Origin of the sequence: Pseudomonas sp. P135 (assembly GCF_020312125.1) — a bacterium.
Taxonomy (GTDB): domain Bacteria; phylum Pseudomonadota; class Gammaproteobacteria; order Pseudomonadales; family Pseudomonadaceae; genus Aquipseudomonas; species Aquipseudomonas fragariae.
In genome coordinates, this window is sequence record NZ_JAGPYR010000004.1 from 1 (window position 1) to 56,857 (window position 56,857).

General features: G+C 59.0%; 51 protein-coding genes and 7 pseudogenes (1 of these 58 cut by a window edge). 25 read left to right on the forward strand and 33 right to left on the reverse strand.

The genetic code is table 11. The annotated features are described in order from the left end of the window. Window positions 1-160: 160 nt before the first annotated feature. The 4 genes from KBY08_RS06940 to mksB form a co-directional block, all read right to left on the reverse strand. Entirely contained in the window at window positions 161-1,408 is a 1,248-nt protein-coding gene (locus tag KBY08_RS06940) for a right-handed parallel beta-helix repeat-containing protein (protein ID WP_111522441.1), read from the reverse strand. Window positions 1,409-1,580: 172 nt separating this feature from the next. Next, a complete protein-coding gene (gene mksF / locus KBY08_RS06945) occupies window positions 1,581-4,400 on the reverse strand; it encodes an Mks condensin complex protein MksF (protein WP_011266671.1) in 2,820 nt (939 codons plus the stop codon). Continuing rightward, entirely contained in the window at window positions 4,397-5,104 is a 708-nt protein-coding gene (gene mksE, locus KBY08_RS06950) for an Mks condensin complex protein MksE (protein WP_003319438.1), read from the reverse strand. The genes mksF and mksE overlap by 4 nt, the downstream gene beginning before the upstream one ends. Further along, complete coding sequence (mksB, locus tag KBY08_RS06955; RefSeq protein ID WP_003404706.1) at window positions 5,094-6,371, reverse strand: Mks condensin complex protein MksB; 1,278 nt, start codon at window positions 6,369-6,371, stop codon at window positions 5,094-5,096. Before mksB ends, mksE begins: the two co-directional genes overlap by 11 nt. A gap of 144 nt (window positions 6,372-6,515) precedes the next feature. On the opposite strand from mksB, the gene KBY08_RS06960 reads away from it, so the two are divergent. Together KBY08_RS06960 and rimI are read left to right on the forward strand one after the other, a co-directional pair. Then, entirely contained in the window at window positions 6,516-7,322 is an 807-nt protein-coding gene (locus tag KBY08_RS06960) for an energy transducer TonB (RefSeq protein WP_111522442.1), read from the forward strand. Further along, window positions 7,315-7,767, forward strand: a complete 453-nt coding sequence (gene rimI, locus KBY08_RS06965) for a ribosomal protein S18-alanine N-acetyltransferase (protein ID WP_024640208.1) — start codon at window positions 7,315-7,317, stop codon at window positions 7,765-7,767. Before KBY08_RS06960 ends, rimI begins: the two co-directional genes overlap by 8 nt. A 10-nt stretch (window positions 7,768-7,777) precedes the next feature. Here the strand turns inward: rimI and KBY08_RS06970 are convergent, their stop codons facing one another. Next, window positions 7,778-8,185: a hypothetical protein gene (locus tag KBY08_RS06970; protein WP_003404712.1), complete on the reverse strand. Its 408-nt coding sequence runs from the start codon at window positions 8,183-8,185 to the stop codon at window positions 7,778-7,780. A gap of 131 nt (window positions 8,186-8,316) precedes the next feature. On the opposite strand from KBY08_RS06970, the gene can reads away from it, so the two are divergent. Further along, a complete protein-coding gene (gene can / locus KBY08_RS06975; protein ID WP_003345939.1) occupies window positions 8,317-8,955 on the forward strand; it encodes a carbonate dehydratase in 639 nt (212 codons plus the stop codon). Window positions 8,956-9,011: 56 nt separating this feature from the next. Here can and KBY08_RS26670 read toward each other — a convergent pair whose 3' ends face one another. The 4 genes and pseudogenes from KBY08_RS26670 to KBY08_RS06990 all read right to left on the reverse strand — a co-directional run bounded on the left by KBY08_RS26670 (window position 9,012) and on the right by KBY08_RS06990 (window position 13,542). Then, a complete protein-coding gene (locus tag KBY08_RS26670; RefSeq protein ID WP_373605091.1) occupies window positions 9,012-9,875 on the reverse strand; it encodes a methyl-accepting chemotaxis protein in 864 nt (287 codons plus the stop codon). Further along, window positions 9,870-10,688: pseudogene (locus KBY08_RS26675) on the reverse strand (MCP four helix bundle domain-containing protein); the annotation flags it as partial. The gene KBY08_RS26670 and the pseudogene KBY08_RS26675, both read right to left, overlap by 6 nt. Before the next feature lie 107 nt (window positions 10,689-10,795). Continuing rightward, window positions 10,796-11,455, reverse strand: a complete 660-nt coding sequence (locus KBY08_RS06985; RefSeq protein WP_024652551.1) for an HD domain-containing protein — start codon at window positions 11,453-11,455, stop codon at window positions 10,796-10,798. Between the two features lie 65 nt (window positions 11,456-11,520). Beyond that, a complete protein-coding gene (locus tag KBY08_RS06990) occupies window positions 11,521-13,542 on the reverse strand; it encodes an acyltransferase family protein (RefSeq protein WP_104683697.1) in 2,022 nt (673 codons plus the stop codon). Window positions 13,543-13,799: 257 nt separating this feature from the next. Between KBY08_RS06990 and KBY08_RS06995 the strand changes: the two genes are divergently transcribed. From KBY08_RS06995 to KBY08_RS07005, 3 genes are all read left to right on the forward strand, one after another. Further along, complete coding sequence (locus tag KBY08_RS06995) at window positions 13,800-14,144, forward strand: zinc ribbon domain-containing protein YjdM (protein ID WP_054984527.1); 345 nt, start codon at window positions 13,800-13,802, stop codon at window positions 14,142-14,144. Between the two features lie 108 nt (window positions 14,145-14,252). Next, complete coding sequence (locus KBY08_RS07000; protein ID WP_003404728.1) at window positions 14,253-14,684, forward strand: thiol-disulfide oxidoreductase DCC family protein; 432 nt, start codon at window positions 14,253-14,255, stop codon at window positions 14,682-14,684. Window positions 14,685-14,951: 267 nt separating this feature from the next. Further along, window positions 14,952-16,160, forward strand: coding sequence for a sugar transporter (locus tag KBY08_RS07005; protein WP_003404729.1), 1,209 nt, complete (start codon window positions 14,952-14,954; stop codon window positions 16,158-16,160). Window positions 16,161-16,225: 65 nt separating this feature from the next. On the opposite strand, the gene pcsA is transcribed toward KBY08_RS07005, so the two are convergent. Both pcsA and KBY08_RS07015 read right to left on the reverse strand, forming a co-directional pair. Continuing rightward, on the reverse strand, window positions 16,226-16,945 hold the full coding sequence (pcsA, locus tag KBY08_RS07010; protein ID WP_011266677.1) for a phosphatidylcholine synthase: 720 nt from the start codon (window positions 16,943-16,945) through the stop codon (window positions 16,226-16,228). An 86-nt stretch (window positions 16,946-17,031) separates the two neighbouring features. Then, window positions 17,032-19,044, reverse strand: coding sequence for an alkaline phosphatase D family protein (locus KBY08_RS07015; RefSeq protein ID WP_032656650.1), 2,013 nt, complete (start codon window positions 19,042-19,044; stop codon window positions 17,032-17,034). Window positions 19,045-19,301: 257 nt separating this feature from the next. On the opposite strand from KBY08_RS07015, the gene KBY08_RS07020 reads away from it, so the two are divergent. Continuing rightward, window positions 19,302-20,942, forward strand: coding sequence for a methyl-accepting chemotaxis protein (locus KBY08_RS07020; RefSeq protein WP_011266679.1), 1,641 nt, complete (start codon window positions 19,302-19,304; stop codon window positions 20,940-20,942). An 8-nt stretch (window positions 20,943-20,950) separates the two neighbouring features. Here KBY08_RS07020 and KBY08_RS07025 read toward each other — a convergent pair whose 3' ends face one another. Further along, window positions 20,951-21,388 (reverse strand): GNAT family N-acetyltransferase, encoded by a 438-nt coding sequence (locus KBY08_RS07025; RefSeq protein WP_111522445.1) that lies wholly within the window; start codon window positions 21,386-21,388, stop codon window positions 20,951-20,953. Window positions 21,389-21,469: 81 nt separating this feature from the next. Beyond that, the gene (locus tag KBY08_RS07030; protein ID WP_003404736.1) at window positions 21,470-22,663 is read right to left on the reverse strand and encodes a diguanylate cyclase; all 1,194 of its coding nucleotides are present in this window, start codon (window positions 22,661-22,663) and stop codon (window positions 21,470-21,472) included. A gap of 393 nt (window positions 22,664-23,056) precedes the next feature. Here KBY08_RS07030 and KBY08_RS26680 point away from each other — a divergent pair. Continuing rightward, window positions 23,057-23,695: pseudogene (locus KBY08_RS26680) on the forward strand (PAS domain-containing protein); the annotation flags it as partial. Between the two features lie 150 nt (window positions 23,696-23,845). Further along, window positions 23,846-24,280: pseudogene (locus KBY08_RS26685) on the forward strand (methyl-accepting chemotaxis protein); the annotation flags it as partial. Window positions 24,281-24,368: 88 nt separating this feature from the next. Here KBY08_RS26685 and KBY08_RS07040 read toward each other — a convergent pair. Further along, window positions 24,369-25,940, reverse strand: a complete 1,572-nt coding sequence (locus KBY08_RS07040; RefSeq protein ID WP_096135655.1) for an alkaline phosphatase D family protein — start codon at window positions 25,938-25,940, stop codon at window positions 24,369-24,371. Beyond that, the gene (locus KBY08_RS07045; RefSeq protein ID WP_024660594.1) at window positions 25,937-26,500 is read right to left on the reverse strand and encodes a GNAT family N-acetyltransferase; all 564 of its coding nucleotides are present in this window, start codon (window positions 26,498-26,500) and stop codon (window positions 25,937-25,939) included. The genes KBY08_RS07040 and KBY08_RS07045 overlap by 4 nt, the downstream gene beginning before the upstream one ends. Window positions 26,501-26,701: 201 nt before the next feature. Between KBY08_RS07045 and KBY08_RS07050 the strand changes: the two genes are divergently transcribed. From KBY08_RS07050 to KBY08_RS07090, 8 genes and pseudogenes are all read left to right on the forward strand, one after another. Then, window positions 26,702-27,109, forward strand: a complete 408-nt coding sequence (locus KBY08_RS07050) for an ExbD/TolR family protein (protein WP_003345964.1) — start codon at window positions 26,702-26,704, stop codon at window positions 27,107-27,109. Between the two features lie 2 nt (window positions 27,110-27,111). Then, entirely contained in the window at window positions 27,112-27,876 is a 765-nt protein-coding gene (locus tag KBY08_RS07055) for an energy transducer TonB (RefSeq protein WP_024640195.1), read from the forward strand. A gap of 20 nt (window positions 27,877-27,896) precedes the next feature. Next, entirely contained in the window at window positions 27,897-30,179 is a 2,283-nt protein-coding gene (locus KBY08_RS07060) for a TonB-dependent receptor (RefSeq protein WP_003404752.1), read from the forward strand. 24 nt (window positions 30,180-30,203) lie between these two features. Further along, window positions 30,204-30,854 (forward strand): MotA/TolQ/ExbB proton channel family protein, encoded by a 651-nt coding sequence (locus KBY08_RS07065; protein WP_003404753.1) that lies wholly within the window; start codon window positions 30,204-30,206, stop codon window positions 30,852-30,854. A 63-nt stretch (window positions 30,855-30,917) separates the two neighbouring features. Further along, window positions 30,918-32,159: a phospholipase D-like domain-containing protein gene (locus tag KBY08_RS07070; protein WP_024660596.1), complete on the forward strand. Its 1,242-nt coding sequence runs from the start codon at window positions 30,918-30,920 to the stop codon at window positions 32,157-32,159. 49 nt (window positions 32,160-32,208) lie between these two features. Next, entirely contained in the window at window positions 32,209-32,694 is a 486-nt protein-coding gene (locus KBY08_RS07075; RefSeq protein WP_024641693.1) for a GNAT family N-acetyltransferase, read from the forward strand. Between the two features lie 318 nt (window positions 32,695-33,012). Continuing rightward, complete coding sequence (locus KBY08_RS07085; protein WP_104683703.1) at window positions 33,013-34,215, forward strand: murein transglycosylase A; 1,203 nt, start codon at window positions 33,013-33,015, stop codon at window positions 34,213-34,215. A 91-nt stretch (window positions 34,216-34,306) separates the two neighbouring features. Next, window positions 34,307-34,799: pseudogene (locus KBY08_RS07090) on the forward strand (alginate O-acetyltransferase AlgX-related protein); the annotation flags it as partial. 363 nt (window positions 34,800-35,162) lie between these two features. On the opposite strand, the gene KBY08_RS07095 reads toward KBY08_RS07090, so the two are convergent. The 3 genes from KBY08_RS07095 to KBY08_RS07105 all read right to left on the reverse strand — a co-directional run bounded on the left by KBY08_RS07095 (window position 35,163) and on the right by KBY08_RS07105 (window position 38,411). Beyond that, window positions 35,163-37,199, reverse strand: a complete 2,037-nt coding sequence (locus KBY08_RS07095) for an S-type pyocin domain-containing protein (RefSeq protein WP_104683704.1) — start codon at window positions 37,197-37,199, stop codon at window positions 35,163-35,165. Between the two features lie 304 nt (window positions 37,200-37,503). Continuing rightward, the gene (locus KBY08_RS07100; RefSeq protein ID WP_044310070.1) at window positions 37,504-37,965 is read right to left on the reverse strand and encodes an RES family NAD+ phosphorylase; all 462 of its coding nucleotides are present in this window, start codon (window positions 37,963-37,965) and stop codon (window positions 37,504-37,506) included. Continuing rightward, window positions 37,962-38,411, reverse strand: coding sequence for a DUF2384 domain-containing protein (locus tag KBY08_RS07105; protein ID WP_003404776.1), 450 nt, complete (start codon window positions 38,409-38,411; stop codon window positions 37,962-37,964). Before KBY08_RS07105 ends, KBY08_RS07100 begins: the two co-directional genes overlap by 4 nt. A gap of 265 nt (window positions 38,412-38,676) precedes the next feature. Here KBY08_RS07105 and KBY08_RS07110 point away from each other — a divergent pair, with 265 nt between their 5' ends. From KBY08_RS07110 to KBY08_RS07130, 5 genes are all read left to right on the forward strand, one after another. Beyond that, window positions 38,677-39,681 (forward strand): response regulator, encoded by a 1,005-nt coding sequence (locus KBY08_RS07110; protein WP_003421645.1) that lies wholly within the window; start codon window positions 38,677-38,679, stop codon window positions 39,679-39,681. A gap of 3 nt (window positions 39,682-39,684) precedes the next feature. Then, window positions 39,685-40,167: a PAS domain-containing protein gene (locus KBY08_RS07115; protein WP_003404789.1), complete on the forward strand. Its 483-nt coding sequence runs from the start codon at window positions 39,685-39,687 to the stop codon at window positions 40,165-40,167. Between the two features lie 96 nt (window positions 40,168-40,263). Continuing rightward, entirely contained in the window at window positions 40,264-41,520 is a 1,257-nt protein-coding gene (gene aroA / locus KBY08_RS07120) for a 3-phosphoshikimate 1-carboxyvinyltransferase (protein ID WP_225651095.1), read from the forward strand. Window positions 41,521-41,667: 147 nt separating this feature from the next. Next, entirely contained in the window at window positions 41,668-41,922 is a 255-nt protein-coding gene (locus KBY08_RS07125; protein WP_024652560.1) for an AbrB/MazE/SpoVT family DNA-binding domain-containing protein, read from the forward strand. After that, complete coding sequence (locus tag KBY08_RS07130; RefSeq protein WP_024643176.1) at window positions 41,919-42,266, forward strand: type II toxin-antitoxin system ChpB family toxin; 348 nt, start codon at window positions 41,919-41,921, stop codon at window positions 42,264-42,266. Before KBY08_RS07125 ends, KBY08_RS07130 begins: the two co-directional genes overlap by 4 nt. Window positions 42,267-42,313: 47 nt before the next feature. Here the strand turns inward: KBY08_RS07130 and KBY08_RS07135 are convergent, their stop codons facing one another. Both KBY08_RS07135 and KBY08_RS07140 read right to left on the reverse strand, forming a co-directional pair. Beyond that, window positions 42,314-42,976 carry a ChrR family anti-sigma-E factor gene (locus KBY08_RS07135; RefSeq protein ID WP_011266695.1) on the reverse strand — a complete coding sequence of 221 codons (663 nt, stop codon included), beginning with the start codon at window positions 42,974-42,976 and terminating at the stop codon, window positions 42,314-42,316. Further along, window positions 42,976-43,488: a sigma-70 family RNA polymerase sigma factor gene (locus KBY08_RS07140; protein ID WP_003345995.1), complete on the reverse strand. Its 513-nt coding sequence runs from the start codon at window positions 43,486-43,488 to the stop codon at window positions 42,976-42,978. The genes KBY08_RS07135 and KBY08_RS07140 overlap by 1 nt, the downstream gene beginning before the upstream one ends. Window positions 43,489-43,728: 240 nt before the next feature. Between KBY08_RS07140 and KBY08_RS07145 the strand changes: the two genes are divergently transcribed. Next, on the forward strand, window positions 43,729-44,370 hold the full coding sequence (locus tag KBY08_RS07145) for a hypothetical protein (RefSeq protein ID WP_225651096.1): 642 nt from the start codon (window positions 43,729-43,731) through the stop codon (window positions 44,368-44,370). Window positions 44,371-44,402: 32 nt separating this feature from the next. On the opposite strand, the pseudogene KBY08_RS07150 reads toward KBY08_RS07145, so the two are convergent. The 12 genes and pseudogenes from KBY08_RS07150 to KBY08_RS26385 form a co-directional block, all read right to left on the reverse strand. Continuing rightward, window positions 44,403-44,495, reverse strand: a pseudogene (locus KBY08_RS07150) (aldose 1-epimerase); the annotation flags it as partial. A gap of 41 nt (window positions 44,496-44,536) precedes the next feature. Next, a pseudogene (gene vapC, locus KBY08_RS07155) lies at window positions 44,537-44,940 on the reverse strand (type II toxin-antitoxin system tRNA(fMet)-specific endonuclease VapC). Next, on the reverse strand, window positions 44,940-45,170 hold the full coding sequence (gene vapB, locus KBY08_RS07160) for a type II toxin-antitoxin system VapB family antitoxin (RefSeq protein ID WP_011266698.1): 231 nt from the start codon (window positions 45,168-45,170) through the stop codon (window positions 44,940-44,942). Before vapB ends, vapC begins: the two are co-directional and overlap by 1 nt. Before the next feature lie 115 nt (window positions 45,171-45,285). Continuing rightward, a complete protein-coding gene (locus tag KBY08_RS07165) occupies window positions 45,286-46,167 on the reverse strand; it encodes an aldose 1-epimerase (RefSeq protein ID WP_103359598.1) in 882 nt (293 codons plus the stop codon). Beyond that, window positions 46,142-47,113: an EamA family transporter gene (locus KBY08_RS07170; RefSeq protein ID WP_032656627.1), complete on the reverse strand. Its 972-nt coding sequence runs from the start codon at window positions 47,111-47,113 to the stop codon at window positions 46,142-46,144. The genes KBY08_RS07165 and KBY08_RS07170 overlap by 26 nt, the downstream gene beginning before the upstream one ends. Before the next feature lie 84 nt (window positions 47,114-47,197). Beyond that, window positions 47,198-48,478 carry a TRAP transporter large permease gene (locus KBY08_RS07175; RefSeq protein ID WP_003404808.1) on the reverse strand — a complete coding sequence of 427 codons (1,281 nt, stop codon included), beginning with the start codon at window positions 48,476-48,478 and terminating at the stop codon, window positions 47,198-47,200. Further along, complete coding sequence (locus KBY08_RS07180) at window positions 48,479-49,006, reverse strand: TRAP transporter small permease (RefSeq protein WP_111522448.1); 528 nt, start codon at window positions 49,004-49,006, stop codon at window positions 48,479-48,481. It lies immediately after the preceding gene. A 62-nt stretch (window positions 49,007-49,068) separates the two neighbouring features. Continuing rightward, on the reverse strand, window positions 49,069-50,094 hold the full coding sequence (locus KBY08_RS07185; RefSeq protein ID WP_024660607.1) for a TRAP transporter substrate-binding protein: 1,026 nt from the start codon (window positions 50,092-50,094) through the stop codon (window positions 49,069-49,071). Window positions 50,095-50,151: 57 nt separating this feature from the next. After that, window positions 50,152-51,036: a glucurono-1,5-lactonase gene (locus KBY08_RS07190; protein ID WP_111522449.1), complete on the reverse strand. Its 885-nt coding sequence runs from the start codon at window positions 51,034-51,036 to the stop codon at window positions 50,152-50,154. A 42-nt stretch (window positions 51,037-51,078) separates the two neighbouring features. Beyond that, window positions 51,079-51,906, reverse strand: a complete 828-nt coding sequence (locus KBY08_RS07195) for an NAD-dependent epimerase/dehydratase family protein (RefSeq protein ID WP_003404814.1) — start codon at window positions 51,904-51,906, stop codon at window positions 51,079-51,081. A 179-nt stretch (window positions 51,907-52,085) separates the two neighbouring features. Then, window positions 52,086-53,354 (reverse strand): OprD family porin, encoded by a 1,269-nt coding sequence (locus KBY08_RS07200; RefSeq protein ID WP_011266703.1) that lies wholly within the window; start codon window positions 53,352-53,354, stop codon window positions 52,086-52,088. Window positions 53,355-53,496: 142 nt separating this feature from the next. After that, the gene (locus KBY08_RS26385; protein WP_257217750.1) at window positions 53,497-53,628 is read right to left on the reverse strand and encodes a hypothetical protein; all 132 of its coding nucleotides are present in this window, start codon (window positions 53,626-53,628) and stop codon (window positions 53,497-53,499) included. 226 nt (window positions 53,629-53,854) lie between these two features. Here KBY08_RS26385 and KBY08_RS07205 point away from each other — a divergent pair, with 226 nt between their 5' ends. Further along, entirely contained in the window at window positions 53,855-54,619 is a 765-nt protein-coding gene (locus tag KBY08_RS07205) for an SDR family NAD(P)-dependent oxidoreductase (protein ID WP_003404822.1), read from the forward strand. Between the two features lie 63 nt (window positions 54,620-54,682). Here KBY08_RS07205 and KBY08_RS26690 read toward each other — a convergent pair. Beyond that, window positions 54,683-54,868, reverse strand: a pseudogene (locus tag KBY08_RS26690) (methyl-accepting chemotaxis protein); the annotation flags it as partial. 376 nt (window positions 54,869-55,244) lie between these two features. Between KBY08_RS26690 and KBY08_RS07210 the strand changes: the two are divergent. Next, window positions 55,245-56,857, forward strand: partial view of a glycosyltransferase gene (locus tag KBY08_RS07210; RefSeq protein ID WP_225651097.1) — the 5' portion only. 244 nt of this gene lie beyond the right edge of the window; 1,613 of the gene's 1,857 nt are visible here — the first part of the coding sequence; it begins with the start codon at window positions 55,245-55,247; the stop codon falls past the right edge of the window.

Genomic DNA, 56,857 nt, shown 5'->3' on the forward strand with positions numbered 1-56,857 from the left:
TGGGGTTTCCCCATGTGAGAGTAGGTCATCGTCAAGATTGAATTCCAGAAACCCTCTTCGCTTACGCGTTGAGGGTTTTTGTTTGTCTGGGGTTTATTGCTCGATGTGCGTTCCCTGCCTGACTCACTCCGCTGCAATGCAGCCAGAGACTCCGCGAGGTTTAGTGGAACGCCCCCATCCCTGCCAATCTGCTGCCGGGTCGCAGGTGGAAGCTGCGCAGCACCGGCAGGCTTCCGTCTGACTGACGCGGCGCATCCCACCCCGTATCGGAGACATCCTCAAAGTCTGCGTCGGTTACCGGCGTTGGCAACGTCCAGGAGTTGTGTGCCATATCCAGTCCTTCGGTGTTAACGGTCAGCCGTCCCTTGTAGGCGATGTTGTTGAACAGGTTGCCGAGAGGGATCAGCGAACCATCCGGGGCGATACCTGCCATGTTGTAGTTCACGCCATTTGCAAAAGCCGTGTTGTTGATGAAGTCCAGTGCCAGGGTATGGTGATTGGCATAGAAACCAGCGGACTTATTGTCAAAGGCAACTGAGTTACGGACGATGTGTTTCACGCCGTCAGGCACATACTTGCCACCGTACCCACCGGCTTTGATGCCATTGCCGTTGCCTGCTTCAAGTTTTGTGCGCGTTCCAGGCAGGTAACCTTGCTGCCATGCCCATGAGCTTTCGATAGTGACTGGCGAGAAGGCATTGATCAGGTCAAAGCCGTCGTCGGAATTGGCCCACGCTCTGCAACCGCGGAATACATTGCCAGGATGGCCCGCCTTGATATGCGCGCCGAAGCCGTCTGCACTCTGACCTGCGCCGTTTGAGGTGTAAGGATCGTAGTTGTGGTGGGAGTCGGTATTCAGTACCAGGTTATAGCCGCCGTTCTGAATGAACAGGCCGGGTCCCATGTTGTGATGCAGATTGAGTTGCTCGAAGGTATTGTGGCTGCCGCTGTTCCAGATGCCCCATGACTCGTGGTTGAGATGGTTTTCCGGTTGTTGCGGCACGCCGGTCACCTCCAGCCCCTTCAGGTGTAGCCAGCTACCGGTAACGTTGAAGCCTTTGACGCGACAATCGTCTTTCATGGCTGAGAAATCGAAAACCGGTGTTTCGCCTGGATAGGCCCAGTAGCGTATAGGTTTGTTTTCGCTGCCGCTGTTGTTCAGGGTGATGGCATTGACGGTGTCTGTACGGGTGGCGCAGCGGTTGATGCCGGCTGTGTAGGCATAGAGGCCGCCGCGAAAGTACACCGTGTCGCCGGCTTTTGCGGCTTGCTGTGCTTGCATGATGGTACGTAACGGTGCGCCTTTGCTACCCGCCGCGTGATCATCGCCATCGGGGGCCACGTAGTAGTCAGTTGCTTGCGCTGTTGCAGCACCGACCAGCAAGACCGTCAACAGTATCGTTCTCATGGGGTCACTCCAAGCCTGCCTGGTGTAATCGTATGCGTGTTTGCTGCACCTCATTATGAATTCGATGAATAAAGAGTCTGCTCGCCTGAGGCCTGCAACAGGGCCTTCTCAATTCAAAGACAATAAAAAAGGCCGCACTCACATGCGGCCTTCTGGTTACGTCAATCAGCCCTTAAGAGGCCAGTTCCGGAACCTCTGGTTTCACATCGTCACGACGCTGAATGTACTTCCAGTCCGCTTCATCAATGTAAATACCATTGGGTCCGCTGCCGCCTTCCAGGTCGATGGCGACGTGGGCCGAGACCTGTGGCTTCACACTGGCCAGAATTGGAACGAAGCCCAGTTGCAAACTCGTTTCCAGCAGGGCTGCCTGATTCTTCTCGTCGATGTCTGCGGCTTCGTCGAGGTAGTAAGGCAAACGCACCCGACCGGCCTGATCGCGATCCATCAAGTGCAACAGCAGGTACATGTTGGTCAATGCCTTGATGGTCATCGTGGTGCCGTTGGAGGCTGCGCCATCGATATCGGTGTGGATAACCGGCTGGCCATTGACCTTGGTGATTTCGAAGGCCAGCTCGAACAGGTCTTTCAAGCCCAATTGGTTGTGGTTGGCAGCCACAAGCCGCGCCAGATATTCCTTGGCTTCTTCGTTCTTGTTGTCCTGCTCTGCGCTCTGGCTCAGGTCAAAGACCGACAGCGTTTCGCCTTCTTCGTACTGCCCGGCACTGTGGATGATCTGGTCAATGTGCTTGAGCGCTTCCTTGTTAGGAGCGAGCACGATACGGAAGCTTGCCAGGTTCGAGACCTGACGCTTGTTGATCTCGCGGTTGAACAGCGCCAGTTGATGCTCAAGGCTGTCGTAGTCGCTACGGATGTTGCGCAGGGTACGTGCGATATCCGTGACCGCAGCGCGACGAGCCTTGCCCAGCGTAAGCGCTTCGTCGGTACGGTGCGCATAGGCATTGATCAATAACTGCAGACGACGCTCCATGTCGTCCTCGCTGTCGAACTTGGCCACACCCTTGAGGCGAACCTGTGCATACAGCGCTTCGATCTGCCCATCGCAGCGCAACAGACCCTGCCAACTGTCCTGATAGTCGTTGAGCAGCGGCAACAGGTTATCCATGGAATCATCGATAGGGTCCATGAACGGTGTGCCGAACGGCAGGTCTGCGGGCAGCAACTGACGGCGACGTAGCGCGTCGTCCAGCGTGCGTTGCTTGGATTCCATATCGCCGATCTGACGTGCGATCAATTGCAGCTTGGCGGACAGTTGCTGCACGCGCTCGGTGAACGCGTCGCTGGAGCGTTTCAGTTCATCCTGAGCGGCTTCCATCTGCGCCAGCTCTTCCAGCTTGGTGGATTCCTCTGCGCTCAAGGTCTGGCAACGGCGGAAGTCTTCAAGCGCCTTTTGCGCATCCAGCACCTGCTGATACAACGCTTCGGTCTGGGTCTTGCTCGCCGAACGGTCGGCAGCGACAGCCTGCTGGGTTTTCAGTTGTTTGAGTTCTTTCTCCAGTCGCTCTTTCTGATCGCGCAACGCGGCACGATCGGCCAGCGCCTGCAGGGCAGGAGGCTCGATGCTCGACAGGTTGATGGTCAGCCCCGGTACCGCGAACTGATCGCCCTTGAAGCCATCCAGAATGGTCTCAAGCGACTTGACCCACGCATCGCCATCATCCAGTGCAATACCTTGCTCACCCAACGGCAAGCTGAACAGCGCGCTGTTGAACAGGCGCATCAGACGTTCTACATCCGGCTGGGAAAACTCTTCACGCAGACGGGCATAGCTGTTGTTGTCCGCATGGTCGAGCTGTTGCTTGACCGACTTGAGGCGTTTTTCCAGATCGCGCAGACGCTCGTCCAGGTCTTCGGCGCTGAACTGCCGGGACTGCGCCAGCGCACCGGCCAGCTCATCGTGAGCGTCCTTGGCGGCGAGCAGCTGTTGCTCCAGCACCTTGACGTCATCGACCAGCGCAAAACGATTCTTCAGCACCGACAGCTCGCCGACCCAGCGCTGGATGCTGCTGATCTCGCGCTCCAGGCGCATCAGCTCCTGAGTGCTGCTGCGCTGATCGTTTTGCATCTCATCCTGCTGGGCACGGTAATGCTCAGCCTGAATGACCAGCTCTTCCTTGCGCGCACCGGAGTAATCCGACCAGGTGCCGAGCAGTGAGTCGAGGATCGGTGAGAGACGATGCAGCTTGCCGCGCAATACATCGCGCTGCTTGACGCCAGCGGCCAGCGCCTCGACCAGAGGACCCGCCAGCACCAGCGAGTTGTAGTCCTGTTCCATACGCCGCACATCGCGGAAGGCTTCTTCGCAGGCGGCAATATAGTCGACGCTGCCCGAACGCAGGCTGTGCTCGAAGGCATCCAGAAACAGCTGCTTGAGTTTGGCGGCGGTGATTTCACGCATGTGCAGCAGGTTGATGAACAGCGCGCGGAAGGTCTTGAGGCTCTGCTCGCTGGTGGAGCGCAGCGGGATCAAGGTCAGGTCCAGCGGAATCGACGTGTGGCCGCCGACCAGCAGACGGCGTAGTTCGTCAGGCTTCAGCTCGTAGGCTTTCAGGCCCTGGCTTTCCAGGTTGCTGAACAGCTCTTTCTGACGCAGGCAGGTGTCGTTCTTCTGGTAATGACCCAGATCCAGCTCGCCGGCATAGGCGAAGAACTGATGACCGAAGCCGCCACCCGGACCGCGACCCACGACACCGATGACATGTGGGCCGTGGGGCAGGGAAACTTCCACCAGAATGTAGCTGGTGTCGGAGGCGAAGTAGAAGCGCCGCGACTGCTCAAGGCTGTACTTGCCGAAGCTCATGTCCGACATGCGCGCCAGAATCGGAAATTGCAGGGCGTTGATCGAGGCGCTTTTGCCGAGGTTGTTCGCGCCATACACCGACAGCGGGTTTTCCAGCGGGAACAGGCCGAGGCTGTAACCGGCAGTGTTCAACAGGGCAAAGCGGCGGATGCCATAACGTTCCTGGCTCATGTGTCCATCTCCTGTCGTTGCTCATCGGCGATTGCCCGGGCCAGCGCCTCTTCCTCGGTCTCTTCGCCGAATTCAGCCAGGTCCAGCGGGTCATCGGTTTCCAGCAGCTTCTCGTCGCTGTCGTCATCGATGAGCACAGGCGTCGGCAGGGGCAGGGCGCTATGCAGGCTGGCTGCCAGATCGCGGTCCTGTTGCACCGACAGGCACACATCGAGAAAACGGTGCATCGGCGGCAGGAAGCGGTAGATACCCACTTCCTCACTGGCAAAGCCCAACTGCGTCATGCGGCGCATGATCTTTTCTTCAAGCTCTTCAGGGGTCTGTACTTCAGCCTGGAGAAACAGGTCGCGGTACTTTTCCAGCATCGAAGGCAGTTCGTCGCGGCCCAGGCTGCCACCGTCGAGCACCGACATGGGGTCACGGCCCTGATCTGCCAGGTGTTCAACGAGGATGAAGGTGAACAGCGCCAGACGCTGGGCGGTCTTGTTGACCTGTGCGGCAGCCAGTTCAGGCACGAAGTAATAAAAGCCACGCGTGTCGCAGACCAGTTCGAAGCCCAGTGCCTTGAACAGCGTACGGTACTGGTCCTGGCAGTTGGAGAGCTGGGCGTACAGCTCCGGATCGCGGCGGCTGATGTGATAGCCCTTGAACAGCTCGCGAAAGATCGGCGCGAGCTGGGACATTTCGGATAGATCAAGATGCATGAACGGTGCTCTCGGAATGCTCGGCCTGCTCGTCTTTTGCAGCGAGCAGGGCAAAGGAGCGCAGGCTGACGCGGTGCTCCCGGGTGAAATATTCGCGACGCTCGAGGCGTTCACGGGCGAAGCGCTTGTCCCGCGACAGGCGCGAGAACCAGTAGAGCAGCTCGTCGGTTTCGCCGGTCGGCTCCTGCTCCAGCAGCCAGACCATCAGGTCAGGCATCGGCAAGGCGTCTTCACAGCGTTCGAGCATCTCCTTGACCGTCCGCGGTGCGCGTGGCGCCTGGCCCTTGCGGGTACCGCTGGCCTTGGGGAATCTCGCGGGTTTGGGTTCAAAGCGCGCCAGCGCATACACGTAGGCCTCGACCTGACTGGCACTGCCCAGAAACGTGCTTTGCGGACGGGTGAACATCGGCATGGCAGCCTGCGGCACCGCATCCAGTCCCTTGCGGCGAATGGCAGACAAGGCCAGCGCTGCGCCGCGTGTCACCGCGTTATGGCGACGCGCTTCTTCACGCAGTGGCAGCAGCAGCTCGCGCGCATGGCGCAAGGTCAGCTGGGCGCTGGTCTGCATTTCCAGAATGCGCGCGTGGGTACGCAGCAGCATATCGTCGTCGACCAGGTGACCGAGACGTTGTTGCTCGGTCAGCAGGCGCAGCAGGACGTTCTCGACCTTGCGCACGCCCTGTTCGAACGCGCCATCCGCGTTGACCAGCTGAATCATCGGCTCGACGTATTCGTCCCACGTCGCCAGCACTTCGGCATAACGCTGGCGCAACGGGATCTGCCGGTCGCTGGTCTTGGCCCGGTCGGCCACGGCGACCAGCGCCTGTTCGTCGTTGGCGAGCTTCTTCAGTACGTCGCGCACGCGCATGTCCAGCAGCCGCAGCTGTCTGGCCAGGTCGTTGGCGTCGCGAACCTCGAATGCGTCCTGAATGTAGCCGGCCAGTCGCTCCAGGTGGCGCAGGTAGGCCTCGATTTCCAGGCACAGGCCCAGACGGTGCTCGCGGCGCAGGTACGACAGGAAGTCATGGATCTGTGCGTTGAGCTCGAAACGGTTCGGGCTTTTCGCGACGGGCACCAGAATGTCCAGACGGATCCACACGTCCAGCAGATTGGTGATGTCTTGCGGAGTGCTGTCCTGCTGCTGAGCGCCCAATTGCAGGCGCAGCTCGCTCAGGCTCAACGTACCCTGGTCGAAATGTTCGCATAAGGGCTCAAGAAGCGCCCAATGCTCGGCAAGGGCGCGCAGAACGCGCTTGGGTTCGATCATCGTTAGGCCGACTGTTGGCAAGTGAAAAGCGGCAATTGTACTGCATCAGCCGACTGATATTTCACCTGCGGGCGATATGCTGCAGCGCAAAAAGGCGAACAACGCTAGAATTGCGCGCTTAACTTATCCACAGGTGGCTGACCCTTGCTCAACGAGTCCCGTCGCCGCGCTTATTTGACTGCCATGCAGGTGGTCAACTGGCTGCCGCGCACAGAACTGCCATTCGCCGCGCGGTCGCGTCCGCAACTGCTTTTGCCGTTGCCGCCGCCGGTCGAGGTGCAACGTGTCGCGCCTGCTGCTTCGCCAGCGGAGCACGCTGCGCCTGCCGAAACGTCGAACGTCGAGCCGATTGCCCGGCAGCCCGAGCGCCCGAGGGTCGAGGTGCCGCGCCCTTCACTGGCCAGCACGCGCACAGCGCCCCCGGCCGCCGAAGAAGCCGAGCCGGCGCCGCCCAAGGCGCCGGTGGTACCGCCACCGCGCTTTGCCCTGCAATTGTTGCGCGCCGGACGCTGCCTGTTACTGGTCGAACTGACCACCGGTCAACCGTTTCAGAGCCGTGATCCTTCCTACCTGCTGCTCAAGGACATGCTGCGCGCCGCCGGTCTGCCCGACAGCCCGCAGATCATCGGCGAGCCCGTGCGCTGGCCGTTGCTGGTCCGCGGCCAGATGGACCAGGGCCCGGAAGCGGCGCGTGATTTCGTGCAGGGCTTCGTCGGCGCGCGGCTCGAGGACGAGCCCTGCGCCTGCCTGTGGCTGATCGGTCTGCCGTCGATGAAATACGCCGGTGAAGCCGATGCCGAGTCTTACCACCGTGAACTGCAGATCGAGGGTCTGGGCACTGCCTGGGCGCTGCCAGGTCTTGAATTACTGATGGACGAGCCTGAGCGCAAGGCGGATGTCTGGAAAGCCATGCGTCGGCTGATGACGCGCTGGAAATCGATCGATGAGTGATGCCGTAACCTTCCGCCGCATGACCGAAGCCGACATGGACGCGGTGCTGAAAATCGAATACGCGGCGTTCAGTCATCCCTGGACACGCGGCATCTTTCTCGACGGGCTAAAGTCCTACGAGATCTGGCTGTTGTTCGAGGGCGCGCAGCAGGTCGGGCACGGCGTCATTCAGGTCATCATCGACGAAGCGCACCTGCTCAACATCACGGTCAAACCTGAAAACCAGGGGCGTGGTCTTGGCCTGTTGCTGCTCGACCACCTGATGAAACGCGCTTACCAGCTCAATGCACGGGAATGCTTTCTGGAACTGCGTGACAGCAACCGTCCAGCCTATCGTCTGTATGAAAACTACGGTTTCAACGAGATAGGCCGGCGTCGCGATTACTACCCGGCGGTCGGCGGCCGTGAAGACGCAGTGGTCATGGCCTGCACGCTTTTCGAGTAGTACGGCGCTGTCAGCGCTGGGTGTTGCCGTCCAGCGGTTCGACAATGGCCAGTTCTTCTTCGTCCAGGCCGTTGCCACCGCCAATGTCATCTTCATCGACAACCGTAACGTCCAGGTCGGCCGGGACGTCTTCGCCTGGCTCGTTCGGTGAGCGAGCGCCGTCTTCATGGATCAGGGTTTCCGGAGACAGATCATCGTCAGTCGAATGATGGTCATCCGTGGAAGCCCCCGTCAGGCCTGCCTCACGCACGCGTTGATCCGGAATTTCATGTTGCAGCTCGCCTTCAGGGATAAGATCGCCGATACGGCCCGGTTCTTCCTCGTCGAAATCGAGTGTTTCCATGGAGCCCATGCGGTCTTCGTTATCGTCGATGGGTTCCGGTTCGGTGGCACCGAACGGACGGCGTGAATCATTCATGGGAAATCCTCATTTCAGGTGGTCGTAAAAAGTGGACCGGCCATGACTTTGAAGATTCCTTTTTTGTTGACCGTGACTTGAAGGATCTGACACCAGTCCAAGGCTGGGCATCATTATCGAGGCGTCAAAGCATGAACGAGCTACAAGACCTGATTGATAACAATGCACGCTGGGCCGATGCGATAAAGCAGGAAGATCCTGAGTTCTTCGCCAAACTGGCCCGCCAGCAAACCCCTGAGTTCCTGTGGATCGGTTGCTCCGATGCACGCGTTCCGGCCAACGAAATCGTCGGCATGCTGCCGGGTGATCTGTTCGTGCACCGCAACGTGGCCAACGTCGTGCTGCATACCGACCTGAATTGCCTGTCAGTGATTCAGTACGCAGTGGACGTATTGAAGGTCAAACACATTCTGGTCACAGGCCACTACGGTTGCGGTGGTGTGCGGGCGTCCATGCAGGACCGCCAGTTCGGCCTGATCGACGGCTGGTTGCGCACGATTCGTGACCTGTATTACGAAAACCGCGAGTTGCTGGCCAAGCTGCCGACCGAGGAAGAGCGCGTCGACCGCCTGTGTGAGTTGAACGTGATTCAGCAAGTGGCCAACGTCGGTCACACCAGCATTGTGCAGAACGCCTGGCACCGTGGGCAGAGCCTGTCCGTGCATGGCTGCATCTATGGCATCAAGGATGGCCGCTGGAAAAGCCTCGACGTGACCATCAGTGGTTTCGAGCAATTGCCCCCGCAGTACCGTCTGCGTCCGCAGGACTGACAGCTGCTTATCGTCAGCCAGCCTGTGGCGCAGGCTGGCTGGCGAGTTTCAACCCATCACAGCACGAAACGCTGCACCATCAGGTTCAGATCAGTCGCCAGCATCGACAGTGCGTTACTCGCGACGGTGGTCTGCTGCGCGCCCGATGCGGTCTGGCTGGACAGGTCGCGAATACTGCTCAGGTTGCGGTCCACTTCAGTCGCCACTTGGGCCTGCTGCTCTGCGGCACTGGCAATCAGCAGGTTGCGGTCGTTGATGGTGGCGGTTGACTGGATGATCACTTGCAAGGCTTCGCCGGTCGAGGCGGCCTGTTCCATTGTCAGATTGGCCTGGGTCGCCGTGTGGCGCAGCGAGCTGGCGGTTTGTTGGGTGCTTTGCTGCACGCCGCTGATCAGCCCTTCGATTTCCGCGGTGGATGCACTGGTGCGCTGCGCCAGTGAGCGGACTTCATCGGCCACCACGGCAAAGCCTCGCCCGGCTTCGCCTGCACGAGCCGCTTCGATAGCCGCGTTCAGCGCCAGCAGGTTGGTCTGATTGGCGATTGCGCGAATCACGTCGAGGATGCTGCTGATGCTCTGGGTACGTTCGGCCAGCCCTTCAGCCTGATGCGACGAATCCAGCACATTCTCGGTCAACGCCTTGATCGACAGAATGGTTGCCGACAGCTTTTCCTGCCCTTGTGCCGCCGCCCGGGTTGACGCCTCCGATTCGGTCACGGTATTGCTGGCGTTGCCTGCCACTTCGATGGCCGCCTGGCTCATCTGATTGACCGCGACAGCGGCCTGCTCGATTTCAGTGTTCTGCAGCTGCAGATTGAGCGCACTGGCTTCGGCGATGCTGCCCATTTCCTGAACCGACTGCGACAACTGCGTCGCCGCTGCGTAGATCTGGTCGATCGTACTGTGCAGGTTGGTACGCATGCGCCCGAGCGTGATCAATAATTGTGCGGTCTCGTCCTTGCCGTCCGGTATCGGGTGTTCGCTCAGGTCACCATCGGCAATGGTGCTGGCGATGTGTAAGGCCTGCCGCACCGGATGGATGATGCTGACGCTCAGGCGCCAGGCCAGCAACAGGGTCAGTACCAGAACCAGGCCGATGGCGCTCAGCGCGATGATCCGGGTCTGTTCATAGCTGGCACCTGCGGCCTCTACAGCGGCGGTCGCACTCTGCTTGTTCAGTTCGCGCAACAGTTGCACCTGCATGTCCATCAGGTCACCTTGCAGCGAGAGCACGGTGTTGGCCAGCATCCTGGCCTCGTCCAGCTTGTTCTGCTCGATCAGCGCGATCTGATCCTGCAAGCCGGGCATGAAGGCCTTGTAGGCATCCTGCAACGCGACAATCGAGTCATGCTCAGTGCCCGACTGAACACGCGCCAGGTATTCCGAGAAGCCTTTCTCGACCTCGTTCCTGAGTTGTTCGACATTGATCTTGCTGTTGATAACGGCACCCGGATCGTCGGCGTTGGCGATCAGACGGGTGGTTTCGCTGCGCAGTTTGACCAGGCCGATGGCGATGGCATCGGCGGTGGCGATACTGGGCAGGGCGCCGCTCTCGACCGCCTCGCCCTGGGTGCGGATAGCCTGCATCTGCAACAGGCAGAATGCGCCAAGCGCGACCATCAGCAGGGAAGTTATAGCGAAGCAGATCACCAGGCGCAGCGTGATTTTGAAGCGGCGCAAGAGTGTTGGCGTTGTGGCTTGCCGACGTAGGAAACGAGGCAGAAATCTTTTCACGGCACACAACCCCTATAAACACACGGACCTTCTCGGAGAGCCGTTTATAGGGCAATTGTGTGATGTCTTTATGATATCTACTGAATGATGGGTAGGCAGCCGACGATTCATGGCTGAGGGGTCGCAACTTCCTCCATCAGCTCATCCAGGAAGCGCTTGAGCCGGTGGTGCCGGACTTTCGCCAGCTGTGCGCCGGTATCGGTCTGAAAACCGTCAGCCAGGTGCAGCAGCTTGGTGTGGAAGTGATCGACGGCGAAATTCAGGTCGTCATAGGGGCGCCGGCTGGCATGCGGGTCATACGGGTCGTAGAGCGCTTTGCCGAGCCGCCCTGATACGTAAAATGTGCGTGCCACACCGATCATGCCCAGCGAGTCGAGGCGGTCGGCGTCCTGCAGTATTCTGGCCTCGAGGGTCAAGGGGGTGATCGCCGCCGAGAAGCTGTGCGCTTCGATGGCGTGGGCGACGGAGGCGATGCTTTGTTCATCCCAACCCATCTCGGTCAATAATTCGCTGGCCCGCGCCGCCGCCAGTCGCGATGCGCTGGCGCGAAACGGCGAGTCTTTCTCGACCGAAACGCAATCATGCAGCAGCGTCGCGGCAATCAGGACGCGGGCATCGCCGCCTTCACGGTCACGAATGGCGCAGACGTTCTTCCAGACACGCAGCAAATGCGAGACATCGTGCGAGCCGTCGATTTTCTCTGCATGAGTGTGGGGTATCAGCAGGTTGGCCAGATCCTCGAAGGGGGTGAAGCTGGCGGCGGTCATGCGGTGGTCCTCGGGCGTCTGGTCAGGCATCAGCATTACAGACAATGCCGCCCGATAAAACCCTGTCACTGATCAAGAATATGGCTGATCTGGCCGACAAGCAGCCCCGCACCCCGGGCGTTGAGGTGGTTGAAGTCCTTGTAGTACGAATGCAGGTCGCCGATCAGGCATTGCCTGTCCTTGCAGAACGCGTCATCCAGCGTGATCAGGCTGATGTGTTTCGATTGGCTGGCACGCAGGAACAGCTGGCGGGTGAAACGCTGCAACAGGTCGTGTTTGTCCATCGGCACCGACAGTTCGCTGACCCGCTTCAATGCCTGCTCATCGCTGTCCGAAGCGTCGCGCGCCAAGCGATAGTAGAGACTTTCAGGGTTGATCATTTGCTGCGGCACCTGCGCAACGATGAACACCTCGGCGCCGATACTGCGGTAGGCCTCGATCGTGTGTTCAAGGGCCTGGCTGAATACCCTGCGCGAGGTTTCCCGGCTTTTCTGCGGATCGGTGCGCGAGGTCAGGAAATACTTGCTCATCGTCCTCTCGCTGTAGTCGTCGCCGGTATACAGCGTCCAGCGCGCCACCAGCACGACCTTTTTGATCCGCTGCCGCTTCACGTAGTCGAATTCCCGATCGGCCAGCGCTTCGCAGACCCCGGCAGCGTAGTTGCCGTTGGCCACGTCCACGCCGAGCAAGGGCAGGCAGCCGCCCAGACCGATGTGCGCGAGGGTTCTGCCCTGATCCCGGGCGGCGGCGTCGAACGTCGATAACAGCGCTTCAGAATGGCTGTCGCCGAACAGCGCCATGTCCGGCGCGGCCTGATCGTCAGCGAGTCCGAACAGGCAAAAATCGACTTTGCCGCCTTTGCCGGCCAGTGGCTGGTCGCATTTGTCGCGTATCAACGGGTCGGCGAATGCCTGATGCAACTCCGGATCGACGGCGAAACGCTGGGGAAAGCCGTTATTCACATAGCCGAGCAGCCCCAGCGCGACAAAGAATGTGGAGGCGGCGCCTGCCGTGGTGAAAATCTGACCGCGATTGAAGGTGCCGGCCTTGCGAAACGGCTGCTCGACGAAACGCCAGCTCAGCCAGGCCAGCACCAGAGACACAAGGGTAAGCGCCAGCATGAGCGGCAGGCCCGGTTCAGTCAGGTTGTACTGGCGGGCAAAGGCAAAGACGGGCTGATGCCACAGGTAGGCGCTGTAGCTGAGCATACCGATCGCGACGGGCACACGTGAACTCAGCGCTCTTCCAACCCAGGTCTTGCCATGGGCGAAAACGATGATCAACACCGCACCCAGTACCGGCATCAGTGCATTAAGGCCGGGGAAGGGCGTGCTGCTGTCGAAACCGATCACGGCATAACCGATCAGCAAAAGCCCCAGTAAAGTCGCCGCCTGATCTACAACGCTCGCGCGCCCGATGCTGCGCGGCCGCCAGGCAAAGTAGAAGGCGATAAACGAGCCCGCCAGCAATTCCCAGGCGCGTGCCGGCAGCAGATAAAACGCGTTGCTGGTGTCTTGATGGGCGCCCAGTTGCGCCAGCGCCAGGCTGGCCAGTGCGACGGCCATCAGCAGTACGATCAACCTCTTGCGGCCCAGGCCCCAGGCCAGCATCAAGAGCAGCGGGAAGAACAGGTAATACTGTTCCTCCACCGCGAGCGTCCAGGTATGCAACAGCGGTTTGAGTTCTGCCGTGGCGTCGAAATAGCCGCTTTCCAGCCAGAACAGCACGTTGGATGAAAAGGTCGGCACCGCCACCAGACTCTTGGCGAAGTATTTCAGATCCGACGGATCGAGCGTCAACCACGCGACAGGCAGGCAGATCAGCATCACCACGAACAGCGCAGGCAGGATGCGCCGCGCGCGTCGTTCATAAAAGTTGATCAGCGAGAACCTGCCTCTGATCTTCTCCGCGAGGATGATCGAAGTGATCAGATAGCCGGAGATCACAAAAAAGATGTCGACGCCCACGAATCCGCCGCTGAACAGCGGCATGCCCGCGTGGAACAGAATGACCGGGATGACCGCGAGCGCGCGCAGGCCATCGATTTCGGGTCGATAGCCGAGCGCCGGGTTGTGAGGGATGCCCATGTGATGTGCTCATGCAGTAAGTGGCAAGAGACGGTAAATGCACGCTGCAATAGCTACCGCCAACGCGAGGCGCAGGGGTCGTGTAGTGAGAGGAAGAAGAGGCGTTGCCAGACAGAGCGTGCTGTATTTTTTAGTTCAGGTCTTCGCTTCTGTCCAATGACTGAAGCAGGTTTATGACGACAGATCAGTCTCTTCCCACCTGAAACAGGAAAAGCCCCTTATAATGCATGGTTTTACCCCTCCTCGATGCGAGAACCATTGTGAGCTTACCGTCCTGCCCGAAATGCAATTCCGAATACACCTACGAAGACGGCAGCCTGCTGATCTGCCCGGAATGCGCCCATGAATGGTCTGCCGACGCCGCTGGCACCGATGCGTCCGACGACGTGAAAGTCATCAAGGACTCAACGGGCAACGTGCTGCAGGACGGCGATACCATCACCGTGATCAAGGACCTGAAAGTCAAAGGCTCCTCGCTGGTGGTCAAGGTCGGCACCAAGGTCAAGAACATCCGCCTGGTCGATGGCGACCATGACATCGACTGCAAGATCGACGGCATCGGCGCGATGAAGCTGAAGTCGGAGTTCGTCCGCAAGGTTTGATTCTGCCGGGTAATGGCTTTAGCCTGAACGCCTCGCCGGTCCTTCGACTGGCGAGGCGTTCATGTTTCCGGGCGCGCCAAGGCTGTTTTTCCTGAACAGGTGAATACTGTGCCGAAAACCCCCGCCCCCTATCTGAAGCCCGATGAATGTGTCGTGCTGTTCGATGGCGTCTGCAAGCTGTGCAATGGCGTGGTGAAGTTTCTGATTCGCCATGACCCGCATCAACGTCTGCGCTTGGCCGCAGTGCAGTCGGAACAAGGTCAGGCATTGCTGAAGTGGGCCGGGCTGCCACTGGACGATTTTCATACCATCGCGGTCATCGTCAACAATCGGGTGTTCGTGCGCTCGGATGCCTTTCTGCACATCATGGGGCTGTTGCCTGCGCCGTGGCCGCTGCTCAAGGTGCTGGGAATTTTTCCACGCTTTCTGCGGGACTGGGCCTACAACCGCATCGCGCTCAACCGATATCGCCTGTTCGGGCGCTATGATCACTGCCTGTTGCCATCACCCGAGGACCGGCAGCGCTTCCTGGGTGACTGACGACCGGCGGTCATTTGTAAAGTCTGTCAGGCACGCACGGGTTGTGATCCACTCTGGCGGTCCGTAGAATTCGAGTCATCTGGCTTCACTCCCCATATCCACAATAATCCACTTTGCACACTGCGCCCGATTCAGAAGGTCGAGCGGAGCGTTTTTGCGTTGGTTTTTCGGTGGGGCGAGCCGCGGTTTTGCATACAGGTGTCAGGCGTGGTGTTCATGCGTGGCGATCGGCCTTCGGGTCGGAACATTTTCAGGGCGTTGTGATTCTTGATAACTTCACCTCCAAACGAGCAGGCAGGTAGCTGGCTTGGCGTATTCGCGCTGGCCTTGGCGGCCTTCATTTTCAATACCACCGAGTTCGTGCCGATCGGTCTGCTGAGTAACATTGGCCAGAGCTTCGAAATGACCCCGGCCCAGGTCGGGCTGATGCTCACGATCTATGCCTGGGTTGTGTCGCTGATGTCGTTGCCGATGATGCTGGCGACGCGCAACATCGAGCGCCGCAAGTTGCTGATGTTCGTGTTCGGCCTGTTCGTGGTCAGCCACGTCCTTTCCGCGATTGCCCCCAGCTTTGCGATCCTGCTGGTAAGCCGGGTCGGTATCGCGTTTGCACATGCGGTGTTCTGGTCGGTCACGGCGTCGCTGGCCGTGCGCATCGCACCGCCCGGCAAGCAGGTTCAGGCGCTGGGCCTGCTGGCGACCGGTACGTCGCTGGCGATGGTATTGGGTATTCCGCTGGGCCGCGTGCTGGGTGAAGCCTTGGGCTGGCGCACCACCTTTCTGGGCATCGCCGCCATCGCTGCGCTGGTAGTCTTCCTGCTGGTTCGCGCGCTGCCTTTGTTGCCCAGTCAGAACTCAGGCTCGTTGCGCAGCCTGCCGATCCTGTTCAAGCGCCCACGGCTGATGGCGATCTACCTGCTGACCGCCATCGTGGTGACCGCTCATTTCACCGCCTACAGCTATATCGAACCGTTCACTCAGACCGTGTCCCTGCTCAGCGGCGAAATGACCACGATCCTGCTGCTGGTCTTTGGCGGGGCCGGGATCATGGGCTCGATCATCTTCAGCCTGTTCAGCGATCGCTTCCCCAACGGGCTGTTGATCACGGCCATTGGCACGCTGACCCTGTGCCTGCTGATGCTGTTGCCGCTCTCCGGTGATGCCGTGACGCTCGGCACGCTGACCATTATCTGGGGCATGGCGATCATGTGCTTCGGCCTGACCTTGCAGGCGCGCGTACTGTCGCTGGCACCCGATGCGACCGATGTGGCGATGGCGCTGTTCTCGGGCATCTTCAATATCGGTATCGGCGGCGGCGCGCTGCTCGGCAGCGTGGTCAGCAGCCATCTCGGGGTTGCCAATGTCGGCATCGTCGGCGGCCTGCTGGCCCTCGGCGGGCTGGGGTTGTGCTGCTATACAACGCATCACTTCGGCAAGGTGCGGCCTGCTGCCGAGATGCAGGCCGAGAGCAAATAGGGCACGCATAAAAAAGCTCGCTGACGCGCAATGCGTTCAGCGAGCTTTTTGGTCTGGCTTGCAGGTCAGGCTTTAAGACGACCCAGCCACTCCAGCGACGTTCTCCAGATACAAATCCCCAGGAAATACGCCGACATCGCCAGCCACAGCCCCATGACCAACGGGCCATTGTGCGGGTGGTTGATTATCAGCAGTGCGCTGGACAGCAACCATACGGTGGTCACCGCGATATTGAGCGGCATGAAACGGCGCACGCGGAACGGGTGCAGGAACTTCATGCGGGTCATGGTCAGCAGCGCCAGGGCGATGATGGTGATGAACGTCAGCCATGGGGCCGGTGACAGAATGTACAGGCACAGCGCAACGACGTTCCAGGCAGCGGGGAAGCCTTGAAAGTAGTTGTCCTTGCTTTTCATGTCGACGTTGCAGAAACAGAACAGCGACGAAACCAGGATGACCGAGACGCTCAGCAGCAGCGTGTAATCCGGCACCGGTATGTAGCGGTAGATGAACAATGCGGGAATGAACACGTAGGTCAGGTAGTCAATGACCAGATCCAGTACCGAGCCGTCGAAGTGCGGCAGTACCGACGTGGTGTTGACCTTGCGAGCCAGTGAGCCGTCGACTCCATCCACGATCAGGGCCGCGCCCAGCCACAACAGGCAGGCTTTGGGTTCGTTGTTGAACAAGGCAATGGTCGCCAGGAACGCAAGGACTACGCCGGTGGCGGTGAAGCCATGCGCCCCCCATGCGTTGAGTCTGGCTATGCGTTGATTGGTTATCACGGGGGCGCTCTCCAGGAAGTAATGCTTGCCAGGGTGTGCCGCAACCTGACCGGTAGCAACTATCGACCCGGCAATTGCCGATAAGTTTAGCGGTGACTATCCCTTGTTTCCCGGTTGTTTTCCAGAAAGCCACGCTCTGGGTCAGATCGCTGGTCTCTGTATTCTTCCGGTTCGACGAAACAGGTAGGCGCATCACCGTTGGCATTGAGTTGGTTGATCAGGGTCGGCTGGCCCTGTTCATTGAACAGTACCTGCCCGACACCCGCCGAGTTCCATAAGCGTTCACCGACCTTGCTGTGCTCGGGCGTGCGCGGAACAACCTTCATCAGGCGGCGCTTGGTGAACCAGTTAAGAGGTGAGCGGGGAGAGTATAACCAGCGATTCAGCCGATCAAAAGTGTCCAGCAGACGACGGGGGAATTCATTCTTGATGCCACTGCTGGTGATTTGCCAGATATGAGGCCCGCCACTGCGTTGGCGAATCAGGATTTCGTAGACGAACGAGTAATGCACATCGCCCGACAGAATCACGTAATTGCCCGGGGTTCTGGAATGGCGAAAGATGTTCAGAATCACGTTGGCGGCACCGCGATGTGCCATCCAGTTTTCTGCATCGACCAGTAACGGATAGCCGCACCAACTGAAGATGCGTTGTATCGCCTCGATCAACTTGACGCCGAACACCGGGGCAGGTGAGACGATGATCGCTGATTTATGGTCGATCAGCTCCTGCTGCAGTTCGCTGAGCGCTTCCCAGTCGAGCAGGCCGGACGGGTGATTGAAGTTCGACTCGCTGCGCCAGCGCCGGGTGCGGGTATCCAGTACCACCAGTGCCGGGCTGGTGGGTAACACGTAATGCCATTGCTGAAACTTCAACAACTGATCAATCAACTGGTCCTGGGCCTGGCTGTCCAGCCAGTTGTCGTTCGACACGGCGTCGGTGCTCAGGGCATGAGCCTGCTTGACCAGACCGTTGAGCGCATCCGGGTTATTGCCCCAGCCCTGGCACAGCAGGTAGGCGAGCAGGGCGTTGCCGATGATGCGTTTGGAGAATGGATGGCCGTACGCGGTTTGCTCCCAGTTCGCCGACAGGTTCCAGTCATCGGTGATGTCGTGGTCATCGAAAATCATCATGCACGGCAGATGCGCCATCGCCCGTGCCACGCCGCTCAGGCCGGCGGCAAACGCCTCGACCAGCTGCTGTTCCCTGGCGTAGCGCTCGACTTCCCCGTCTTCCAGTTGCGGCCTGCCGGGTTCGATCAGGGTCCAGGGCGTGGGTGACCAGACCAGCAGGTACATCGCCATGACTTCCGCCAGGGTAACCAGATGGTTATCCGCTGTGCTGCTGGTGAATACCGGTTTGCTGGTGCCGCCGAAGAAGCGCTCGCGCAGTGTGTCGTTGCTTTTCAGGGCCGGCAGCAGGTCGGCACGCTGGTAATAGCTGGCCGGATGCGCATAGAGACGAGGACTGTCATCGACGATGGCACCGTCGAGTCGCTCGTCGAACAACCCCAGCCGTTCGATCAAGACATGGATAGCGCGCAGCATCGGCCCGGCGACATCGTCGGCGTAGATCTGATCGCCGCTCATCATCAACAGCGCAGGGCGTTGCAGCGGTTCCTTGATATCAGCCAGCAGGCGGTCCACGCAGAGCAGACCTTCGGCTGCGCTGTGGTGCGGCTTGCGGCACGAGCCATGCAGCAGGTGATCGATGCTGCTGCGCACCACGAAGTTCGGGTAGCGTTTGCCCTCGTACAGCAGGTGCGGCGCCCACTCGGCAATACCGCCTTCGCCCTCCACCCGCAGGTCGTAATCGATCCAGGTGTCGCGGGGCAGTTCGGCTTCCAGTTGCAGGTCGATCAGGTGAATGAACGCCTGGCGCCCGACTGCAATGACCTGACATTGACTGTCGTCGAGTACGTAATCGTTGAAGCCCGCAGAGGGATCATCAGTAGCGGCATGGCGTAGGCGCACGGTAAGGCGCAACCGACGGGACCCTACCAGCCACAACACCAGGCGGCCGGCTTCCTGACGGCGCAATAACGGGCCGGCAAGGATGGACGGCAGCGAAGTGAGTTGTTCGATGGAAGAAGCGGACATCCTGGCTTATGGCTCTGGCGGGACACAGGCGGGGATGGTAACGCAACAGGCCCGGAAAGTTCTTGTTACACCACGCGAGCGCATGTTTCCGGACATTGCAGACAATGCGAAACGGTGCGCTCAGCCTTGCTCATATGAAGACTTTGTTAACCGCCTGCAGAGTGCTCTGAAAATGCCGAAATACACCTATGCAGAGGGCATCAGAATTCCATAAAGTTTTATGGCGTTATGCCATGTTCGCTCATGAGGGTTCCGCTATGAAATGGTTTTACAACGCAAGGCTGTCCGCCAAGCTTTTCATGTCTTTTGCGCTGTGTGCGCTTTTCACCCTTGGGGTGGGCGTAATAGGCAGTCGCGGCATCAGTGCCTTGTCCAGCAGCCTGGATAACGTGTTTACCAACAGCCTGCTGTCGGTCACAAAATCCGGAGAGGTCACGGCCTCGGTCATTGCTCAGAACCGTGATCTCTATCGTTTATTGGCCGCCATGGCAGGCAATGCGCCGCAAAGCGTCAAGGACGATATTCTCGCGAGCATGAGCGCCAACAAGACTCAAGCTGAAAAAAGCTACGCCACCTACCGGGCTACGCCGCTTGACGATGACGAGCGCGCTGCCGGTGATCAGATGGACAGAGACTGGCCTGGCTATCAGGCACTCATCGAGCAAGCCAAAAGCGTTGCCCTGTCCGGGGATATTGCCGGGGCAAGAGCGATCATCGACGGTGATGTACGCAGCGGTTACCTGAAGGTCATGGATCAGCTGACCACCATAGTCAACTCCAATAATCGTCAGGCGGGCGAGGCCGCTGTGGCTTCTGACCAGACACAGAACTCTGCGCAACGAAACCTGTACATCGGCATCGGCTTGTCATTCTTTGCCGCGTTTGTGATGGGCCTGTTCATAAGTCGTGCCATCAGCACACCAATCAACACTGCGGTGACCAATGCCCGGCGAATTGCCAGCGGTGACCTGACCCTGCCGATTGCCAGTCAATATCACGACGAAGCCGGCATGATGCTGGTCGCTCTGAGCGATATGCAGGACAACCTGAAAAGCACGATCGGGCAAATATCCAGTGCTGCCGACCAGTTGGCCTCGGCTGCTGAAGAACTGAATGCCGTGACTGAAGAAAGCAGTCGCGGTCTGATCCGTCAGAACGATGAGATTCAGCAGGCCGCTTCGGCTGTGAACGAGATGACCGCTGCGGTCGAAGAGGTCGCGCGTAACGCCATGTCGACGTCGGAAGCGTCCCGCCAGACCAGTACCGACGCTGCCGCCGGTCGTGATCAGGCCCGCGATGCGGTGAATGCGATCAACACCGTCAGTGCCGAGATCAGCAGTTCGACCACCATGGTCGAAGAGCTTGCCGGGCGCGTCCGTGAGATCGGGCAGGTGCTGGACGTGATCCGTGGGATCGCCGAGCAGACCAACCTGCTGGCCCTCAACGCTGCCATCGAGGCCGCGCGTGCCGGCGAACAGGGGCGCGGCTTTGCTGTGGTGGCAGACGAGGTGCGGGCGCTGGCCGCTCGAACCCAGGCGTCCACTGGCGAAATCGAAACCATGATCGGCAGTGTTCAGGCCAGTGCCGATCAGGCCGTGCGGGCCATGGCCAACAGCCGCACCCTGACCAGCAACACGCAAACCCTGGCTCAGGCCACAGGGCAGTCGCTGGAGCGCATTGCGCAGAGCGTCGCCGAGATCAACGACCGCAACATGTTGATTGCGACGGCCTCCGAAGAGCAGTCCCACGTTGCGCGCGAGGTGGACCGCAATCTGGTCAACATTCAGGACCTCTCCGCCCAGACTGCCGCAGGTGCTCATCAGACCAGTGCTTCAAGCCAGGAACTGTCGCGTCTGGCCATTTCCTTCAACAATCTGGTGGGCAAGTTCAAGGTCTGACGCAAGTCTCAGGCCCTTGTGTTCGGCAGGCGCTTCTGGAAAAAGAAGCGCTTGTTGCCGGGCGTATAGTCGTCAATCTGGCCAAATTCGGTGTAACCATGGCGACGATAGAAATCGGGGGCCTGGAAGTCGAAGGTGTCCAGCCAGATCCCCGTGCAGCCCTTTTCAACCGCCAGATCCTCGGCCATCTGCATCAAACGCGAGCCCATGCCTTGCCCACGGGCTTGTTCGGGCACGACCAGCAACTCGATGAACAGCCACTCATAAAGAATGCGAGCGTGCAGCCCGCCGAGGACTTCCCGGGTTTGATCATCGCGAATGAACATCGCCACTTTCTCGGACTTGCCGTCGCCCGCCTGCTCGGCGTTGAAACGTTTCAGTGGTTCCAGAATCGCCAGACGATCCTCTTCCGTAGGGTTGGTGCTGACGTCAATGTGAATGCTCATGCGATGGCTCCCAGCCTGGGTGTGCGCCGAGATTAAAGTGGCAGGGGCGCGGCGTAAAGCAGGATCCTGCGGGGTGTCATTTCACGCGAAGCACACGCAATTACGTCCGGCGCGCTTGGCTGCGTAGAGGGCATTGTCAGCCGCGCCAATCAGGTTCTCGGCACTGGTCAGAGGCGCTGTCGCACAGGCCACGCCGAGGCTGATGGTGACCAGCGCGTTTTCGCCCAGCACCGGATGCGGCAACTTGAGCTCGGCAACCGCACTCTGCAGGGCCCCGGCCACTTCCCTGGCCTGCACGACATCGCCGATCATCAGCACCAGCACCTCTTCGCCGCCGAACCGGAACGCCACAGCACCATGGTCATGCGCGCTTTGCTGGAGTTTCTGACAGAGCAATCTGAGGCAGGTATCCCCTTGTGGATGACCGTAGTTGTCGTTGTAGGATTTGAAGTGATCGATGTCCAGCAGGATGATGGCCACGTTCGCCGGTGTATTGCGAGCGTGTTCCCAGACTGACGCCATCACTTCGTCCTGATAGCGTCGATTGAACAGTCGGGTCAGCCCATCGGTACGCGCGAACTCCATCAATTGCACTTGAAGCAGGCGTCCGCGAAGCGCAAACAGGTAGCTCATGCGGCTTGCTCGCTCCAGAAAGTAGGAGGCCATCAGCAACAGTGCCACTGTCGAAACAAACAACACGGCATTGGCCTGCCAGATCACAAAATCGGCGAAGTCGGCAATGTAGGTGGTCACCAACTGGATGATCAGCATGCATGACATGGCGACAGCGGCATGGCGCAACGGCAATTGCTGGATCATGGTGCAGTAGACCATGATCAACAGCATGCCGAGTTGATAAAAGATTTGATAAGGGCTGTCGCTGTGAATCATGACCAGCATTGGCATGAGCGAGCACACTACCGTGGCGAATGCTGCAATCGTTTCCATCGCCCAGCGCGTAGCAACCCGTTGGGCCAGCATCAGCAGCGCGATAAACATCGGCGTAATCAGGCACAGACGGCCCACCGCGACATAGGCAAAGACATCCCGCAATATCAACCAGTCGCTGATCAGAAACAGGTTGTAGACCAGACTGCCGCCAATCCCTACCGCCGTCAGGAACTCGCGCCGCGGCAGCCGGGTTTCTTCCTGATAGCGTTGCTCAAGAACACGGCTGAAGCGTAACGAGCCAACACCTGAAGTGATCGTCTGCTCGACCTCGGCAAGGAGTTGCGCATCTTCAAGGCTGGGACGTTCAAGGGCAGAAACGAGCATGTGACACCGGGACATTAACATCGAGAGACGTAAGACATCATGAGTGATGTCTTAGTGCTATCAATGTATCTTGCTGCCATACCAAAGTCGACCGATGGTGGCTAACGGCGTGGCCTGGGTGACAAATGGCCGCGGGCTGTCAGCGCTGAGAACACCCCGCGGCATTGTGCGGAAAGGCCTTGAGACAGGCGTTTTTTCCGTCGCCGGCGCACTGTAATTCAATCTGCCACCATCAGACGAAATGCCTTAATCCCGTCTACGCTTGTGTCGATATATACGTACAACCTCACTATGGGTGCCGTCATGTTCAACACTCGCTTGAAAAAGGAATTACAGGCACAAAAGGCCGAGTTATCCATGTACCGGCAGATGCAGAAAGGGATGGATGCGCAAATGGTCTGTCTGACTCTGGACGCCAGCTACCACATCGTCCACGCCAACGACAACCTTCTCAGTACGCTTGGCTACTCGCTCGAGCAAGTGCTGGGCAAGGATCTGGACCACTTGGTGCCCACTTACGTCAAACAGCTTGATTGCTACCGCAGTCTCAAAGTGGCGGTGCAGAAGGGCGAGTCGGTCATCGACAGGTACCGTTTTCTGCATGCCGATGGCCGGCTGATATGGATTCGCGCCCTCTGGCAGCCGGTGCTGGATGAGCAGGGCAGACTGATGACGTTGCAATGCTACGGATCGGACATCACCCAGATCGTCGAGACCGCTGCCGAGAACTCTGCGTTTATTCAGGCATTGTTGCGCTCCACCGCCGTGATCGAGTTCAACCTGAGCGGCCAGGTACTGACTGCCAACGATCAGTTCCTGCGCGGCATGGGTTACAGCCTGGCGCAGATCAAGGGCAAACATCACAGTATCTTCTGCGATCCGGCAGAAACCTCTCAGGCGTCGTACCGGGAGTTCTGGGCGATGCTCAACCGTGGCGAGTTCGTAGCCGGGCGCTTCAAACGTATCGACAGCAGCGGGCGTGAGGTCTGGCTGGAAGCAACCTACAACCCGGTCCACGATGCTCAGGGCAAACTCTACAAGGTGGTCAAGTTCGCCACGATGGTGACCGACCAGGTAGCCCGCGAAGAAGAGGTCAGTCAGGCCGCCAGCGTGGCGTTTGAAATCTCCCAGCAGACCGACGTCAGCGCCCAGCGCGGCGCGGATGTGGTGCAAAACACTGTCCAGACCATGCGCAAGATTTCCGAAGAAATGCAGACGGCCTCCTCGGGCATTGAAGCGTTGGGCAAACAGTCACTGCTGATCAATTCTATCGTGCAGACCATTGGTGGCATTGCCCAGCAGACCAACCTGCTGGCGCTCAACGCCGCCATCGAGGCCGCGCGTGCCGGTGAGCAGGGCCGTGGCTTTGCCGTGGTGGCTGACGAAGTCCGCCAACTGGCAGGCCGCACCAGCGCCGCAACCGAAGAAATCGTCAGCGTCGTGCAGCAAAACCAGACGCTGGCCGATGAGGCGGTACGCGGCATGGCCAACAGCCGCACTCAGGCGGAGCAGGGATTGGTGCTGGCCAACGAGGCCGGTGCAGTGATCGTCGAGATTCAGGAGGGGGCCAAGCAGGTGGTGGGCGCCGTGGGGCGGTTTGCCAATCAGTTGAAATGATCCTGCTGTGCCTCCGCTGCATGGCGCAAACGCCTAAGGCCCGTCAATGCGGACTTTAGGCGTTTCAATGTTGACTCATGTTCAGGCGTCACACCGCAACAGCCCCCGCCTTGCCAGCCTCCACCACAAAACGCTTCAGCGTCGACACGCTCGCCGCAGGGTCCAGCACATCCGACACCACTTGAAAGCGGGTCTGCATGTGCTGTTCGTTCAGGTCGACTGCCACGTAGCCGCGTTGACGGCTGTCGAAGAACTTCACGTGTGGGTTGAGGCCGAGAATGCTGTTGAAGGCGTCGAACGGTGGCCCGCTGGAGGTTACCGAAGTGCCGACGAATTCGGTGGCGATGATGGCTGAATCCGGATTGCCGGCGTCGGCGTGCAGGTCGGTGGTCCAGAACGAATGGATATCGCCACCCCAGAACACCGGGTTGCGGGTCTGGTGGCGTTGCAGGGAGGCCAGCACGCGCTCGCGGGTGGTCATGTAGCCGTCCCAGCCGTCGGTCCAGTGGCCCTGCGCCTGGGTCTTGAGATCGCGCTGTTCCAGTGGCGCGACCAGCAAATCCTGGGCAATGACATTCCACTGTCCGGGAGACTCGGCGAAGCTGCGGTCCAGCCAGGTTTCCTGTTCCCAACCGAGCATGGTGCGTTTCGGGTCACGCAGATCCGGACAATCACTGGGCGCGACGTGACCTCGACGGCTGCCGTTGGCCTGGATGCAGGGTTGCTCTGAGCGGTACTGTCGACCGTCCAGCACGTGAAAACGTGCCAGACGCCCATAGTCGAGGTTGCGGTAAATACGCATTTCCTGTCCTTTGGGCAAGCTGCTGGCGCGCAACGGCATGTGTTCGTAAAACGCCTGGTAGGCGGCGGCCCTGCGGCGCAGAAAGCTGTCCACCGGCACGTCGGGGTCCTGGGACCACTGGGCGGCGTAGTCATTTTGCACTTCATGGTCGTCCCAGGTGGCGACGCTCGGCGCACAGGCATGCAGCGCTTGCAGGTCGGGGTCGGTCTTGTACTGCGCGTATCGGTTGCGATAGCCCGCCAGGTCCATGGGGTCAGGTGTCGCGTGGTGACGCGGGAACCGAGGGCTTTCCGAGGATACGTTCATCTCATAGATGTAGTCGCCAAGAAAGAACACCAGATCCGGGCGCTCCGCGGCCAGGTGTCGATAGGCGCTAAAGTACCCTGCTTCCCAGTGCGAGCACGACACGAAGCCGAACCGCGCCGAGACCATCGCGCTTGCCAGCGGCGCAGTGCAGGCCTGACCGACAGCGCTTTGCGCCCCCAGGCTCTCGAACTGATACCAATACGGACGCCCAGGCTGCAAGCCGCTTACTTCGACATGCACTGAATGGGCAAAGCGCGGGTGGGCAGTTGCCTGTCCTGTGCGGACCACGTGAACCATGGCCGCATCGCTGGCGATCTTCCAGCGCACCTCAACGGGTTTGTTCAGCCCGCCATCACCCGAGGGCGTCATCACCTTGGGGGCCAGGCGTGTCCATATCACGAAGCCGTCCGGCAATGGATCGCCAGACGCCACGCCGAGCGTGAACGGATAATCGACCCCCGCGCTGCGCGCAAACGGGCTGAGGATCGACAGCAATGTGGCACCGGCCACTCCGGTGATGATGCGTCGACGGTCCGGGTTGAAATCGGTCATGACGTGGCCTCCGATGATGCGTATTCGGAGCGCAACAGTCCGAACAGCAGCATGTTCTTGAACACACCGTTTTTCAGAAATGCCTCTCTGGTACAGCCCTCATACGATAACCCGCACTTCTCCAGGACCCTGGCGCTGGCCGGGTTGTCGCTGAAGCACTGGCCGGCGATGCGGTTGAGGTTCATGTCCGTGAAGCCATGCCTAAGCAAGCCTTTAGCCGCTTCGCAGGCATAACCCTGATTTTGGTATTGGATTCCTGTCCAGTAACCCAGATGGCCGCTGCGATGCGACAGCGAAAGGCGTAGCGAGACGATCCCGGTCAACGCTCCGCTTTCCTGAAGGTGAACCCCGAGGCTCACCGTCTGACCGGCGGCGTACTGGTCATGGGTCTGTGCGATGAATGCCCGCGCATGCTCAAGGGTGTAGGGGCTGGGCAGCGCAGAGGTCATGGCCGCAATGGTCGGTTCGTCGGCCAGGTGTGACAAGGTGAGTGCTTGTTCAGGCTGTAACGCAGCGAGCAGCAGACGCGAGGTTCTGATAGTGGGCAGCGGGTGACTCATCCGTATTTTCCGTCGGGTTGAATGCTCAAACGCTGGCGCGTTGTTATGGCATTTCCGTGACGGCCTCAAGAATCATTTAAGTGTCATGAGATGTACAGGTAACAGCCATGTAACAGTCATGTATCGGTCTTGTAAAACCAACCGATCGGTCATGTTCGGTTGCTAGATTCTCGGCCTCTAACAAGAAAGCGAGAGGCTGGCATGAGAACGTGGGACGAACCTAAAAAGCGCAAGGCGCACATCGAACTGATCCCCATGATCGACGTGATGATGTTCCTGCTGGTCTTTTTCGTATTGGTAAGCCTGAACGTGATTCCAGCGTTGGGGATGAAAACCCAGTTGCCGAGTGCCAGCAGTTCACAGCAGCTCAAGCCGCAGAACAAATCGATCCTGACGCTGGGGCTCAACGGCGAATTACAGCTCGACGGCAAGGCGACCACGGTCGACGCCCTGGTGCCTGCCTTGAAGGCGCTGGAAAAACCCGACAGCAAAACCACGATCATCGTTAACAGTGACAAGGGCGTGGAAGTCGCCCGGCTGGTCGAGATTATGGACACCCTGCGTCTGGGTGGCTTCACGTCAGTCTCCATCGCCACGCGCAAATCCTGACCATGTATTTTCTGTTTCGTGTACGTCAGTGGCTCGGCGGCCTGCCTGCGCTGGTGGCGCTCATCGCAATCGTGATCGGTGTGCAGACCCGTCCGCTGAAAATGGAGCCGGTCTACGACGAGTCGGCCGTGGAGCTGGCGCTGATCGAGCCCGAGCCGCCTGCGCCCGAGCCCGTCGTGCAGCCCGAGGCGCCTGCGGTACAGCCTGACGAGCCGCCACCTCCGCCACCTGTAGTCGAAAGCGAAGAAGCCGAACCGGCGCCACCTCCACCGCCGCCCAAGCCCGTTCCCAAGCCAAAACCCAAGCCGGAGATCAAGCCAGAACCCCGGCCTAAGCCCTTGCCCAAACCGGCAGTGGCAAAACCCGTCGAGCCGGTTCAGGCACCCATTAAGCCGATCGCCAGCGCCCCGGTTGCGCCGCCGTCACCGCCTGCGCCACCCGCACCACCGAAGGTCGACACCCAGGGTATGGAAGGTGGCTACCTCAAGGGGCTGCGCAGTGAACTGGACGGTTACAAACAATACCCGACTGGCCGTCAGGCCTCACTGGAGCGCCCGAGCGGCGAGGTTGTGGTGTGGTTATTGGTCGACCGCCAGGGGCGAGTGCTGGACTCCGGCATTCAGACCCAGGCCTCCAGCATGCTGCTCAACCGTGCAGCCGCCAACAGTCTGCGACGCATCAAGCAGGTCAAGCCGTTTCCCGAGCAAGCCTTTGGTGGACGCAGCGAACAGCGCTTCACCGCCACCTTCAACTACAGCGTGCAATAGCACTGACAAGGAACAAAGTGATGAAGTTTTCCAGAATTCACCTTGCGTTGGTCGCCGCGGGCATGAGTCACGGCATGGTTATGGCCGACTCGAGTGGCAGTGATGTCGGCACCATTGGTGTGCAAGGCAGGGCGACGGTTGGCGGTGGCTACATGGTGCAGGAGGAGAGCATCAAGGCGCGCTCCACTGTCACCAAAGAAGCGCTCGACAAGCAGACCGCAACAGGTAACGCGATCGACAAGCTCAAGTACACACCGGGCCTGAACATCTCCAGCGAAGACGCCACGGGTCTGTCCGGCTTTCGCTTTACCATGCGCGGTCTCAACTCCGATCAGGTCGGCATGTCGGTAGACGGTATGCCGATCAACGACTCCGGTAACTACGCGCTGTACTCCAACCTGCTGGGGGACCCGGAAAACATCGATCAGATTTTCGTGACTCAAGGCTCTGCCGAAAGTGACGGCCCGCACATCGGTTCCAGCGGCGGCAACATCGGTATCGTCACCATCCGGCCCACCAAGGAAACCGGCGCATTCGTCAAGCAGGTGGCGGGCAGCAACGGCACTTACAAGACCTTCGCGCGACTCAACACCGGAGAAATCAACGGGCTGAGCAACTGGCTGTCGATGTCTCACACCGAAGGTCAGAAATGGCGCGGCGATGGCGCGGTGCGTGCCGACAAGGTGGAGTGGAACAGCTTCTTCGACATGGGCTCGGGCAATACCGCCAACCTGATCCTCAAGTACCACGAGCAGGACAACAACAGTTACAGCCAGCTCACCAAGAGTCAGTTCCAGCAGAACGGGCGCAAGTTTGACCCTTATCCTTCGACGCCTGCGCTGGGCAGCAACGGCAAATTGTCCAGCTACTACGAGCTGGCGCAGAACCCGTTCCAGACGTTCACCGGCGTGCTCAATACCCAATTCAAGCTGGCCGACAATCTGTCTCTTTCAGTCATCCCGTATTATTTCTGGGGTAACGGCAGCGGCGTGAACAGTTCTTCCTATGCGCTCAATCGCGGCTCGAATCAGAACGGTGTGTTCGACCTGAGCAACCTGCCGACGGCGGCGGCTTATAACGCAGACGGGTCATCGACCACTGGCGTGTATTACCGGCCGTCGCGCACGCAGACCTGGCGTCCGGGCATCACCACCAAGTTGAACTGGGACGTCAACGACGAGCACAGCGTACAGGTCGGCTACTGGTATGAACGCGCGCGCCAGTCGCAGACTCAGCCGTTCATCCGCCTGAAGAGCAATGGCAAGCCTGAAAGCATCCAGCCGGATTCGGACTACATGGTCGATGCCAACGGCAACGAGATCCAGGGCCGTGACCGCTATACCGTGACGCCTGCACAAAAAGTCTGGGCTCAGGACACCTGGTATTTCGCCCCGGACTGGACGCTGGTCGGCGGCCTGGCCTTCATGAACGTCGAACGTGAAGGCACCAACCACGGCAGCCTGACCGAGCGGCCGGAAAAGCGCGACCAGACCTACAACAAGCTGTTGCCGAACCTCGGCCTCAAATACCAGCTGGATGAGCGCGACCAGTTGTTCTACAGCCTGTCACGCAACATGCGCGTGCCGCAGAACTACGTTCTGTATGACCCGGGCACCGGCTCCATCGACAGCAAGCCGGAAACCAGCTGGAACCACGAACTGGGCTGGCGCTACACCGAACAGGACATGACGCTGGCGGCCACACTGTTTTACCTGCAGTTCAAGGACCGTCAGGTGTCATCAAAAGACGTCAATGGCGACTTTGCCGACATCAATGCCGGTGCAGTCGACAACAGCGGTCTGGAACTGGAATGGAGTGGCCTGCTGCCGCACCATTTCAATTACTACACCTCGTACACCTACACCCGCGCCAAACAGAAAGATGACCTGACCGTCTTCAATAACGGTACCGCCATCGAACTGCCGACCAGTGGCAAGCAGTTTACCAACGTGCCGAAGAACATGCTGGCCGCCAACATCGGCTACGACGACGGCAGTTATTACGGGACCTTTGGCGCCAAGCTCACCAGCAAGCTGTATGGCGACCTGACCAACGACGAAAGCATTCCGGGGCGCACCATCTTCAATCTGGGCGCAGGTATCTACCTCCCGGTGGACAAGAAAATCGTCAAGGACGCCACCTTGCGTCTGAACGTCGACAACCTGTTCGACAAGGAATACCTGGACGGCGTGTACACCACCAAAACCAACGCGGGCACTTACAGCGGTTTCCGCGATGGCGACCCGGCCTACATCGTCGGGGTCGAGCGTACCGTCACCGTTTCTCTTGAAGCCAATTTCTAATTTCATTGACCAGAGGTCCGTGCCATGGACATGAATCAGCTTCACGACATCACCTTCTATGTGATGTACGCCGCCATCGCGATAGCGATCTTTGTCGCGATCGAACGAGGCATCTACTTCGCTTACGTGCGTCGCCAGTCGCGGGCGCTGCAAACGGCACTCGGTGCTTCGGTGCACAGTGAAAAGGATCTGCCGGAGACGCTGACACGCCGGACCAGCCTGCCACTGGAAATGGTCCTGCCGGTGCTTGCGCAAAAAAATGCGCAGGGCTCGCGCAGGGATCTGGATGACGTCATCGAAACCCAGTACCTGAGCACGCGCGCACCGCTGGCCCGTAGCCTCTGGCTGATCGAAACCATCACTACCGCTGCGCCACTGTTGGGCTTGTTGGGGACGATTCTGGGCATCATCGACACCTTCAAGGCCCTGGCCAGTGCCGGGGTCTCCGATCCCGGGCAGATTTCCGCCGGTATCGGTACAGCGCTGTTCGCGACCGGGCTGGGTATTGCCATTGCCTTGTTCTGCGTGGTCTTTCACAACTACTTTCAGGACAGCCTGGAACGCATCAACGACCAACTCAAGATCCTGCTGATCCGTGCTTCCAGCGGAGCACGTGTGCATGACGAGGCCGAGCATCCGGCTGTTTCGGCTCAACCGAAATACCGCACGGCCTGATCCAAATAGCGGCGCGTGCTCTGGCATGCGCCATCTTGTCTGTGTCTGGCGATGAGGCTCGCAATGCCCTTTTACCCTTCATATCGTCGACTGTCCCTGAGCTACCGCGCCGTGATCGCAGCGTTACTGCTGGGCAGTTCGTGCGCGCAGGCAGATTTCGCCATCCCGGGCTTCGAGCTGGTACATACCGTGCCGGTCGGGTCTGACCTGCAGACGCCTGACCTGCGAGCACCCGGCGAGGTCTGGCGCGAGCTGTTTGACGGGGCTCGCGAGCGTATCGACATCGAACAGTTCTATGTCGCAGACCATGCAGGTTCGGTCATGGACAAGGTGCTTGAAAGCCTGACGGCAGCCGGGCAGCGCGGAGTGAAAATCCGGTTTCTGCTGGAAGAAAAAGGCCTGAAACTTTCCGACCCGCAGACCCTTGAGCGACTGCGCGCGATCCCCAACCTCACCTTGCGCGTACTGCCCTACGCAAAACTCACGGGCAGCGGCATCATTCACGCCAAATTCCTGATCGTGGATGGCCGACAGGCGTTCATCGGCAGTCAGAACTTCGATTGGCGCTCACTGGAGCACATTCACGAAACCGGCCTGCGCATTGACGAGCCGACCGTCGTGGGCAAGACGCAGGCCATATTCGATCAGGACTGGCTTGCCCAGGCTGCCATTACCGAGGGCAAACCGGTGCCGTTGCCGCGCCCGATCAATAGCGCATTGCCTGACGGCAACTACCTGATCGCCAGCCCGCAGCGCTATAACCCGCCAGGGGTCGTCGACTCCCAGACCGAACTGCCGCGTTTGCTGGCGCAAGCCAAAAGCGAGGTGCGTGTCCAGTTGCTGGACTACGCGCCCCTGTCCTACGGGCCCGACAAAACCCGGCCTTACTATGCGGTCATCGATAATGCCCTGCGCAGCGCAGCCGCCCGCGGTGTGTCGATAAAACTCATGGTGTCCGACTGGAACACCGGCATGCCCGAAGTCGCCTACCTCAAGAGTCTGGCCCTGGTGCCCAACGTGCAGGTGCGCATCGTCACACTGCCGATGGCCGATCAGGGTTTTATCCCCTATGCACGCGTGATCCACAGCAAGACCATGGATATTGATGATCAGGTGGCCTGGGTAGGCACCAGCAACTGGCTGGGCGGCTACCTCGACAACTCGCGCAATCTGGAAGTGGTGATGCACGATAGCTCGATGGCCAGGCGCATCGGCCAACTGCACGAGCAGCTTTGGGATGGACCGTACGCCAAACCCATCGACATCAATCGCGACTACCCGGAACCGCATCCGGGCCAACCTTGACCGTAAGCAGATGGTTAGCCGAAAGGGTAGCGTTAGTGAGGGGGCTGACATGAGCTTGATCGTCCGTGCCATGGCAGACAGTGACTGGTCTTCGCTGGCTGATATGTTTGAACAACCGGTATTCCGTTGGTGGACGCTTCGCATGCCGTACCAGTCAATCAACGACATAAAAAAGCTTGTCGAAAGTCGAAGTGCTTCTGGGCTGTCCCTCGTTGCCGAGCGCGATGGCGTGGTTGTCGGCTGCGCCATGCTCTATCGTTTTCAGGGGCGCAGGCAGCACGTAGCTGATTTCTGGATGGGGGTTGCAGACAGTCATCATCGCCAGGGCATTGGTGACTTGTTATTGAACGAGCTCACCGCCACTGCCTGTCGATGGATGAATTTAAAGCGCCTGGAGCTTACTGTTTTCGTTGATAACAAGGCCGCTATCGCGCTGTATGAAAAGAATGGCTTTGTCATAGAGGGCACGCACAGGAAATTCGCCTATCGAGATGGCGAATACATAGACGCTTTCAGCATGGCAGCAGTCTACTGAGATCTTTTAAAAGAGCCTCGGAATGCAGCCTGTTTGTTATGAGGTCCGAAGTCGGGTCCGTGCAGCTCGTCCCTGACACTTAAAGCGGTGCGAACCAAGGGCGCCCATAAACCGTTTGAGCTATTCCACGCAGCACCGGCCCAACGCGTACCACTCATGAGCGCTGACTTGCTCGACTCCATCTTTCTCCTACGCCGCGTCTCCACATCATCCTGGCTGACTTTTCAGACAAACCCTAGGCCCCTCTGCCCGCTTCAGCCACAATGACACCTTTCACCCACCAGCCTGCTGCAGGCTGTAAACGGATTGGTGCTACTGATGATGCTCTCTTTCAAGCCATGGTTGCGGGGCCTGGCGCTGGTTTTGCCTCTGGCTGCGTTGCTGACCGCGTGTGACAAGTCCGACAAACCGGTGACGCCGTCTGCGCCGCCGCACACCACGTATAGCCAGGCTGGCTGGGACGCGCTGCCGGCGGTGTCGGACGCGGATTTGCAGGCCGGTTTTGCCTCGTGGCGCAGTGCGTGTGTCCGTTTGAAGGCCGATGCGGTGTGGGGGCCGACGTGTGCGGCGGCTGCGAGTCTTGCGGCTGCACCGGATGTTGCGCAGATCCGCACCTTTTTGCAGGAGCAGTTGCAGGTCTACAGCCTGCGCGCCGACGGGGGCAGTGCCGATGGTTTGATCACCGGTTATTACGAGCCTGTCTATCCGGGCAGTCTGACTCAGACCGCCACGGCCAATGTGCCGGTGTATGGCATTCCGGACGATCTGATCGTGGTCAATCTGGACAGCATTTATCCCGAGCTAAAAGGCAAGCGTCTGCGCGGTCGGCTTGAGGGGCGGGTGCTTAAGCCTTACGACGACGCTGCAACGATCAGCACGCAGGGCTTGAACGCGCCGGTGATTGCCTGGCTGACCGACCCGATGGATCTGCAATTCCTGCAGATTCAGGGCTCGGGGCGCGTGAGTCTGGAGGATGGCTCGCAGCTGCGTCTGGGCTATGCCGATCAGAACGGTCGTCCGTATCGCGCAATTGGTCGCTGGCTGGTAGAGCAGGGGCAGCTGAAGAAGGAGGACGTGACCATGGGCAGTATCGCGGCCTGGGCCAAGGCGCATCCGGAGCGGATCAGCGAGCTGCTGGCGAGCAATCCCAGCTACGTGTTTTTCGCCCGTAACCCCGACAGCAACGAAGGCCCGCGCGGCTCGCTGAATGTGCCGCTGACCCCGGGCTACAGCGTGGCCATCGATCGCAAGGTGATTCCGCTGGGCAGTCTGCTCTGGCTCTCGACGACGCGGCCGGATGGCAGCAGCGTGGTGCGTCCGGTCGCTGCCCAGGACACGGGCGGTGCGATTGCCGGTGAAGTACGCGCCGACCTGTTCTGGGGGACCGGCGATGAGGCGGGCAAGCTGGCTGGCGACATGAAGCAGAAAGGCAATATCTGGCTGTTGTGGCCCAAAGGCATGCCGTTGCCTCAGTCCGCAGAAACAGCTCCTGCAGCAACCCCGGCTGCTGCCAGTCACTGAAATCCCTTCACCTCGATAGCTACCGTCCTGCTCAATGGATAGGTAGCTATCTTCTTCATGCCCCCGTTTTCCTTCCAAATACGCTTGAGATAGCGAAATGCAATGGGGCGAGAGTGCTGCCAACAGCGCCGCCAGAGCTATCGGTTTGCAGGTGAAAAAAGCCGGCATTCAGGCCACTTCACAGCGTCAATTCCAGATTTAGACGTTACCCTTTGCCGAGTGCCCCGGCGGACTCGACTGGTTGCCGTCGTCATTACAACCTGCGCCGTAAAGCGTGGCCGCCACGCAGATCACCGAGCTTGCCAATGAATCGACGGAGACAGCAAGCTGCCCAACGTCGCGCTGATCGGCACGTCGTTCTCGTGCAATTCGGGTTTTGTCGGGTTTCTACAGCGCGCACTCGGCGCCCCGATTGGCAACGTTGCCAAGGACTGCGGCGAGCTCTTGGCAACGTTGCCAACCTTTACTTTGACAACCCGGCCTTCCGCCAGACGCCGCCCAAACTGCTTATATGGGAAATTCCCGAGCGGGATCTGCAGACCATTTATGGGAGGGTCGACAAGTTAGATGTACCTGTAAAATAAAGCTCGGGCATACCCTGTTCGAGACAGGGTTACGATTATCAAGTCTCAGATGGAAGAACGCCCGGCTGAAGCCGGGCGTTCTTTAGATAGTGTAACTTTTATTCAAAAGAATATTTTTTTTCAGCGATGAAAGCGGGCTCCTTCCAGTTGGGTCCTTTAGACGTGCGACCATTTGAATCTAAAGCCAGAATGCCCTCACGGAAAAGTCGGGTGTAAGTTCCCCAAAGCTCACCGGACTGAAGCGCCTCAAATTTATAAGTGGTGTACAGTCTGTCTATCCGTGGTTGGGACGTAGTTAGAGCCAGGACTGCCAATACATCTGCCACGGTTTCGTTAATGATAATGTCTCTGATGTGGGTCATTTCATTGGCCTCTCAATGCGTCAGCATGATCTTGTTTGTCACCAGCCGATTGAGCCGCTTCGGTGTAAAGAAAATCACGATTTTCGTTAATTCTATAATCCTCAAGGGCTGCCGTATGAGCGTTATTCCATACGTTACCTTGCACGCCATCAGCCACCCCCAGTGCCCTGTAACGTTCTAATTCCCTGAGCTCGTGGGTGTAAAATCTTTTATCAGTATCCGTCACGGCTAACTCGCCGCGCAAAATTTTTTCCAGACGATCAATCATTATAGTATTTGCATCTGATGAGCCGAATCGGCCTGTGTGCAGCTTTACCAGATCAATACCGGCCTGAGTGACTGAGGCGGTTGTCCAATCAAGGTTTTGGGTCGGGCCTCCAGCTTTATCAGGATTGTACAATCGACCGCTATGCTCTCCTTTGGTTGTTGCCCCTTCATAGGGGCTGTTGAACACCACATAGACCGGAGGCAAACCCGAATTTAAAGGATAAACGTAAATGGCGTCCCGAATGTCCATCTGGCCGGTGGCGGGTAAAGGCTCGGCTTTCACCTCGATAGGTTCCAGTGTAATTCCAGCGTACGCCGGAGTTTCGACTGGTTGCGCCACCGTCGTCGTTGAGCTGTTTCCAGGTGCTGCGATTGGAAACGTCAAGGTGATGGGCGGGGTGTCCGAAGTGGTAAAGGTGTAGGCGTTGGCCACTGGGTCCAGTATCAGAGCCCTCACAGGCACCTTGGGAGAAAATCCGCCTTCGGCTTGTGTTGCCACGACTGAATACTTCGACTGATCGCCGTAAATTCTATAGGGCATATCGACCGTTCCACCCGTTGCCGCCACGTCATTCAAGGCGTCGGGCAGATCAGGCATCAGAACTCTGGCCGGAAGGTCCAGCATTCTTCCCGGTAACTCTCCATTGCCAAGCGAAGGGGAGTACAGCAACGTGCCGATGCCTACGGCTGTGGTAGAGCTGACAGCCGTGCCTGCGAGAGCCGTTAATATTTCGATAGCGGCTTGAATGGTAGCGTCCAGAAAGAGACCGGATCCTGCTGTAACGGAAATGACTCCTGCAACTGCACCCAACTGCGGTGTACCCGCTTCCGGGAGCCTGAGCGTCTTGCCCGCTTCTAGCGCTTGAGCTTCTGCCGTCACGCGCGCGTGCTCGTCAGCGTCACGCTGGGCCTGCGTCTCTGCCTCCATACGAGCTTGTTCAGCCGCTTCGGCAGCTACTCGGCGAGCTTCTGCTTCGGCAGCAAGAAGAGCCTGCTCATCCGCTACTCGCTTGGCTTCAGCCTCCGCTGCAACTCGGGCTTGTTCAGCGGTTTCGGCAGCAAGTCGAGCGTGCTCTGCAGCTTCAACGGCAAGCCTCGTCGACTCGGTTTCTGCCGCGATACGTGCGTCCTCCCTGGCCTGCGCCGCAGCAATAGCATGGCTCAGTGATACAGACCTCTCTGTGAGAATCCTGATTTTCTCTTCAAGAATTTTTGCTCTGTAGGCTGCTGTAACTGAGGCTTCCCAGCTTTTATAAACGTCAAGGGGAGAGCCCAGGTCTCTTCTTGTTTGAAAGATATTTAAAAAATCCACAGCGTTTTTTTTAATATCTACCGCCAATGCATGCCTGCCAAAGAAAGCATGAGCGCCTTCTTTGCTTTTGGCTAACTCAGCAGCGCGCTGTGAAATCAGGCTGTCCACCACGTTTTTTTCAATCGTAGACTTTTCTAACTCAGAGAAGGGATAGTCTCCTACGCCGGCAGAAATTTCCGCGTCAACGTCAGCCGGAAGGAGGGGCAAAAAGTCTATGTAAGACTGATGGATATTTTGCTGTGTTGAAGAGGCCGTCACGATAATGGATATCGTGTACTGCTCGTTTCTTATACCCCTTTTACTGAAGAATGCATCCAGCTCATGGTTTGCAGGAATAGTGCCGTCCCATCGCAGCGGTCTGGCGATTACTCCGGCTCCCGATAGCGGGCCTAATGGCCTGGGCAACGGCTGGCCAGGTGTTACGATTGTGGGTGGAAGAGTAATGACGTTTTGCGGCATGTGCTTATCCTTAAGGTTTAAATCGCCGAATAATGTCTCCTTGATATTAGGTAGTATTAATAGTCACGAAGTGCGGTACATAGGTATAGGTAGTTGTTTTTTTGTTCAGGCTTTCAGGCACGCAATTGAAACGCATGCTGGTGTAGGACTGGTCAGCGGCCGCACGTAATGTTGCCGGATTTTGTAATCCATCGCAGTGTTAAGGCGTTACTTCTGGTGCTGAACGCATTGGTCGCGGCGTACGTTGCTTTGAACCCAAGGGACAGCAAGAGCCCCCCATAATCGAGCTAACCGTTCAGCCAGTTCACCCCAAACGCGGATCAACCACAAAATCCAGCTCTTTGGCCGTCGCCACAACCGCCCTGAACTCCGGGTGCTGGACGTTGAGCAGGTAGTTGGACTCGCGCGGGATGATCACGCTGGGCACTGCCAGTGCCAGGCTCTGAGCGGAGGCCAGCCAGTCGTCGCCGAACGAGGCGGTTGCCGGTGGCGCGGGTTCTTCACGCCAGTCTCGGGGCAGGGTGTCCGGGCGTGCATTGAGGACGTGCTCCTCGGCAATCTGCAGTTCAAGCATCGTGTAATGCTGAGCCACAGTGGCGTTGTTCAGGTGTACCAGCACCTCCAGCAGGGCCAGTGACTCGCTGCCCGCGCAGTACACGCAGGCGTTGCCTTTGCTGTTCCAGCGTCCGCCATAGAGCTTGGCGCCTTCGCCGTCGAAGGCCTGCGCCAGCCATTTGCGCTTGACCAGTCGATATACCGCTATCACGCCACGACCCCGTGCTCCAGGCGGCCGATCAGGTCGAGCACTGCCTGAGCCTCCGCCGAGGTCGCGAGCATTTCCAGCGGCCTGCGATTGCCCAGCCCATAGACCGGGTTGGCCAGCCATAGGCGAGTCGCTTCGGCGTCGTTTTCGAACAGGTCCAGCGCCGCCTTGTACACCGCTGCCAGGCGGAACAGCCGATCGCTTTCTTCGGCATTGAAGCGGCGCACCTTGAGGCGTCGCTGCAAGGTTGCCGGCGCGATGCCCAGATGCTCGGCCAGGGTCGAGCGGTTCAGGTCGGTGTAATGCGCCAGACGCTCGAAGACTTCATACGGCAAGCCGTCATGCAGCGCCGAGTAAAGCCGCGCGCCTCGCGCGGGAATGCCCAGGTGTTGCCAGAAATCGTCCTGCCGGGGCAGGGCTGGATGATAGTCGCGTATGGGCAGAGACATGGCACACCTGTCTATCGAGTGATTGCTATTAAATCTATCAATTGATAATAGGCACGTTTCAGACGTCGCGACAGTGATTTACAGCAACTGAGAGAGAATAAAACTACAGAAACTCCAAAAATCACCGACTTAGGCTATAGGTTTAGTTTGAATGTTGCTGATCTCGCGTTATAGGCTCGATGTCAGTCGCTTCCAATGGTGCCGTCAAATGTAAATGCGCTGCCCGCCGCGGTCAGCCTGATTTTCCTGCAGTGAGAACCACACGATGTCCACGCTTGCGCTATTGATATGCGATGACTCGAACATGGCGCGAAAGCAGCTGTTGCGCGCGCTACCTGAAGACTGGGATGTGTCGGTCACGCTGGCCACCCAGGGGCAGGAAGGCCTGGAGGCGATTCGTAAAGGTCAGGGCCAGGTGGTCCTGCTCGACCTGACCATGCCGGTGATGGACGGTTACCAGACGCTGACGGCGATTCGTGCCGAAAACCTCGACGCCAAGGTGATTGTGGTGTCGGGCGACGTGCAGGACGAAGCCGTGCGTCGGGTCATGGAGCTGGGCGCGCTGGCGTTTCTGAAAAAACCTGCCGACCCGGACGAACTGAAAAGCACACTGGAGCGCCTTGGTCTGCTGGGCAAGCCTGCGGTGTCGCCGGTTGCACTGCCGGCCCTCAACAACAAGGGCGGGGTGATCAGCTTTCAGGATGCGTTCCGCGAAACCGTCAACGTAGCCATGGGCCGTGCAGCGGCGTTGCTGGCCAAGGTACTGGGTGTCTTTGTGCAGTTGCCGGTGCCCAACGTCAACATGCTCGAAGTTGGCGAGCTGCACATGGCGCTGGCCGATGCGCACAGCGATCAGCGCCTGACTGCGGTGTGTCAGGGCTACATCGGTGGCGGTATTGCAGGCGAGGCGCTGCTGATTTTCCACGACTCGGAAATTTCCGGTATCTCGCAGCTGATGGGCGGCGATCACTCCGACAGTTCCGACATGGAGATGCTCCTCGACCTGTCCACGATCCTGATCGGTGCCTGTCTGAGCGGGATTGCCGAACAGATCGACATCGCCTTTTCGCAGGGCCATCCACAGTTGCTGGGTGCACAGGGCGGCATCGACGAGCTGATTCGCATCAATCAGCAACGCTGGAAAAAGACCCTGGCGGTCGAAATCAGTTACAGCGTGGAAGGCCACAATCTGCATTTCGATCTGCTGATGCTGTTCACCGAAGATTCGGTCGAGCTGCTTACCAAAAAACTCGCCTACATGATGAGCTGACCCATGAGCAACGCTATTGAAATCAACGAGCTTCATTGGTTGCTGGCCGTCACGCAGAACATTGACGTAGGCATCGTGGTGCTGGACCTGAACTACCGCGTGACGGTCTGGAATACCTTCATGGAAAACCGCTCGGGCGTGGTGCCCTATGTGGCCATCGACAAGACTTTTTTCGAGATTTTCCCGGAGGTCAACGCGAAGTGGTTCAGCAAGAAAATCGATAACGTCGTGACCCTCGGCACGCCGGCGTTCACCATCTGGGAGCAGCGGCCGTATCTGGTGCGTTTCAAGAATTACCAACCGATTACCGGGCAGGAGGAGTTCATGTATCAGAACACCACCCTGTTCCCGCTGCGGTCGACCACCGGTGCGATCAGCCATGTGTGTCTGGTGATCTATGACGTCACCGACGTCGCGGCCAACCGCAATCAGTTGCTGGCGGCCAACGACAAGCTGCAGCAACTGTCGGGCTCAGTGAAAAGCTGACCCGCGCCCGGGCTTGGCGATGAATGAAACCGGCACTGCGGGCTTGATCCCGCTCGTGCTAGGATCGCGATTTTTCCGCTGACGCTCAGGGACATCATGCGACCTCAAGCCACCCTCACTGTTTTGCCTGTCGAGCGCCCGCTGGTCGGGCGTGTCAGCCCGCCGGGCTCCAAGTCGATCACCAACCGTGCATTGTTGCTGGCCGGGCTGGCCAAAGGCACCAGCCGCCTGACCGGCGCGCTGAAGAGTGATGACACGCGCGTGATGTCCGAAGCCTTGCGTCTGATGGGCGTGCAGGTCGACGAGCCCGATGACAGCACCTTCGTGGTCACCAGCAGCGGGCACTGGCAGGCGCCGCAGCAGGCGCTGTTCCTCGGCAATGCCGGGACTGCGACACGCTTTCTGACCGCGGCACTGGCCAACTTCGAAGGCGACTTCGTGGTCGATGGCGACGAATACATGCGCAAGCGCCCGATCGGCCCGCTGGTCGATGCCTTGCAGCGCATGGGCGTGGAGGTCAGCGCACCCAGTGGTTGCCCGCCGGTGGCCATCAAGGGCAAGGGCGGTCTTGAGGCCGGTCGTATCGAGATCGACGGCAACCTCTCCAGCCAGTATGTGTCGGCACTGCTGATGGCCGGTGCCTGTGGCAAGGGGCCTGTGGAAGTGGCACTGACAGGCAGCGAGATCGGCGCGCGTGGTTACCTCGACCTCACGCTGGCGGCCATGCAGGCGTTCGGTGCCGAGGTTCAGGCCATCGGCGATGCCGCCTGGAAAGTCTCGGCTACCGGCTATCGCGCTACGGATTTCCACATCGAACCGGATGCCTCGGCGGCCACCTACCTGTGGGCTGCGCAGGCCCTGACCGAGGGCGCTATCGACCTGGGCGTGGCCAGCGACGCGTTCACGCAACCCGATGCACTGGCCAGCCAGATCATCGCCAGCTTCCCGAACATGCCGGCCGTGATCGACGGCTCGCAGATGCAGGACGCGATTCCCACGCTGGCCGTACTGGCCGCGTTCAATCGTCAACCGGTGCGCTTTGTCGGCATCGCCAACCTGCGGGTCAAGGAGTGCGACCGCATCTCGGCACTGTCCAACGGCCTGTGCGCCATCGCACCCGGCCTGGCGGTCGAAGAGGGTGACGATCTGATCGTTACCGCCAACCCGGCGCTGGCAGGCACTACGGTCGATGCCTTGATCGATACCCACTCCGACCATCGGATCGCCATGTGCTTTGCACTGGCGGGCCTGAAGATTGCCGGCATCCGCATTCTCGACCCTGATTGCGTCGCCAAGACCTACCCGGGGTACTGGGATGCGTTGACCTCATTGGGTGTGAGTGTTCAGCGCTGATAGATCAGGTTTATCGGCCCGGGAAGCCTGTAGGATTTCGAGACATCTTGAGCTGGCAGTCTACGGTTGTAGATACTATGTTTATACGTTGGGGTTGCATGCCTCGTGTGAGGTATCTACAGTATTGCTACGTTATGAGGTGTCTTTATGGAAGTGAAAATTCAGCAATGGGGCAATAGCGCTGCAATTCGTTTGCCCGCAAACGTGCTCAAGCAGATGAGCCTGTCTAGCGGCGATGTCCTTACGCTTGATGCGTCTGCAGAAGTCATCACGCTCAAACCCGCTAAAGCAAAGTTGCATTATCGATTGGCTGACTTGATGGCAAAATGTGATTTGAGCGCGCCTGAACCCACAGAATTGGCCGAATGGAACACCATGCAGCCAATTGGACGTGAGGTTTGAAACGGGTCAAATTCAACCGGTCGGATATTGTGCGACTGAACCTGAATCCAACCGCAGGCCGTGAACAACAGGGCGATTTTCGTCCAGCGTTGATTCTGACGCCTGCGGCTTATAACGCATCGGGCCTTGTAATTATTGTGCCCATCACGCAGGGCGGCGACTTCGCTCGGTATGCCGGTTTCGCGGTGCCTTTAAGCGGTTCAGGTACCGAAACGCAGGGTGTCGTTCTTTGCAACCACATTCGAACCGTTGACCTTGAGGCTCGTGGCGCAAAGCGTGTTGAGTCAGTTCCCGAGATGATAATCGACGATGTGCTGGCTCGCGTTCAAGCCCTTTTTGAATAGCAGGTTCTGCTAGTTGCCTGGCTCCTCAATCTGCTCGCAGCCGTTTTTCAAATCCCGAAAAACGGCTGCATCATCCGCGCCAGCAGTCCCTGAAAACGCAGCTTCGATTCAGTGGCCAGCACGCAAATGCATTCCCGGTCAGGGTAGGCAATGGGTTGGTGATGGATATGGCTGTCCAGATCGGCCACATCGTTGAGTCCGAACTCTCCCTGTACGTCGTAATACGCGCCCTTGAGGACCATGGTCATTTCGCCGCTTTCGTGGCTATGCACCGGCATGCTCACGCCGGGGGCGATTTTCAGCAGCATCAGGTTGCCCTGTTCGATGCCTTCAGCGCGTACACGTTTTACGCCGGGGATCAGGGTCTTCCACTTCAATGTGCTCAGGTGTCGACCAAAATGCGCCTGCATGCAGACCGGCATAAGATCCGGGTCCTGATTGGCCGCCGGCATCGAATGCATAGCGGGTACGAGCCCCGCTTGCTGCTCGTCAAGCCGCGCGAGCATGGCCGATCGGCCCTTGAGTGGCACCACACTGCTGGTGTGCTGCTGCATCAACACACCGCCAATGGCCTCGGCCTGCCTGAGCCGCGCCCGGCACTCGGCGCAGCGCTCCAGATGCGCGGCAGTGACCAGCGAGATAACCTGCGACAGCGCCCCAGCGGCATAACTGACCAGCGTGGCGTCGTCCGGATGATGTTGTGGGCCCATCATGATTCCTCTATCCGCGAGCGCAATTTTTGAAACGCAAGGCGCAGGCAGGACTTCACTGTGCCGAGCGGCATACCCAAGCGTTCGGAAATCTCCCGGTGGCTGAGCGCTTCGAAATACGACATTCGCAACACTCGGGCCTGATCGGCGGGCAGGTTCTGGATGGCGATATTGAGTTGTTGCTCCTGGCGCTGGCTGTAATCGAGTGTTCGATCTACCGGAGCCTCCAGACGCTCGAGTTGTTCCAGCGAGTTCTGCACCTGCACCCAGCCACGGTCCTTGCGCACGCTGTCGATGTAAAGATTGCGTGCGATGCGAAACAACCATGTCCCCAGGCTGGCCTTGGCCGGGTCGAACGAGTCGGCCTTGTGCCACAGTTTGAGCAGCACTTCCTGCACCAACTCTTCGGCCTGACCTTCTGGCACATTCAGCCCGGTGAGGTAGCGCAACAGGCGCGGAGCGAAGTGATCGTAAATGCGCATGAAGCTGTCGCGGTCCCTCTGGCGGGCCACGGCGGTGACTTCATCGATCCAAAGTCGGGTGATTGTCGATTCGCTGTGAGAGGGGGACAAGTGACAGAAGGTCCTGAGACTGGCAGTTATGCGCATGATCCACCTTCTGATCACCATTGTGTGGGTTTGGTTCGCGATGCAGAGGTGTTACGTAACGGGGTGGGGGGTGGATCATAGGATGTGACGAGCGGCGTGGAGGCATTTTACAGGTGCGGCCATGACAATGACCACGGGCCGGTCATGCAGACGGTCACTGTCATTTCTGCCAGTAGCCCAATGAGCGCTGGCTGTTTAATGTGTGATCTGGATGTTATCAAGGTCAGGGAGACCATTATGGACACTCACGTTGCACATGCTTCATCTACGCTGGCCAGGCTGGCCGGTGTGCTGCTGGTCATCGTTAGTATGGGTTTTTTTGCGCCTGAGCGAGCTCAGGCTGAGGCTGTAAACCTGGTTGTCTGTACAGGAACTCACACTGGAACTTTTTCGCCAGGCCTGACCAACACCAGCCAGCCAATCAATGTGACGACGACAAGCAACTGGGGGACTTGTGTGTTGCCTCTCGGCACAAGTGCGTCGTCCAGCCAAAGCTTTCAGGCGCCCTTATCCTGCAACGCTCTGCTGCAGAACACGACCGATGTAACGTGGATCATAAAGTGGGGTGATGGAGAGACCAGTACCTATAATTTCGACGCGACTTACAACGATACCGGTGGTCTGAACAAAACCGTAGTGGGTATCGGGGAAATTGTGGCTGGCCGTTACACGGGCTCCACGGCAATAACGACCTATGTGCTTTTCAATCTGGAGCTTAACGCGTGCGCCACGACCACGGGTGTCACCAGCTTGAGCGGCCCTTCTACATTGACGATTATTCAGTAACCTGTGGCTGGGGAGCGCATGGATAAAGCGTGCTAGATTTTTTTGTACTGCAGACTGACCCTCAACCCCATCGACTCCCCCTGCCGCAACAGCTTCAACCCCGGATGCCCCGGCAAATGATGGGCATAGCTCAAAACCAAGAGGCGTTGCAGATATGGCCTTGAGGTCATTGGCTTACCCAGTCTTCTACCCTCAGCCCCTCGACGCGCTGGAATTCACGCTGGTTGTTAGTGATGACAACCAAGCCTAGAGAGCGGGCGTGTCCTGCAATCATTTGATCGTACTGGCCGATCGGTGTGCCCGATCTAGCCAGTTCGGCTCTGATCATGCCGGTATGAGCCGCCGCGTCGCTGTCGTAAGGGAGCACTTCAAGACGCGCTGTGAAACCCTCTACAACGGCAAGGTTTCTTTCGGGCTCAAAGACTTTTCTGCGCCGTAGACAAGCTCCAACAATGTGATCGCGCTGATACGTAGCTGTCCGTGATGGAGGTTGAAGGCTTCACGCACCGAAGCTGGCTTGTTCTTTATAGTGAAAATGCAAATGTTGGTGTCAAGCATGTACTTGAGCATCAGAGCGATTCGCGCTGCTGTTCGGCTGGTTGTCCGCGCTCTGCCATGAAATCATCACTGACACTTTCACCATCGAACCAGCTGTTCCACATTTCACCGGCGGGGGAAATAATGCGGGTTCTGCCCACGGCTATAACATCGACACGTTTCACGTCGTCGGGCAAGGCCACCGCTTTTGGCAGTCGGACAGCCTGGCTTCGATTGCTTTTGAAGACTGTGGATTGTTCCATGAGTGATTCATCCTTGGCTGATGTTTCGGATGAATAAGAATATGTTTTTTTGGGATATGTCAACGGAATATCCCGACTCGTTCTGTAACTTGAAATGAGTCACCAGGACACTTATTCATAACCCCCGCTTCAGGTCCTTGTAACGAAGACTGAACTCCAGCGTCACTGACTCTCCCTGCCGCAAGAGCTTCAACCCAGGATGCCCCGGCAAATGATGGGCATTGACCGGGTGGCTGACCGGCTCGAAACAGAAGAAATCCAGCCCCGGCGGGCAGAACACCAGAAAGTATTCGCTGCCGGTGGCCTGGCAGTGCAATTCGTAGCCCAGGTCCGGCTGGCTGATGATGCTCTGGCCATCCCAGCCGGTGAAACCGTTGTCCAGCCGTGTGTCGGGCAGCGCGTTGCCGTGCCGGAAGTCCCACTCGGCGGGCAGGTCCTGCAAGGCGCGGGGCAAACCGCCTTCGTCGCATAGCCAGACCTGTGCAGCCCTGGCCTGCAAACGAGTGTGGGCCGTGCGTGGCAAGTACGGGTGCAGGCCCAGCCCGTGCCAGATGGCGCGGCTGTCCTGATGGGTGGTGCTCAGTTGGATGCTCAGCGTGCCCTCGTGCAGGGTGTAGCGCAGTTGCGCGCGGTAGGCGAAGGGTGTCTGGCTGTCGAGTTGCAGGCAGATCTGCCGAGGCGTCTGCTCGATGACCGTCCATGGCTGCTGCCACGCACTGCCATGAATCGGCAACGGGTCGTTGGCGCTGTTCAGTGTTAACGCCAGCCAGCCGTCTGGCGTGTCGAAACCGCCGTTGCCGATCCGGTTCGACCACGGCGCCAGCGGGTAGCAGGCCAGGCGACGGGGCGTCCCGGCCGCCAGAGCCTGTTCGTCGCTAGGGCGCAGCAGGGGTTGCCCGCTGGCCAGGACGGTCCAGTTGATGATGCTGCCGCCGATGTCGGGAGCCAGTGTCAGGCGGGTCAGGCCATCTTCAAGGGTCAGTACGTTCGTGGACATGCTTCAAAGCCTTTCTGGATGATTGAGGGTCAGGCGACTGGGCGCGGCGCCAGGTCAGCAGCACGATGCCGCTGACCACGATAAGCCCGCCGACCACCTGACCGCTGCTGAGCAATTGGTCGAGAATCAGCCAGCCAAACAGCAGGCTGGCCACCGGCTCGATATTCATCACTGGCGCGTTGCGGGCGATGTCCAGACGCGCCATGCAGATGAACAGCAGCGAAAAGCCCAGCCCGTACAAAACCACCAGACTGGCCAGTGCGGTCCAGCCGACAGAACTCGTCGGCAGACCCACGCCGCCGGGCAGCACGCCGCTGCTGCCGGCGATGGCTGCGACGACGAACACCACGGCCATGGTCAGCATGCTGCGTACGCTGCCGCGCATGCCCGCCAGTTTGTTATCGGTAATCCACAGCGCAAAGGCGAACACCACCGCAGCGGTCGACGCGTAGGCGACGCCCTCCAGCCATTGCGGCTCGCTGCTGCCGGGGTTCGACAGGCGCTGTGGCACGTCCAGCGCCAGCGTCAGGCCAAACAGGATCAAGCCCATCAGGCCTGCTGCGCGCCGTGTCGGCCTGGCTCCCCCCAATGCCCAGGTCAGCAACGCCAGCAAGATCGGCGAGACATTGACCACCAGCAAGGCCAGGGCCACCGGAATACGTGCCACCGCCGAGTAGATGCAAAAGCTCTGAGTGGCGATCAGCAACCCCAGAAGCAGCTGCCAGCGCCAGGTACTGGCGGGTAGACTGAGCCTTTCGCGCTGCCAGAGCACCAGGCTGACCAGCACCAGCAAGGTGACGCCGGAGCGACAAAGGATGGCCAGCAGCAGGCCGGTGTCATGATCGAAGGCAATGCGCGCCGCGATGTGGTTGCCGGCAAACGAACAGGCCAGCAGGGCCAGGATCAGCACGGCAATGTGGCGCGGAAACAGGGCAGGGGCAGACATACGCAAACCAGCCTCCTTGGCTGGACAACAGAGGTGCATGCCGGAGCCCTTTCGGACGCTCCGGCAGCGTTGCAACTGGGGACTTTAAAGCACGACGCTCGGCAGCCACAACGAGATGGCAGGAATGTAGGTCACCAGCATCAGCACCAGGAACAGCGCGACATAGAACGGCACCAGTGCTTTTACCGTGGCTTCGATGGTGACCTTGCCCACGGCAGCACCGACGAACAGCACCGCGCCCACCGGCGGGGTAATCAGCCCGATCCCCAGATTGACCAGCATGATCATGCCGAAGTGCACCGGATCGATACCGACACCGACGATGACCGGCAACAGAATCGGGGTCAGGATCAGAATCAGCGGCGCCATGTCCATGACCGTACCGAGCAGCAGCAACATCACGTTGATGCACATCAGGATCACGTAGCGGTTGTCCGACAGGGTCAGGAACGCGGTGGTGATCTTCATCGGGATTTCCATCAGCGTCAGGATGTAACCGAAGCTGGCGGCAAAACCGATCAGGATCATCACGATGGAAATGGTGCGTGCCGCCCGGTGCATCAGTTTGGGCAGATCGCGCCATTTGTAATCGCGGTAGATGAACATGGTGACAAAGAACGCCCAGAGCACGGCAATCGCCGCCGACTCGGTGGCCGTGAAAATCCCCGACAGAATGCCGCCGAGAATAATGACCATGGCCATCATCCCCCAGAGCGCTTCACCGGCGATTTTCAGCGCCTGACGCAGCGGCACCACTTCACCCTTGGGGTAATTGCGCTTGCGCGCGAAGATCATGCACAGGCCCATCATCACCGCGCTGAGCAGCAGCCCCGGCAGGATCCCGGCCATGAACAGCGACGCGATCGACACCGTGCCGCCTGCCGCCAGCGAATAGAGCACCGAGTTGTGGCTGGGCGGAGTCAGCAGCGCCTGCACCGAGCCGCTGACGGTCACTGCCGTCGAGAAGTCCCGCGGGTAGCCGTTGCGTTCCATTTCCGGGATAAGCACCGAGCCTACCGAGGCCGTGTCGGCCACCGAGGAACCCGAGATCGCGCCGAAGAAAGTCGAAGCCACGATATTGACCAGCGACAGCCCGCCACGCACGAAGCCCACCAGCACCGCAGCAAACGCGACCAGACGTCGCGACATGCCGCCTTCGGCCATGATCGCGCCGGCCAGCACGAAGAACGGAATCGCCAACAGCGAGAATTTGTTAACCCCGCCCGCAATCTGGATCATCAGCGCATCGGCCGGGATGTCGATCCACCAGGCGCCGATCAGGGCTGAAAGGCCCAGCGCGTAGGCCACCGGCATGCCGATCAGGATCAACGCGATAAAGCTGCCCAACAGTATAAAAGCGTCCATTTATGCAGCACCTTCGCTTTCTTCAATGACGTCGAAGCGCATCACTGCGCGATGACTCTGGTCACCCAGCAACAGCTTTTCCAGGACGAATACCAGCGTCACGAGGCCGCCAATGGGGATCGGCAGATAAGAGATGCCGACGCGCAGAAACGGCAGTTCGCCGACGAATTGATTCCAGGTGGTAGCGCACAGCTTGAAGCCCTTGAAGATCATGAACAGGGCGACGATCGCCATCAGAATCTGCACCACTATGCTGGCGACTCTGCGCACCTGCTGCGGCATGCGGTCCACGGCCATCGACACGGCCATGTGCGCACCGGCCCGGTAACTGGCGGCGGCGCCGAAGAAGGTAAACACCACCATCAGCAGGATGGCAGTGGGTTCCGGCCAGCTGGAGCCGCTGCCGAGGATGTAACGGGCAAAGATGCCCCAGGGAATGATCAGGGTCATGATCAACACCGACAGACCGGCAATGCCGATGCAGACCCGATAAAGCATGTCGTTGATGCGCAATAGCGTATTTTTCATAAGGCTCACCACTGCGGCGGCGAACGAGCTGGTGCTCGTTCCCGCTGCGTAATCGGACAGGCTTATTGGGCCGCTTGGGGGTTGCTCGCCGCCAGTGCCGGATCGGTCTGGACCGCTCCGATGCGGTCGATCAGACCCTTATATTTCGCACCGTATTTGTCGCGTACCGGCTGGGTCGCGTCGTAGAAGGCTTTCTTCTGCTCGGGCGTCAGCGTGATGAACTCCACGCCAGCAGCCTTGAGCTTGGTCTCGGCATCGGCTGACGACTTGTCCCACAGCACGCGTTCTTCCATCTGCGCTTCACGTGCGAGCTTTTTCACCAGTGCCTGCTGCTCGGGGTTGAGCTTTTCCCACGTGGTTTTCGACATCACGATGGGCTCGGGCAGGATCAGGTGTTCGGTCATGGTGAAGAACTTGGCGTTCTGGTAGTGGTTATGCTGGAAATACGTCGGCGGGTTGTTTTCCGCACCGTCGATGACGCCGGTCTGCAGGGCGCTGAAGATCTCGCCGGTGGCCATGGCGATGCCGTTACCGCCCATGTCGTTAATGGTTTCGATGAACACCGGGTTGCCCTGAACGCGGATTTTCATGCCTTTGAGGTCGGAAATCTGGCGTACCGGCTTCTTGGTGTACAGGTTGCGGGTGCCGCCATCCATCCAGGCCAGGGCGACCATGTTGAATTGCGAGTTGGTGATCTTGTCGAGAATTTCCTGGCCGATCTGGCCATCGATGATGGTGCGCATATGCGCCTGATCACGGAACACGAACGGCAGGTTGAAGACGTTAACGTCCGGCACTACCGGGCCAACGATGCCGAGGCTGACGCGGGTCATCTGCACGGCGCCACTCTGGACCTGCTCGACGACCTCCTTCTCGGAGCCGAGCACACCGCCTGCGTACATCTTGAAACTGATCTCGCCCTTGGACTGTTCTTCGAGTTTCTTGCCCATGTTCTGCTCTGCCACGACCGGCGCATAGCCAGCAGGGTGAACCTCGGCGAACTTGATTTTGATGTCAGCGTGGGCCATGCCTGATACACAGAAGGCCAGCGGAAGTGCTGCGATGAGAAGCGTGCGTTTGAAATCCATGGATATCTCCGATTTTGTTATTTTTGGTCGAGCTACGGGATTTTCGGTAGGGCGCTGTCAGCCCTGAAACGTGGGTTCCTCCAGGCCTTTGACGCCAGGTCGCAGGGCGAACACACCACCGGCCAGTGGCTGATCGCCAATATCGCCACCCGGGCGAATGGACGTCACGAACAGGGTGTCCAGGTTGGGGCCGCCAAAGGCACACATGGCTGGCTTTTTCACCGGCACGACCAGCGAGCGGTCGAGTTTGCCGGAGGGAGTGAAGCGGTGGACCAGGCCTGCGTCGTTGCCACAGATCCAGTAGCAGCCGTCGGCGTCGATCGCCGCGCCGTCTGGGCGACCCAGGTGATGGTTCATGTCGACGAACAGACGGCGATTGTGTGGCGTGCCGCTGTCGGTGTCGTAATCGAACGCCCAGATCTGCTGCACGCTGGGGTGCGAGTCAGACAGGTACATGACCTTGCCGTCGGGGCTGAACGCCAGGCCATTGGGGACGATGAAATCCTTGAGCTGTGCGTCCAGTGTCTTCTGGCCGGCACTGTAGCGATACAACGCACCCACCCTCGCACCGGCAGCCATGTCCATGAACATGGTGCCCGCCCAGAACCGACCCTGTCGGTCGCAGCGGCCGTCATTGAAGCGCATGCCTGCCTGCGCGTGTTCGACGCCGGTCAGAAGCGTGCTGATCAGGCTGCCGTCTTCGCAGGGCTGCAAATGAAAGATTCCGTTCTCCATCCCCGCCACCCAGCCACCCCGGCTATCGGCGGCGATACAGGCCAGCATTTGCGGCGCTTTCCAGCTGCGCGTGCTGTCCTGATTGAAGTCCCAGCGATGCAACTCGCCCTTGGGAATATCCACCCAGTACAACGCTTGATCACGCACGCTCCAGACCGGGCTTTCGCCGGTGGCGTTCTGTGCATCGACAATCAGTTCGGCATCCATGACGGTTCGTGTCTCCAGAGTGCTGCGAGAGGAAAGCGCTGCTTATTGGTCGCCGAACGGTCCTGAAGCGACAAAGGCACCGCCCTGGTAGAGCATTGCCGGGTCATCGGCTGCCGGCAGCGGCTGGGCGTCGACCTTCTCGCGGAACACTTCCGAGCTGTCCTTCGGGGTGTAATCCAGTTTGCTGGCCAGGCGGTTGTCCCACCACACGGTCTTGTTGTCCGAAACGCCGTAGACCACGGTGTGGCCCACGTCTGGCGTGTACAGCGAGCGTTCGATCAACTGGGTCAGGTCGCCAAAGCTCAGCCAGGTGCTCATCATTCGGCGGTTTTGCGGTTCAGCAAACGAGGAGCCGATGCGGATGCTGACGGTTTCGATGCCGTAGCGATCGAAGTAGAAGCTGGCCATGTCTTCACCGTAGGACTTGGACAGCCCATAGTAGCTGTCCGGACGGCGAGGGGAGTGCGCGTCGATGGTCTCGGTCTGCTTGTAGAAACCGATCACGTGGTTGGAGCTGGCGAAGATCACGCGTTTCACGCCGTGCCGGCGGGCCGCTTCGTAGATGTGGAACACGCCGCAGATATTGGCGCCGAGGATCTCCTCGAACGGTCGCTCGACCGACACACCGCCGAAATGCACGATCGCATCGACGCCTTCGACCAGTTGGTGTACGGCATCCTTGTTGGCCAGATCGCAGACCTGAACTTCTTCACGGTCGTCGACAGCGGGTGCCATCTCGGCAATGTCGGAAAGCCGCAGCACGTTTGCGTAAGGGCGCAGTGTTTCGCGCAATACCTTGCCCAGGCCGCCTGCCGCGCCGGTCAGCAGGAGGCGATTGAAGGGAGTTTGAGTGGTATGAGCCGATGCCATGAGAGAAGTCCCGATTGTTATTTTTGTCATCTGTTGTCGTATGACTTGCCGGATTATCGGCACCGCATACGCTGATTGTCAACGCGGCCAAGGTCTAAAAACGGGCTGGGCATACCCTTGGCCGGATACATTTGTAACAAGGCAAAACCTGCCGTGGCCGACAGGCTCTGCCACCGCTTTCACAGCAACGAAATAGGGTAGCTGACGAACACGCGATTCTCGTCGAATTCGTTGGTGCTGAAATCGCGACGCAGGCTGGAGTTGCGCCATTTGACGTTCAGGTTCTTCAGCGCACCGCTTTGTACGGTATAGGCCAGTTCGGATTCCCGGCCCCATTCCTTGCCGTCGGTGATGTTGCCGGTGTGCACATTGTCGCCGCTGATGTAGCGGTTCATCAGGGTCAGGCCGGGTACGCCCAGCGTCGCGAAGTTGTAGTCGTGGCGCAGTTGCCAGGATTTCTCTTTGGCGTTGTCGTAGCTGGAGTTGTAACTGTCGTTGGCCAGCGTACCGCCACTGGTGCCGTTGACGCGCATCCACGCCGTATCGCCGGTGAGTTTTTGCAGGCCGACATAGAAGGTGCTGCCGCCATAGCGGGCCGAGAGCAGCGCGTAGGCCGTCTTGTTATCCAGGTCGCCGGCCAGTTTGTTGCCGTCTTCCTTGCCGATGAAGTAACCCAGATTCGCGCCCAGGGTCCAGTCGCCGAGCGGCTGGCTGTGCAGCAGGTTGAAGAATTGCTGCTGGTAGATGTCCTGCAGTTCCGAGTACCAGACGCCTACCTGAGTAAGCTTGTCGTTGAAGACATACTCGCCGCCGCCGAAGTTGAAGCGGTCCGAAGTGAATGCGCCTCGCCCGTTCAGCGACATGTCTTCCATGCTCGCGTCGTTGCGCGGGCTGTTGCCGCGGAATTGCCCGCCATACAGGGTCAGGCCGTCGATCTCCTTGGACGTGACCTGACCACCGCGAAACGTCTGCGGCAAGGAGCGACCGTCATCGGAGCGCAGGATCGGCAGCACTGGCATCCATTCACCGACCTTCAGTTCGGTCTTGGAAAACCGCGCCTTGCCTGCCACGCCCAGGCGCCCGAAATCATCGGCCGGCCGACCGTCGCTGTGGATCGGCAGCAACTGAGTGCCGCCCGTACCCTTGCCGCCATCGAGCTTGACCGAGTACAGGCCCAGCACGTCAACCCCGAAGCCCACTACGCCCTGAGTGAAGCCCGACTTGGCGTCGAGAATGAAGCTTTGTGTCCATTCCTCGGCCTTGCCCTGCGGCGCGGCGCTGCTGGGGTACGCAGGATTGGTGAAATTACGGTTGAAGTAGGCATTACGCAGGTTGAGCGTGGCCTTGGTGTCGTCGACGAAACCCTCGGCCATGCCGAGCATCGGGAAAATCAGCGTCATGCCGCCGACGCCCAGCAGGATGCGTGAGCGGGTAGTGTGAGATGTCATTATTGTTGTGCTCCCTTGTTTAGTGAAACCTTCCCCTTTCCTGGCCGCGCGCAAGCGGCGGCCGACACCTTCGAGGATTACGTGATGCCTGTCGCCAGGCATGGCCTCGACCTGCAGACGGCCGAGTACCGTTCGCTGTGTTTCAGCGAATGGTGTGAATCGAGAAGGGTGTCTGGTAGTGCGAGTGTTCAGTAAACAACGAGGTATCACCGATCAAGGCTTCGATGATTGAGCCCTTGCTGATCGAGCGGGCAGGCGCGGCGTGAGTGTTCATGATGGACAGGCCTCGGTGTTGTTTTTATTTTTGGCGTTATAGGTTGTCGTACAACTGCGGGGATTATTTGCAGACCGTTGCCGCGTTGTCAACGCACCCATGGTCGAGGTTTAACGATTCACCGGTCATTTACCGCGCTCCTGAAAGCAAAATTAAATGCGAGTGAACGCTGCGGGCGGGTGTGCAGTCCACCCGATAATCCCGTTCATTTTTTGGAGACTGCCGAATGAATCGTTTCACCCAGAAAGTCATCGTCGTCACAGGTGCCGGTTCCGGAATCGGCGAAGCGACCGCCAAACGTTTTGCCGAGGAAGGCGCGAGCGTGGTGCTGGTCGGCCGCAATCACGACAAGCTGGCCAAGGTGGCCGCGCAACTGAAGGGCGAAGGGCACTTGGTCAGAGCCACGGATGTGGCCGACCCGAGCGACGTGGAAGCGCTGTTCAAGGAAGTGGCGACCCGCTTCGGGCGCCTGGATGTGCTGGTCAACAATGCCGGCATCGTCAAGTCCGGCAAAGTGACCGAGCTGGGCATAGAGGACTGGAAAGAGCTGATGTCCGTGGACCTGGACGGCGTGTTCTATTGCACCCGCACCGCCATGCCGGCACTGATCGCCAGCAAAGGCAACATCATCAATGTCTCGTCGGTGTCCGGTCTGGGCGGCGACTGGGGCATGAGCTTCTACAACGCGGCCAAGGGTGCCATCACCAACTTCACCCGTTCGCTGGCCATGGATCATGGTGCTGACGGCGTGCGTGTGAATGCCGTTTGCCCCTCACTGACCCGCAGCGAGCTGACCGAAGACATGCTCGGCGACAAAGCGTTGATGGCCAAATTCATGGAGCGCATCCCATTGGGGCGCCCGGGTGAAGCCGAAGACGTCGGCGACGTGATTGCCTTTTTGGCCAGCGATGACGCGCGCTTCGTGACCGGCGTCAACCTGCCGGTAGACGGTGGCCTGTCGGCGTCCAACGGGCAGCCGCCGCAGGCCTGATTGTCACGGGTGCAGAAACAATCAAGCCCGGTAAAGACCGGGCTTGATGTCAACGCTGGGTGATCAGATACGGAAGCGGCTGACCATCGTCTGCAGTTGCCCGCCCAGGCGTGCCAGTTCGACGCTGGACGCAGCGGTTTCTTCGCTGGCCGAAGCAGTCTGCTCGGACACATCGCGCACGTTGACGATGCTGCGGCTGATTTCCTCAGCGACCGCGCTTTGCTCTTCAGCGGCTGCAATCTGCTGACTACTTGGAGACTTAAAGCGCTGGGTGCGGTTTATCTAAACCTTGAGCGCCTTGAAACCAAGGCTGCAACGGGCGGGTAAAGTAGACGAAGGCGACAGGTAAGTTGACACGCACCGGTAGGTCAACGGCAAAAAGCCTACCTTGCTTGGTAATTCGTGTTCATTTTGGATATGCTCCTTGGCCATTAGGTTTCGCTAGCGCACGGTAACGACTACATGATGAGCCATCGCAATGGCTTCATTGCTAAGCGGTCAGGCAAAAGCTCAGCGAGGCCGGCTTCCAGGAAGTCAGAGTGCTCGAGGGCATTTCGTTCATTTTTAGGTCGTGACGGTGAGTTGCAGGCGCACCAGACGCAAGCCCAATAGCCAGAAGCCAGCCATGTCGCAACCAATAAAAATCGCCGAGCTTTTTGCAAGCCTGCCCTCTCAGGTCGGTGCGGAGTATGCTTATAGCCAGCCAATTGTGGGGCTTGACGTACCGGGCATCAGTGCTATTTACGGTCTCCACCTCGCCATCTGGCAATTGCGCGATCAGGATCTGCAAAACGATTTCCCGCTCGACACGCTTGATGGAAGGTGCCGTTTTCTAGCCTGGTGCGTGTTACATGGCCGCCGTGAATATGTGGCCCTTAGCCAACTGACACCGTTCTGGAAAACACTCTCCCAACCGGCCAGTGTGCCTTACAGCGAATGGTCCGGCGGTATTTCGCGCTTCCTGCAACTGGTAATTCATGGACGCAGCGATCTTGGCATCGATTCTGAACTGAAAACCTCCGATGCACAGCGTGATGCACTTTATTGGTTTTTCGGGGCTGGTGGCTTGCAGGATCTGGCGGTGAGCGGGCAGGATGTACCCGGTTGGCAACGACGCTTTCTGCTGGATCAACCCGACCTGCTCCAAAGCCGGTTCGCACGCCTACTGTTAGAGAAACGGCCAGACCTGCAGGCCACATTTCGGCAGGATACCGCTTCAGGCCTCGCAGGATTCAAGGGTTGGCTTGCCCAAAATGCCCTGTATGAAACGGGCCTGCCATTGCTGCAGAAAATCCCGCTCCAAGCATTTGCTGAACACACCGCCCAGCCATTCCAACACAGCAATGAGAGCTTCGGCGTCAACCTGATCGGATACGCCTTTGGCGAGCTGGGTATCGGCGAGGATGTCCGCATGGCCGCGCATGCTTGCCATGCTGCCGGCATTCCCTTCTGCGTCATCGATTTCGCCCCAGGCAGTAACGTCCGCCAGCAGGATCGCAGCATCTCGCAGTGGGTAACAGACACCCCTCGCTATGGCATCAATATCGTTTGTCTTACCGCTATGGAACATCTGAGGCTCTTTCTTACATGCGGTGCCGAGCTATTCCGCGGTCGCTACACCATCGGTTACTGGCCGTGGGAACTGCACAACTGGCCAGCCAACTGGGAGCACTGCTTCAACCTGATCGACGAGGCCTGGGCATCGAGCCGACATATCGAACAGGCCATGCACCGCGCCAGCCCGGTCCCGGTGCGCCGGATGCCGATGGCCGTTCGCCTGCCAGACGAAGTAGATACCACCACTGCACTGCGCCAGCGAGCACGCTTTGGTCTGCCGCAGGATAAAGCACTGTTCGTGTTTTCCTTCGACGGAAACTCCTTTATCTCTCGCAAGAATCCGCTCGGCGTTGTCGAAGCTTTTCTGCGTGCTTTCACGAGCGCAGACCACCGGGTCGGTCTGGTCATCAAGTGCATGCGCCCTGACCCGAAGAACTCGATCTGGAAGCAAATCCAGTCTGCCGCCCAGAATGACTCGCGTATCTTCATCATCGATGCGATGCTTGAAAAAGCCGATGTCTTGGAGCTGTACCGTGCCTGTGATTGCTTTGTATCCTTGCACCGTGCCGAGGGGTTCGGGCGGGGCATTGCCGAAGCCTTGTTACTCGGGTTAGAGGTCATCGCCACGGATTATGGCGGAAATACTGATTTCTGCCGTGCGGCGGGCGCGCAGCTTGTTCC

Bases quoted from the DNA above. Each gene is read 5' to 3' on its own strand.
- KBY08_RS07050 (WP_003345964.1), top strand. From the start codon at position 26,702: ATGAGAACGTGGGACGAACCTAAAAAGCGCAAGGCGCACATCGAACTG.
- KBY08_RS07145 (WP_225651096.1), top strand. From the start codon at position 43,729: ATGCAGACGGTCACTGTCATTTCTGCCAGTAGCCCAATGAGCGCTGGC.
- KBY08_RS26670 (WP_373605091.1), bottom strand. From the start codon at position 9,875: ATGCGTACCAACCTGCACAGTACGATCGACCAGATCTACGCAGCGGCG.
- KBY08_RS07180 (WP_111522448.1), bottom strand. From the start codon at position 49,006: ATGAAAAATACGCTATTGCGCATCAACGACATGCTTTATCGGGTCTGC.
- KBY08_RS07175 (WP_003404808.1), bottom strand. From the start codon at position 48,478: ATGGACGCTTTTATACTGTTGGGCAGCTTTATCGCGTTGATCCTGATC.
- rimI (WP_024640208.1), top strand. From the start codon at position 7,315: ATGAGTGATGCCGTAACCTTCCGCCGCATGACCGAAGCCGACATGGAC.
- KBY08_RS07070 (WP_024660596.1), top strand. From the start codon at position 30,918: ATGCCCTTTTACCCTTCATATCGTCGACTGTCCCTGAGCTACCGCGCC.
- KBY08_RS26385 (WP_257217750.1), bottom strand. From the start codon at position 53,628: ATGAACACTCACGCCGCGCCTGCCCGCTCGATCAGCAAGGGCTCAATC.
- KBY08_RS07040 (WP_096135655.1), bottom strand. From the start codon at position 25,940: ATGACCGATTTCAACCCGGACCGTCGACGCATCATCACCGGAGTGGCC.
- KBY08_RS07060 (WP_003404752.1), top strand. From the start codon at position 27,897: ATGAAGTTTTCCAGAATTCACCTTGCGTTGGTCGCCGCGGGCATGAGT.
- mksE (WP_003319438.1), bottom strand. From the start codon at position 5,104: ATGCATCTTGATCTATCCGAAATGTCCCAGCTCGCGCCGATCTTTCGC.
- mksB (WP_003404706.1), bottom strand. From the start codon at position 6,371: ATGATCGAACCCAAGCGCGTTCTGCGCGCCCTTGCCGAGCATTGGGCG.
- KBY08_RS07195 (WP_003404814.1), bottom strand. From the start codon at position 51,906: ATGGCATCGGCTCATACCACTCAAACTCCCTTCAATCGCCTCCTGCTG.
- vapB (WP_011266698.1), bottom strand. From the start codon at position 45,170: ATGGAACAATCCACAGTCTTCAAAAGCAATCGAAGCCAGGCTGTCCGA.
- KBY08_RS06985 (WP_024652551.1), bottom strand. From the start codon at position 11,455: ATGACCGCCGCCAGCTTCACCCCCTTCGAGGATCTGGCCAACCTGCTG.
- KBY08_RS07045 (WP_024660594.1), bottom strand. From the start codon at position 26,500: ATGAGTCACCCGCTGCCCACTATCAGAACCTCGCGTCTGCTGCTCGCT.
- KBY08_RS07020 (WP_011266679.1), top strand. From the start codon at position 19,302: ATGAAATGGTTTTACAACGCAAGGCTGTCCGCCAAGCTTTTCATGTCT.
- KBY08_RS07055 (WP_024640195.1), top strand. From the start codon at position 27,112: ATGTATTTTCTGTTTCGTGTACGTCAGTGGCTCGGCGGCCTGCCTGCG.
- KBY08_RS07095 (WP_104683704.1), bottom strand. From the start codon at position 37,199: ATGCCGCAAAACGTCATTACTCTTCCACCCACAATCGTAACACCTGGC.
- KBY08_RS07125 (WP_024652560.1), top strand. From the start codon at position 41,668: ATGGAAGTGAAAATTCAGCAATGGGGCAATAGCGCTGCAATTCGTTTG.
- KBY08_RS07205 (WP_003404822.1), top strand. From the start codon at position 53,855: ATGAATCGTTTCACCCAGAAAGTCATCGTCGTCACAGGTGCCGGTTCC.
- KBY08_RS07115 (WP_003404789.1), top strand. From the start codon at position 39,685: ATGAGCAACGCTATTGAAATCAACGAGCTTCATTGGTTGCTGGCCGTC.
- KBY08_RS07135 (WP_011266695.1), bottom strand. From the start codon at position 42,976: ATGGGCCCACAACATCATCCGGACGACGCCACGCTGGTCAGTTATGCC.
- KBY08_RS06940 (WP_111522441.1), bottom strand. From the start codon at position 1,408: ATGAGAACGATACTGTTGACGGTCTTGCTGGTCGGTGCTGCAACAGCG.
- aroA (WP_225651095.1), top strand. From the start codon at position 40,264: ATGCGACCTCAAGCCACCCTCACTGTTTTGCCTGTCGAGCGCCCGCTG.
- KBY08_RS07185 (WP_024660607.1), bottom strand. From the start codon at position 50,094: ATGGATTTCAAACGCACGCTTCTCATCGCAGCACTTCCGCTGGCCTTC.
- KBY08_RS07030 (WP_003404736.1), bottom strand. From the start codon at position 22,663: ATGCTCGTTTCTGCCCTTGAACGTCCCAGCCTTGAAGATGCGCAACTC.
- KBY08_RS07065 (WP_003404753.1), top strand. From the start codon at position 30,204: ATGGACATGAATCAGCTTCACGACATCACCTTCTATGTGATGTACGCC.
- KBY08_RS07165 (WP_103359598.1), bottom strand. From the start codon at position 46,167: ATGTCCACGAACGTACTGACCCTTGAAGATGGCCTGACCCGCCTGACA.
- mksF (WP_011266671.1), bottom strand. From the start codon at position 4,400: ATGAGCCAGGAACGTTATGGCATCCGCCGCTTTGCCCTGTTGAACACT.
- KBY08_RS07170 (WP_032656627.1), bottom strand. From the start codon at position 47,113: ATGTCTGCCCCTGCCCTGTTTCCGCGCCACATTGCCGTGCTGATCCTG.
- KBY08_RS06970 (WP_003404712.1), bottom strand. From the start codon at position 8,185: ATGAATGATTCACGCCGTCCGTTCGGTGCCACCGAACCGGAACCCATC.
- KBY08_RS07105 (WP_003404776.1), bottom strand. From the start codon at position 38,411: ATGTCTCTGCCCATACGCGACTATCATCCAGCCCTGCCCCGGCAGGAC.
- KBY08_RS07085 (WP_104683703.1), top strand. From the start codon at position 33,013: ATGATGCTCTCTTTCAAGCCATGGTTGCGGGGCCTGGCGCTGGTTTTG.
- KBY08_RS07190 (WP_111522449.1), bottom strand. From the start codon at position 51,036: ATGGATGCCGAACTGATTGTCGATGCACAGAACGCCACCGGCGAAAGC.
- KBY08_RS07025 (WP_111522445.1), bottom strand. From the start codon at position 21,388: ATGAGCATTCACATTGACGTCAGCACCAACCCTACGGAAGAGGATCGT.
- can (WP_003345939.1), top strand. From the start codon at position 8,317: ATGAACGAGCTACAAGACCTGATTGATAACAATGCACGCTGGGCCGAT.
- KBY08_RS07015 (WP_032656650.1), bottom strand. From the start codon at position 19,044: ATGTCCGCTTCTTCCATCGAACAACTCACTTCGCTGCCGTCCATCCTT.
- KBY08_RS07200 (WP_011266703.1), bottom strand. From the start codon at position 53,354: ATGACATCTCACACTACCCGCTCACGCATCCTGCTGGGCGTCGGCGGC.
- KBY08_RS06990 (WP_104683697.1), bottom strand. From the start codon at position 13,542: ATGGGCATCCCTCACAACCCGGCGCTCGGCTATCGACCCGAAATCGAT.
- KBY08_RS07075 (WP_024641693.1), top strand. From the start codon at position 32,209: ATGAGCTTGATCGTCCGTGCCATGGCAGACAGTGACTGGTCTTCGCTG.
- KBY08_RS07110 (WP_003421645.1), top strand. From the start codon at position 38,677: ATGTCCACGCTTGCGCTATTGATATGCGATGACTCGAACATGGCGCGA.